This window comes from Pseudonocardia kujensis (assembly GCF_021283305.1).
Classification (GTDB): domain Bacteria; phylum Actinomycetota; class Actinomycetes; order Mycobacteriales; family Pseudonocardiaceae; genus Pseudonocardia; species Pseudonocardia kujensis.
This window is the reverse complement of sequence record NZ_JAJSOK010000056.1, coordinates 1-50172: the sequence shown is the minus strand read 5'-3', so window position 1 is coordinate 50172 and position 50172 is coordinate 1. Positions and strand designations below refer to the sequence as shown.

The window sequence follows — 50172 nt, the reverse complement described above, 5'->3', positions numbered from 1 at the left end:
GTGTGAGTGTTGATCTGTGGAAGGACCAACTTCTCTACCGGGGTCCTGCGCCCGTTCCGGGTCAACTCACCGTCGTCGGCGTGTCGCCCCGCCACCACCGCGCCGCTACTGAGAAAGGCTCAATGCGGTCGGGAGCAGCCTGGAAACGCGTCAGGGATCCCTACCGCAGCTCGACCTGGCGCGGTCGGCTCAGCCCGGCCGGGGCGGCGCGGTCGTGCGGCGGACGGTGAGGTAGGGCTCGAGCACCTGCTCGGGTCCCGCGTCGGCGCGCCCGCCGTCCAACCGGGCGACCACCGCCTCGACCGCCCGGCCGGCGAGACCCACCGTGTCCTGCCCCACCGTCGTCAGGCCGACGTGGGCCATGCGGGCGAGCGGGTCGTCGTCGTAGCCGACCACGGAGACCCGGCCGGGGACGTCGACCCCGTTGCGGGCCAGCGCGTCGAGCAGGCCGACGGCCGTGCGGTCGTTGAACGCGACGACGGCGGTGGGCAGGTGGCCCTCCGCGAGCAGTGCCTCGGCGGCCCGGATCCCGATGATCTCGGTGCCGGACGGCGTGCCGTGGCCCGGCAGGACACGCGGCTTCAGTCCGCGGGTCGCCATCGCGCGGAGGTAGCCGTCCCGGCGGTCCCGGGCGACCGTTCCGGGGCCGCCGTCGACGTAGGCGATCGCGGTGTGCCCCAGGCCGTGCAGGTGGTCGACGGCCAGTGCGGTGCCGGCCTCGTCGGCGGTGCGCACGACGTCGGGTCGCGCCCGGTTCGCGCCCGGCGGCGGGTCGAGACGGCGGCAGAGCAGGACGAGCGGGACGGTCGCCGCCAGCTCGCTCAGCCGGGCGACGGGTGCGTCCGGACCGATGAGGACGAGTGCCTCGCAGCGGGAGTCGAGGAGCGTCTCCACCGCCCGGTCCTCGCCACGGCTGCGGGTGATGGTGGAGAGCACCAGGTCATAGCCGCGGGCCTCGGCGGCGTCCTGAAGGTGCTCGGCGACATCGGCGTGGAAGGGGCTGCGGACGTCGATGAGCAGGCCGATCAGACGGCTCCGGCGGCGGGCCAGCAGGCTCGCGGCGCGGTCGGGCCGGTAGCCGAGGCGTTGTGCCGCGTCGAGGACCCGGGCGCGGGTCTCGGCACTCGGGCCGGGCGCCCCGCGCAGCACCAGCGACACGGAGGCGGGCGAGACGCCGACCTCGGCCGCCACGTCGTCGAGCCGGACCCGGCGCCCGCCGTTGCCCGCCATCCCGCCTCCTCGCCGGACCGCGCCGCCGCGGCCCGCAGTATGGAACCACAACGCGCCTCAGCCCCGCCCTCACGCGCACTCTGGAACCACAACGCGCCCCCGCCCCTCCCACAACCGCACTGTGGTTCCACAACGCGCTCCGGCAGCCGCGCCGAGCGCAGTGTGCTTCCACAACGCGGTCGGCCTGGTGGTGGAGGGTGGAGGCCCTTGACACCACCCCGCCGTGGCCTGGACCATACTCGGGTTTGAAGCGCTTTAAACCCTCTGCGCTCCCGGCGGTCACGACCCGCCCCACGACTCCCGGAGGACCTTCGATGACGAGCTCCGTCCGCCCGCACGCGCCGGTGTGGCTCGACCCGGCCGAGGCCCGCGTCGACGACCTGCGCGCCGTCGTCGAGCAGCAGACCGATCCGGCCGCCTTCCCCCTCGCCGAGATCGTCTCGGGCGTCACGGTCTACGACGGCGACCGGCTGCGCCGCGAGGCCGAAGGCGACGGGCGGCGCACGGTCCAGGCCGAGCTGGTGCGCGCCCTCCTCGACGGCCCCGGGATCGTCGTGGTCACCGGCGCCTACCCGGACCGCGCCGTCGTCGACCGGGCCACGGACGCCTTCTTCGCGCTGATCGAGCAGCAGAAGGCCACCGGCGCCGCGGTCGGCGACCACTTCGCCGCACCGGGCAGCAACGACCGGATCTGGAACGCGCTGGAGAAGCTCGCGGTCGCCGAGCCGGACACCTTCGCCGCCTACTACGCCAACGACGTCCTCGCCCTCGTCTCCGAGGCCTGGCTCGGCCCCGCGTACCAGATCACCTCGCAGGTCAACGTCGTGAACCCGGGCGGGAAGGCGCAGTCCCCGCACCGCGACTACCACCTCGGCTTCATGAGCCCGGCCGGTGCGGCCCGCTACCCCGCCCACCAGCACGCGCTGACCCCGGCGCTGACGCTGCAGGGCGCCGTCGCCCACTGCGACATGCCCGTCGAGACCGGGCCGACGCTCTACCTGCCCCACTCCCAGAAGTACGCGCACGGCTACCTCGTGGCCGAGCACGAGGAGTTCCTGGGCTACTTCGCCGAGCACCACGTCCAGCTCCCGCTGGCGACCGGCGACGCCGCCTTCTTCAACCCGGCGCTGCTGCACGGGGCCGGCACCAACCGTTCGGCCGACGTCCGGCGGATCGCCAACCTGCTGCAGGTGTCGTCGGCGTTCGGGCGGGCGATGGAGCACGTCGACCGGGCGCGGGTGTGCCGCGCGGTTCTGCCGGCGCTGCGCCGCATGCGGGCCGCGGGTGCCGACGAGGCGCAGCTCCGCCGGGTCATCGCGGCCTCGGCCGAGGGTTACGCCTTCCCCACCGACCTGGACCGCGACCCGCCGGTCGACGGGCTGGCCCCGCCCTCGCAGGCCGACCTGCTCACCGAGGCGGTCCTGCTCGGCCACGACGACGACACCTTTGCCGCGACCCTCGCCGCCCGTTCTGCGAAGCGAGGCTTCTAGATGCTGCTGGAGGACAAGGTCGTACTGGTCAGCGGGGGGACGGCGGGCGTCGGCGCCGCCGTCGCCCGCGCCGCCGCCCGGGCCGGGGCCTCGGTCGCCGTCACGGGCCGCCGCCGCGAGCCGGGCGAGAAGGTGGCCGCCGAGCTGCGCGAGCTGGGGGCGGGCGCCCTGTACCGGCCCTGCGACGTCGCCGACCCCGCCCAGGTGCGCGCCGCCGTCGACTCCGTGGTCGCCGAGTTCGGCCGGGTCGACGGGCTGGTGAACGCCGCGGGCCTCACCGACCGCGGGAGCCTCGTCGACACCACGCCGGCGCTGTTCGACCGGCAGATCGCGATCAACCTCAAGGGCCCGTTCTTCGCGATGCAGGCCGTCGTGCAGGACATGCTGCGGCGCGAGGCACCCGGCTCGATCGTCAACATCGGCTCGGAGGCGGCCAACGGCGGCGCGCCCGTCCTCGCCCCGTACGTCGCGGCCAAGGCGGGCCTCGCGGGCCTGACGAAGAACGCCGCGCACGCCCACCGGTTCGACCGGATCCGGGTCAACCAGCTGAACATCGGCTGGACCGACACCGAGGGCGAGGACCTCACCCAGCGCCGCTTCCACGGCGCGGGCGACGACTGGCGCGAGCGCGCCGCGGAGCGGCTGCCCGCCGGGCGCCTCGCCGACCCGGACGAGATCGCCGAGATGGTCGTCCTCCTGCTCTCCGACCGCAGCGGCGTGGTGACCGGGTCCGTCCTGGACTGGGACCAGGCCGTCGTCGGCGCCCACGACTGACCCCACCTCCCGAGAGGCACACCGATGTCCACTCCCAAGATCGCCGGCGCGCCCATCTCCTGGGGCGTGTGCGAGGTCCCCGGCTGGGGCCACCAGCTCACGCCCGCGCGGGTGCTCGCCGAGATGGCCGACGTGGGGCTGGTCGCCACCGAGTTCGGCCCGGACGGCTTCCTCCCCCACGACCCGGCCGCCAAGGCGGCCACACTCGCCGCGCACCACCTGACCGCGGTCGGCGGCTTCACCCCGACCCTGCTGCACCTGCCCGACCACGACCCGGTCCCCGGCGTCGAGGCGCTGCTGCCGTCCTACGCGGCGGCCGAGGCCGGCACCCTGGTCCTCTCCGCCGACACCGGCGGCACCGGCTACGACACCCGCCCCGAGCTCGACGACGCCGGCTGGAAGACCCTCCTGCTCAACCTCGACCGCATCAGCGCCGTCGCGGCCGCGGCGGGGATCGAGACCGTGCTGCACCCGCACGTCGGGACCATGGTCGAGACCGGCGACGACGTCCGCCGCGTGCTCGAGGGCTCGTCGATCGCGCTGTGCCTGGACACCGGGCACCTGCTGATCGGCGGCACGGACCCGGCCGAGCTCACCCGCCAGGCCCCGGAGCGGATGGCGCACACCCATTTCAAGGACGTCGACCTCGGGCTGGCCCGCCAGGTCCAGGACGGGCGCCGCACCTACACCGAGGCCGTCCGGCAGGGGATGTACCGCCCGCTCGGCACCGGTGACGTCGACTTCGGCTCGATCGTCGCCAGCCTCCGTGGCCGCGACTACCAGGGCTGGTACGTGCTGGAGCAGGACACGATCCTCACCGAGGCACCCACCGGCGTCGGCCCGGCCGGCGACGTGCACACCAGCGTCGAGCAGCTCACGAGCCTGCTGGCCCGGCCGTGATGACCTGACCTCGTCCCGTGCGGGGCCGACCGGCGGTCAGGCCCGGACCCGGGTGCCGACGGCGAGGAGGGCGGCGGCCGCGCCGGTGCCGGCGAGCAGCACGAACAGCTCGGGATAGCCGCCGAGGGCGCCGGCCAGGGTGGCGCCGGCCCACGGGGCGACCGCGGTGGCCGTCATCGCGGGCGCGGAGAGGATGCCGCTCAGCCGCCCGTAGTGCGCCGCGCCCCACCGGTCGCTCACCGCCGTCGCCTGCAGCAGTGTGAAGATCCCGCGGGCGGCGCCGGTCAGCATCGCCAGCGCGACGAGCAGGGGGACCGGGCCCGGCGTGAGGCCGAGGACCAGGGTGGTCGCGGCGAGCGCGCCGAGCACGAGCACGGACCGGCCCCGCGCCGGCAGGGCGCTCAGCCGCCCGTAGCCCAGCCGGCCGAGCACCTGCCCGATCCCGCCGAGGCCCAGCGCCCACGCCGCCGTGCCGGTGGACAGGCCGCGCTGCAGCAGCAGCGGGACCTGGTTCACCACGACCGCGAACGCCGTGAAGGCGCCGAACCCGACCGCCACCGTGACCAGCACGAACGGGCGGCTCCGGGCGATCGGCCCGGGATCGGCGTGCCGGCCCTCGGCCGGGGCGGCAGCGTCGGGCCACGGCCCGCGCAGCCCGACCAGGTGCGCCGGGACGGTCACCACGAGGAGCACGCCGGCGAGCACGAGGTAGGCGTGCCGCCAGCCGAGGTGCCCGAGCAGCGTGGCGGTGAGCGGCGCGAACACCGTGCTGGCCAGCCCGCCGAGCAGCGTCACGGCGGTGAGGGCGGTGACCCGCCGCGGCCCCCACCAGCGGGTGAGTGCGGCGAACGCGGGAGGGTAGAGCGTCCCGGCCATCGCGATCCCCGCGAGCAGCCAGGCGCCGAGGAACAGCGGGAACGAGGGCGCGAGCGCCACCGCGGCGACCGCGGGCACCGCGATCGCGGAGGCCGCCGTCATGATCCAGCGCGGTCCCCACCGGTCGAGGGCGTGGCCGAGCGGGATCCCGACCAGCGCCGAGGTCACCAGCCCGGCCGAGAAGGCCCCGGTCACGGCCCCGATGGACCAGCCGGTCTCCCGGGACAGCGTCGGTGCGAGGACCGGGAAGGCGTAGTAGAGGACGCCCCAGCTGGTCACCTCGGTCACGCACAGCACGGCGAGCACCCGGCGCAGCCCGCTGCGCCCGAGCTCCGCCGTGCCGTCCACGCTCGCCACCCTGCCTCCTCGGCCGTGGGCGCGCAGGAGCGCTCACGGCGGAACTGGCCGTCGTCGGTGCGGCGTCGGGCCGCCGGCGGTCAGCGCATCCGGCGCGCCGAGGCCCCGGCGCCGGCCACCAGGCTGCTGATCACCAGCCCGATCACCAGGTGGATCACCGCGTTCGCCACGCGCTCGCCGATCGGCGCGGAGCCGAGCAGCGGGAGCAGGGCCGCGACCACGGTGACCAGGCCGACGATCCAGGTCAGATAGGTCATCGGCCGGGGCGTGGAGAGCAGCAGCAGGTGAGCGAGGCCCGTCGCCGCCAACGCCGCCACCGCCGACAGGATGCACAGCAGGACGGTGCGCGAGTCGCCCAGCGCGCCGGAGCTCGCCGGGCCGTTGAAGGCGATCCGCAGCACCGCGCGCACGACGAGCGTCCCGACCATCGCGATCAGGGCCGCGACGATCGCCGTCGCCACGCCGGCCGCCCAGAGCCGGCCCGCGTCGACCGACGGCTTCGGGGCGCGGGGCGGCTCGTACTCCGGCGCGTACGACTGGTCCCCGTACTGCTGCGCCGGGCCGTACTGCTGGTCGGGCTCGGGGAGCCGCCGGGTCTCGTCCCCGCGGTCCCAGGTTCCGTACCCGCCGCCCGATCCGTAACCGCCGGACATCCCTCTTCCCCTCGCCGTCCCGCACGTCGTCGGGGTGAGTGTGTCGGCGGGGATCTCGACGGCAAAGTCGCCACGGCGCCACGACCGGGTGGGCCTACCCTGAGGCGGTGTCCGCCGCCCCCACCCCGCCCGGGTCCGCGCTCCCGGGCGACACCCTGCAGCCGCCGAAGCTCCTGCTCGGTCTGGTCGCCGCCTCGGCCGTCGCGCACGGCGGGCTCGCCGTCGTCGGCGGGGCCGTGTGGGCGCAGGTGCTCTCCGCGGTCCTCTGCGCGGCGGGGCTGGTCGCGGTCGCCCTGCTGATCGCACGGCCGGTGCCGCACGTCGTGCTCGGGGTCGCCGTGCTCGGCATGCTCGGCGTGGCGAGCTTCCTCGGCGTGCTCGGGGCCGCTCTCGCGACCGGCGGCCATCCCGTGTCCGGCTGGATCGGGCCGTGGGGGATCGCCGCGGTGATCGCCGACTCCTCGGTGGTCCGGATCGCGGCGGCCGTCCTGCGGCGGGCGGAGAACGCGGGCCGCGGACGGCCCTGAGCCGCGCGATCTGAACGTCACACACCGGTTACCTGCCGAGTACACCGGCTGCGCATGCTCGTAGCGTGATCGGCGCTGCTGAGGAGGGTCCGCTGATCGAGTTCCGGGTGCTCGGCGGCGTCGAGGCGTGGCGCGGCGGCGAGCGGGTCGAGCTCGGCGGGCCCAAGCAGCGGGCGGCCCTCGCGTCCCTCGTCCTGCGCACGGGCCGGGTCGTGTCCCTCGAGCAGCTGATCGACGACCTGTGGCCCGAGGACCCGCCGGCCCGCGCCGCGGCCACCGTCCAGGTCTTCGTCTCGAACCTCCGGCGCGCGCTGGAGCCCGACCGCCCCCGCGGTGCCCCGGCGACGGTGCTCGTCACGGCGGCGCCCGGGTACCAACTGGCCGTCGACCCGGAGGCGGTCGACGCGCACGCCTTCGCCCGGCTCGTGGACGAGGGCCGGGCAGCCCTGGCCGGCGACGATCCCGAGCGGGCGGCCGAGCTGCTGGCCCGGGCGGCGGAGCTGTGGCGCGGCCCGGCCCTCGCCGACCTGCCCGACGCGCCGTTCGTGCGCGTCGAAACGGTCCGGCTCGACGAGCTGCGCCTCGGTGCCGCCGAGGACCGGGCCGACGCCGAGCTGGCCCTGGGCCGGCACGCCCCGCTCGTGCCCGAGCTGGAACGGCGGGTGCACACGCACCCGATGCGGGAGCGCTCCCGCGCCCAGCTCATGCTCGCGCTCTACCGCTGCGGCCGGCAGGCCGACGCGCTGGCGACCTACCGGCACGGCCGCCGGGTCCTGCGGGACGAGCTGGGCCTGGACCCCGGCACCCGGCTGCGCGAGCTGGAGCAGGCGGTCCTGCGTCACGACCCGGGCCTGGCCTGGGAACCCCCGCGCCCGGTGGTCCTCCCCGCGGCCGCCCCGACGGCCGATCCCGGCGCCGACGAGCCGGGCCGCGTGCTCGTCGTCGACGACAGCGGGGTCAATCGCCGGATGCTGGTCGCCGCGCTGACCGAGCTCGGCCACGAGGTGCACGCCGCCGAGAACGGCCGGCGCGCGCTGGAGCTGTTGCCGGACGGGGGTTTCGACGTCGTCCTGCTCGACCTGCTCATGCCCGTGCTCGACGGCTACACGACCCTGGCCGCGATCAAGGCCGATCCCGCCCTCGACCACCTCCCGGTGATCATGGTCTCGGCGGTGCCGGACCTGGAGAGCGTGGTGCGCTGCATCGAGCTCGGGGCCACGGACTACCTGCCGAAGCCGTTCAGCGCCGCCATGCTCCGGGCCCGGATGCGCTCCTCGCTGACGTTGAAACGACTGCGCGACCGCGAACGCGCGGAGATCGCGGCCCTGCGCAGCGAGGTCGACCGGGCGCGCGCCGGGGCCGACCGGCGGTGACGCGCCGTGCCGGCCGCCGCACGCTCACCCGGCTGCTGACCGTCGGGCTCGGGATCGGCGGGGCCCTCCTCGCGGTGCTGCTGCTGGTCAGCCTGCTCGCCGAGCAGAGCATGCAGGACGCCACGCAGGCCGAGGCCCGCCGGTCGGAGTCGCTGCAGCTGGCCTACGAGCTGCGCCAGACCTCGGACGACCTCACCCGGATGGCCCGCTCCTACGTCGCCACCGGCGAGCCGCGCTACCTCGACTGGTTCCGGGAGATCCTCGGGATCCGTGCCGGCACCGCGCCCCGCCCGGTGGGCTACGACGGCATCTACTGGGACGTCGTCAGCGACACCGGGCAGCGCCCCACCCCCTTCGCGCCGCCGGACCCCTTCGCGACCCTGGCCGCCCGCGCCGGCTTCAGCGCGCAGGAGCAGGCCCTCCTGGCCACCGCGCAGGCCCGCTCCGACGCGCTGGCACGGATCGAGGAGCAGGCGTTCACGCTGGTCGCGGCGGGCGCGGCGACCTCGGACGCCGACCGGGCCCGGGCCACGGCGATGCTCTACGACCAGACCTACCTGCACGCCAAGGCCGAGATCATGGAGCCGATCGGGCAGGTCCTCACGCTCGTCGACACCCGCACGGCGCAGGAGACCGCGCAGGCCGCCGAGCGCGCCCGCGACTGGTCCGCGGCCGCGATCGGCACGGCGGTCCTGCTGCTGGCCGGCATGGGCGTGCTCGTGGTCGTGACCCGGCGGGACGTGCTGCGCCCGGTCGCCGAGCTCGACGCGGCCACCGCCCGGATCGCGGCGGGCGAGGCCGATGTCCGGGCCCGGGTGGCCGGCGTCGGCGAGGTCAGCGCGCTCGCCCGGCGCTTCAACGACATGGCCGAGCGCGTCCGTGCCCGCACCGCCGAGCTGCGGCTGCTGCACCGGGTGGCGGCCACCGCGCACCGGGCCACCGACCTGCCGACCGCCACCCGCGAGGTGTTGGCGCTGGTCTGCGCCCACACCGGCTGGACGTGGGGCCGCGCGTCCTTCGCCGACGGCACTCCCCTCACCGGGCACGGCGATCCGCCCGCGGCCGCCGGCCCGCGCGAGCGGGTACTCGCCACCGGCGCCCCCGCCTGGCTCCCCCGCCCGGACGACGGCTCCGACGAGGTAGCCGTGGCCCTGCCGGTGCGCGCGGCGGGCGAGGTCGTCGCGGTCGTGGAGTTCGTCGCGACCGGCCCCGCCGAGCCCGATTCCGCGCTGCTGGCCCTGCTGTCCGACGTCGCGGCGCAGCTCGGGCAGGTCGTGGGCCGGGTCCGGACGGCCGACGCCCTGCGTGCCGCCGCCACCGCCGCGGAGAGCGCCCACCGCGCGACGAGCGCCTTCCTCGCCACGATGAGTCACGAGATCCGCACGCCGATGAACGCCGTGATCGGCATGTCCGGGCTGCTGCTGGACACCGATCTCGGGCCCGAGCAGCGCCGCTTCGCCGAGGTCGTCCGGGACAGCGCGCACGCCCTGCTGCTGATGATCAACGACATCCTCGACTACTCGAAGATCGAGGCGGACCGGCTCGAGCTGGAGCAGCGGCCGTTCCACGTCGCCGAGTGCATCGAGGGCGCGCTGGAGCTCGTCGCCGCCGACGCCGCCGCCAAGGACCTCGAGCTGCTCTGCGTGGTCGAGCCCGGGACCCCGTCCGGCCTGGTCGGGGACGTGACGCGGGTGCGCCAGGTGCTGCTGAACCTGCTGAGCAACGCCGTGAAGTTCACCGACCGCGGCGAGGTCACCGTGACCGTGGGTGCCCGGCCGTGCGAGGACGGGCACGAGTGGCGGTTCACCGTGCGGGACAGCGGTGTCGGCATCCCCGCGGACCGGCTGGGATCGATCTTCGAGGCGTTCGTGCAGGTCGACGCGTCGACCGCCCGGCGCTACGGGGGCACCGGCCTCGGCCTGGCGATCTGCCGGCGGCTGGCCGAGCTCATGGGGGGGTCGGTGACCGCGGAGAGCACCCCGGGCGCCGGCACGTCGGTCACCGTGACCGTGCGGGCGGAGGCCACCGAGGGCGTGCGCCGCGATCCCGTGCCCGACGCCGGCCGCGCGCTCTCCGGCCTGCGGGCGCTCGTCGTCGACGACCATCCCGGCAGCCTCCGGCTGCTCCGCCGGCGGCTCGGGGCGTGGGGCATGCAGGTCAAGGACACGACCTCGCCCGCGACCGCGCTGCACTGGTTGGACGAGGGCCGCCGGTTCGACGTCGCCGTGCTCGACGAGCGCATGCCCGGGCTCGACGGGCCCGGACTGGCCGCCGCCATCCACGCCCGGCCCGCCGGTGCCGGGATGCCGCTGGTCCTGCTCACCTCGCTCGGCAGCCTGCCGGGCGACCGCACCGGGATCGCCGCGGTGCTGAGCAAGCCGGTCCGGCCCGCCGCGTTGTTCCGCGCGCTCGCCGACGCCCCCGCGGACCCGGTCGCGGTCGCGCCCGGGCGCGCCGCCCCGCGGATCCTGGTCGCCGAGGACCACCCGGTCAACCAGCGGCTCGTGTCCCTGTTGCTCACCCGGCTCGGGCACCGCGCCGACGTGGTCAGCAACGGCCTCGAGGCGGTGGCGGCGGTCCGGGACCGCCACTACGACGTGGTGCTGATGGACGTCCGGATGCCCGAGCTCGACGGGCTCGGCGCCACCCGCCGGATCCGGGCGGAGGCCGAGGTCCGGCAGCCGTGGATCATCGCGGTGACCGCGGAGCCCGGCGGTCGGGACGCCTGCCTGGCCGCGGGGATGGACGACCACCTGACCAAGCCCCTCGTCGCCGTCGAGCTCGCCGAGGCCCTGACCCGGGCGCCCGGCCCTCCGCCGCCGGACCCGGAGGCACCCGCCCCACTCGACCCGGCGGCCCTCGACCGGCTGCGCGAGCTCGTCGGCGGCGACGCCGACACCCTGTCCGGGCTCGTGGCGGACTTCCTCAGCGAGACCCCGCCCCTGGTGCACTCGCTGCGTGCCGCGGTGGCCGCCGGCGACCCGGAGGGCGCGCAGCGGGCGGCGCACACCCTCAAGGGGCTCGGCGACACGTTCGGCGCCACCGCGATGGCCCGCCTGTGCCGGCGCGCGGAGGTGCGCGGGCTCGCCGAGCTGGGCCCTGTCGTCGAGGAGATCGCGGACGAGCACGCGCGCGTCGCCCAGGCCCTTCGCAGTATCTGACCTGCTCACGCGGCACTTGGTGGTCGTTTAGCGCTGCACTGTTCCCTGGTTCGCGGGGTCGGCGCAGCCCCCGCCGGCGATCCGCACGAGGGCCGCCGGAGATCACCACCGAACGTCACTCCGCGATCGGACGATGTCCGGAAAGGCAGCCGCATGAGCATCGAGAACCGGGAGGCGGGCGCCGCGCCGGCGGCCACCGCCGACGTCGGGACCGCCGCGAAGGAGACGCTGGAGGACTACACCCTCCGCTTCGCCCCGCGCAGCTACCGGAAGTGGTCGACGGGCGTCGTCGGGGTCACGGCACTGGGCGGCATCGCCTACCTCGCCGACTTCGCCATCGGCGCCAACATCGGCATCTCCTACGGCACCACCAACGCCCTCTGGGGCATCGGTGTCTTCGCGGTGGTCATCTTCGCCACGGGCTTCCCGCTGGCCTACTACGCCGCGCGCTACAACCTCGACCTCGACCTGATCACCCGCGGCTCCGGCTTCGGCTACTACGGCTCGGTCGTCACCAACGTCATCTTCGCGACGTTCACGTTCATCTTCTTCGCCCTCGAGGGCTCGATCATGGCCCAGGGCCTCGAGCTCGGGCTCGGCATCCCGCTGTGGCTCGGCTACGCGCTCTCGACGCTGATCATCTTCCCGCTGGTCGTGTACGGGATGTCGCTGCTGTCGAAGCTGCAGCTGTGGACCACCCCGCTGTGGCTGGTCCTGATGGTCGCGCCGTTCGTGTACCTGCTGGTCAGCCACCCCGACTCGGTGAGCTCCTTCTTCGCCTACCAGGGCGAGAACGGCCAGGGCACGCCCAGCCTCGGCGCCGTGATGCTCGCCGCCGGCGTGTGCCTGTCGCTGATCGCGCAGATCGCCGAGCAGATCGACTACCTGCGCTTCATGCCGCCGAAGACGCCGGCGAACTCCCGGCGCTGGTGGACCTCGATGATCCTCGCCGGCCCGGGCTGGGTGTTCTTCGGTGCGATCAAGCAGATCGTCGGGCTCTTCCTCGCCGTGTACCTGATCGCCAACGTGGCCGACGGCGCCGCCGTCGCCAACCAGCCGGTGCACCAGTTCCTGGAGATCTACCGCGATCTCCTGCCGCCGTGGCTGGCGATGACGCTCGCCGTCGTCCTCGTCGTGATCTCGCAGATCAAGATCAACGTCACCAACGCCTACTCCGGCTCGCTGGCCTGGACGAACTCCTTCACCCGGGTCACCAAGCGCTACCCCGGCCGGCTGGTGTTCCTCGGCGTGAACCTGGTGATCGCGCTCGTGCTGATGGAGGCGAACATGTTCGACTTCCTCAACACGATCCTCGGCTTCTACGCCAACTGCGGCATGTCCTGGGTGGTCGTGGTGGCCGTCGACATCGCGGTCAACAAGTACGTGCTGAAGCTGTCGCCGATCACGCCCGAGTTCCGGCGCGGCATGCTGTACGCCGTCAACCCGGTCGGCTTCGGCTCCATGCTCGTGTCCGCGGGCGTGTCGATCCTGGTGTTCTTCGGGGTCTTCGGCGCGGCGATCCAGCCCTTCTCCCCGCTCGTCGCGATCGGGCTGGCCGTGGTGCTGCCGCCGCTGCTCGCGATCGCGACCAAGGGGAAGTACTACCTGCGGCGCACCGACGACGGCCTCGACCTGCCGATGTTCGACGAGCACGGCAACCCGTCGGGCGAGGTCCTGCACTGCCACGTCTGCCGGCAGGACTTCGAGCGCCCGGACGTCACGAAGTGCGAGACACACGACGCCGTCGTGTGCTCGCTGTGCCTGTCCACGGACACGGTGGGAGATCACGTCCTGCCCGCGTGAGGGACGGGTGGCGGTCGTCGCGCACATGCGGCGGCCGCCACCCGGGCGCGTGGGGGCAGAATCCCCACGTGCCCCGCGTGATCAGATTCCACGAGCTCGGCGGACCCGAGGTGCTGCGCGTCGAGGACCTCCCGGTCCGCGCGCCCGGCCCCGGCGAGGTCCGGATCCGGGTCGACGCCGTCGGCCTCAACCGGGCGGAGGTCAACTTCCGCCGCGGCACCTACCTCGAGGACCCGCGCCTGCCGGCGGGGCTGGGCACCGAGGCGGCCGGCGAGATCCTCGAGGTCGGGCCGGGTGTCACGGGCTGGGCCGCCGGCGACGCCGTCAGCGTCGTCCCCGCCTTCTCGCAGAACGACTACCCGGTCTACGCCGAGGAGGCCGTGGTACCGGCCGCGGCGCTGGTCCGGCGCCCGGACGGGATGGACGCCGTGACGGGCGCGGCGGTCTGGATGCCGTACGTGACGGTGTACGGGATGGTCGCCGAGATCCTGCGGGTGCGGCCGGGCGACCGGGTCGTCGTCACGGCGGCGTCGAACAGCATCGGCGTCGCGGCGCTGCAGGTCCTGCGGTACCTCGGCGCGGTGCCGGTCGCGACCGTCCCGGCGCCCGGCCCGGAGGCGGCGCTGCACGAGGCGGGGGCGGCCGAGGTGGTGGTGACCGGGCCCCACGACGGCGACGGCCGGCAGGTCCCCGACGGCGGTTCCCTCGCCGAGGCCCTGCGCACCGCGCTGGAGCGGGCCGACCCGGGTGGCCCGGCCGGCGCGCACCTGGTCCTCGACGCCGTCGGTGGCCCGCAGGTCGACCAGCTCGTCAGGGCCTGCGCCCCCGGGGCGAGCGTGATCGTGCACGGCGGGCTGTCCGGGCTGCCCACTCCCCTGCCCGGCGGCGGGTACGCGGCCGTGTGGCTGCGTCGCTACCGGGTCTTCGAGATCACCGGCGACCCGGTGGCGCTGCACCGGGCGGTCGCGTTCGTGCGGGCGGGCCTGGCGTGCGGGGCGCTGCGCCCGGTGATCGACCGGGTCTTCGCGTTCGACGACGTCGCCGCCGCCCACACCTACCTGGACTCCCCCGACCGCGCCCCCGGCAAGCCCGTCCTGCGCGTCCGCTGAGCGCCCGCGTTGTGGAACCATAATGCGCTCTTGAGACCGGGAATTGCGCATTATGGTTCCATAACGCACTCAGAAACCAGCCGAATGCGCGTTATGGTTCCATAATGCGCTAGGCCCAGGCGCGGGCGGAGCGGGCGGCCCAGTACTGCTCGGCCGGCTCGGCGAGGTCGAGCAGCTCGTCCTCCACCTCGGCCGGGATCTTCAGCCCCGCGGCGGCCGCGTTGCTCACGACCTGCGCGGGGTCGACCGCGCCGGACAGCACGATCCCTGCCCACGGCTCGGCCAGCACCGCCGCGAACGCCAGCCGGTCCACGCTGGTGCCCAGATCCTCGGCGAGGTTCGCGACCCGGTCGTCGCGCGAGTTCGTCGCGCCCCCCGGGGCCAGCCGCCCGTTCGCCACGGCCTCCTTGACGATCACGCGCGCGCCGGCGTCCGCGGCCTCGGCCAGCGCCGGCCCGGCGGACGGCTCGAGGATGTTCCAGGTGCTCTGGAACGAGGTGAACAGCGGCTCACCGTCCACCGTGACGTCCAACGCCCGGCGCACGGCCTCGGCCTGCTGCGGCCCCGACGTCGAGATCCCGACCCGGATCCCGTGCTCGCGCAGGTCGGCCATCGCGCGGTGGAGCTCGGCGTCGTCGAGCGCGCCGGTGTCGAGCGTCGCCGAGTGCACGTGGTAGACCGCGAGCCGGTCACCGAGCAGGGCCAGCGACTCCGCGGACTGCTCGGCGAAGGCCTCCACGGAGTGGTCCTTGACCTCGTGCGTGCCGGAGACGGAGCCTGTGGAGTCGCCCATCGGAACCCCGTCCAGACGCCAGTCGCCGACGTACCGGTAGCCCCACTTCGACCCGATCTCGACGTCCGTCGCCTCCGGGCGGGCGGCCAGCCACCCGGCGAGGAACTCCTCGGCCCGGCCGTAGGAGCGGGCGGCGTCGACGTACCGGATCCCGGCCGCGTACGCCGCGTCGAGCACCGCCCAGGTGCGTTCGCGCAGCGCCTCGACGTCCCGCGCGTCGCCGAGGTCGCGCTCGCGTCCGGCGGTGATGTACGCGGGCCTGCCGACCGCGGCCAGCCCGATCCCGATGCGGCGTACGGAGGTCACGCCCCCACGCTGCCACATCGCGAACCCGCGGCGCGGTTGCAACGACGCTGCAACCCTTGATCCCCGCGCCCCGGAGGACTTGGCTGCAGTGGCACACACCACATGCACGCGAGACGGACAGGGAGGTCCGCATGACCCAGACCCTCGAACCGGCCACCGCCACCGGGCCCCGCGAGCGGGTCGACACGTGGCTCGCCGACTTCGAGGCCGCCCTCGCGGCCCGGGACGCCGAGCGGGCGGCCGGCCTCTTCGCGACGACGTCGTTCTGGCGCGACCTGGTCGCGTTCACCTGGAACATCAAGACCGTCGAGAACCGCGACGGGATCGCGGACCTGCTGCGGGCGACCATGGAGTCGACGGACGCGCGCAACTTCCACACCACCGAGGAGCCCACCGAGGCCGGCGGCGTCGTCGACGCCTGGATCGGGTTCGAGACGGCCGTCGGCCGCGGCCGCGGGCACCTGCGGCTCACCGACGAGGGCGCCTGGACCTTCCTCACCACGCTCTACGAGCTGAAGGGGCACGAGGAGCCGCAGGGCGAGCGCCGGCCCATGGGGGCCGAGCACGGGGTCAACCGGGAGCGCGTGACCTGGGCGGAGGCCCGCCGGGCCGAGGTCGAGGAGATGGGCCGCACCCGCCAGCCCTACGTCGTCGTGGTCGGCGGCGGCCAGGGCGGCATCGCGCTCGGCGCACGGCTCAAGCAGCTCGGGGTGCCGCACGTCGTCGTCGACCGGTACGCCCGGCCCGGCGACCAGTGGCGCAGCCGGTACAAGTCGCTCTGCCTGCACGACCCGGTCTGGTACGACCACCTGCCCTACATCGACTTCCCGAAGAACTGGCCGGTCTTCGCGCCGAAGGACAAGATCGCCGACTGGCTCGAGATGTACACGAAGGTCATGGAGGTCAACTACTGGTCCTCCACGACCTGCCGGTCCGCCTCCTACGACGAGGCGAAGCAGGAGTGGACGGTCGTCCTCGACCGCGACGGCGAGGAGATCACCCTCCACCCCAAGCAGCTCGTGCTGGCCACCGGCATGTCCGGCAAGCCGAACGTGCCGCAGTTGCCCGGCCAGGACGTGTTCCGGGGCGAGCAGCACCACAGCTCGAAGCACCCGGGACCGGACGCCTACAAGGACAAGAAGGTCGTGGTCGTCGGGTCGAACAACTCGGCGTTCGACATCTGCGGTGCGCTGTGGGAGGTGGGCGCCGACGTCACGATGGTGCAGCGCTCGTCGACCCACATCGTGAAGTCCGACTCGCTGATGGACCTGGGGCTGGGCGACCTGTACTCGGAGCGCGCCGTCGCCGCCGGGGTGACCACGCAGAAGGCCGACATGACCTTCGCGTCCATCCCGTACCGGATCATGCACACCTTCCAGCAGCCGGTGTACGCGGCGATCAAGGAGCGCGACCAGGAGTTCTACGACCGGCTGGAGGCCTCCGGCTTCCGCCACGACTGGGGCGACGACGACTCCGGCCTGTTCATGAAGTACCTGCGCCGCGGCTCGGGCTACTACATCGACGTCGGTGCCGCGGACCTGATCGCGAACGGCGAGGTGAAGCTCGTGCAGGGCCAGGTCGTCGAGCTGACCGAGCACACCGTCAAGCTCGACGACGGGACCGAGCTCGAGGCCGACCTCGTCGTCTACGCGACCGGGTACGGCTCGATGAACGGCTGGGCCGCCGACCTGATCAGCCAGGAGGTGGCCGACAAGGTCGGGAAGGTGTGGGGACTCGGCTCCGACACCACCAAGGACCCGGGCCCGTGGGAGGGCGAGCAGCGCAACATGTGGAAGCCCACCCAGCAGGAGGGGCTGTGGTTCCACGGGGGCAACCTGCACCAGAGCCGCCACTACTCGCTCTACCTCGCGCTGCAGCTCAAGGCCCGGCTCGAGGGCATCCCGACCCCGGTGTACGGCCTGCAGGAGGTGCACCACACCGCCTGAGTGCGGCGACGCGGTGCCCGGCGGCAGGCGGACGGACCACGTGAGTGGATCTCCGCCGCCGGGTATCCCGCGTCACATGCATGCCGAACTCCTCGTCGTCGGCGGCGGACCGGCCGCGCTGGCCGCCGCCACCAGCTACCGCGACCACGGGGGCGACGGCGCCGTCGTGCTCGTCTCGGACGACACCGCGCCGCCGTACTTCCGACCGCCGCTGTCGAAGGACTACCTCCGCGGCGAGTCCGAGGCGGGCGACACCGAGCTGACCCCCGCGACCACGTACACCGACCGCGGGATCACCCTGCTGCTGCGGCAGATGGTCACCACGCTGTCCGGCGAGGAGCGCGCCGCGCAGCTGTCGAGCGGTGACCGCATCACCTTCAAGGCCTGCGTGCTGGCCACCGGGTCCGCGCCGAAGCCGCTCCCGGTGCCCGGGGCCGACGCGCCCGCCGTCGCCATGCTGCGTTCCCTCGACAGCGCCAAGGAGCTGCGCTCCGCCGCCCTGGTCGCCCGCACCGCCGTCGTGGTCGGGTCCGGGTTCATCGGCTGCGAGGCCGCCGCCTCGCTGGCCCGCCGCGGGCTGGACGTCACGGTGGTGAGCACCGAGGAGCTGCCCCAGGAGAACCGCCTCGGCGCCGACGCCGGCCGCCGCATCGCGGGCTGGCTCGCCGACGACGGCGTCCGGCTGGTCGGCGGCGCGGAGGTCGAGGCGATCGAACCGCTCGGCGACCCCGAGGAGCGCCCGCGCCGGGTCCGGGTGGCCGGGCACGAACCCCTGGAGGCCGACCTGGTGCTGGTCGCCGGCGGGATCGACCCGCGCGTCACCCTCGCGCGGGCCACCGGCGCGAAGGTCGAGCAGGACCGCGTGGTCGTCGACGAACACATGCGCACCTCCCTGCCGGGTTTGTACGCGGCGGGCGACGTCGCCTACGCCCGCAACGCGACCGCGGGCCGCCACCTCGTCGTCGAGCACTGGGGCGAGGCGGAGGCGATGGGCACCGTCGCCGGTGGCGTGGCGGCGGGGGCCGATCTGCGCTGGGACGGCGTGCCGGGCTTCTGGACGGAGATCGGCGGCCGCACCCTCAAGTACGCCGCGTGGGGTGACGGGTACGAGACGGCCCACCTGGTCGACCACGGCGGCGGCGCCTTCACCGTCTGGTACGCCGACGAGCAGGGCCGGGCGGTCGGCGTGGCCACCCACGAGGCCGACGAGGACTACGAGCGCGGCCAGGAGCTCGTGGCGGGTGGGAAATCCGTCCCGGACGTGGCGACGCTCACAGAGAAGTAGAGACGGACGACCCTCCGGGTACGCCTCCGGGGATCACACCGGGGTCGGCCCGACCCCGCATCACGTGCAGCCCCGACGGGGCTCCGGGGGAAGGGGCGCGCGTGTCGCTGCTGTCCGCGTCGTCCGGAATCGGCTCTCGCGTGGGTCCGCCCGGAGGGTCGCGCGCGGCGGACCGGCTCGCCGCACTGCTGCGCGGCGGCGAGCTCGAGCTACCGCCCCCCGGGCAGGGCGCGACCGCGGTCCGTTGGGCCCGGCTCGCCGCTTGGGGCCGGGAGAGCCTCCCGCTCGCCCGGCTGGCCGAGGGCCACACCGACGCGGTCGCGATCCTGCGGGAGGCAGGCGCCGAGCCGGTGCCCGGGGTTCGCTACGGCGTGTGGGCAGCCCGCTCGGGCGGCACCGGCGCCGAGCTGACCGGCGCGGCCGGCGCCTGGGTCCTGCGCGGCCGGGTCCGGTTCTGCTCGGGCGCCCCGGACCTGGAGCGCGCGCTCGTGGTGGCCGCCGCGCCCGGCGGGAGCCGGATCGTCGACCTCGACCTGTCGCGGCCCGGGATCCGGCGGCACCCGGACTCCTGGCGCGTCGCCGGCATGCGGGACAGCGACACCCTCGACGTCGACCTCGACGACCTCGAGCTGACCGACCTGGTCGGCGAGCCCGGCTTCTACACCGAACGGCCGGGGTTCTGGTGGGGTGGGGCCGGGGTCGCGGCCGTGTGGCTGGGCGGCGCCGCCGGGATCGTCGACGACCTCCGGGAACGGTTGCAGGGGAAGGCCGACCCCCATCAGCTCGCCCACCTCGGCGCACTGCACGCCGGGCTCGAGGCGGTCGACGCGCTCCTCACCCGCACCGCCGACGCGATCGACGCCGACCCCAAGTCCTCCCACCGCACCGCCGCGTGGACCGCACGGGCCGCGGCCGAGCAGCTCTGCCGGAGCGTCCTCGACATCGCCCCACGGGTCGCCGGGGTCGCCGCGCTGGCAGGCGGGCTGGCGGACCGGCTCGCCGACCTGGGGCTCTACGTCCGCCAGCACCACGGCGAGCGCGATCTCGCCGCGCTGGGCGAGACGGTGCTGGGCGGGACCGTGCCGGGCGAGGCCCCGGCCGGGCGGGACTCTGCCGGGCGAGACTCTGCGGGGCGGGACTCTGCCGGGCGGGACTCTGCCGGGCGACGACCGGTGACCACCGCCGTGAACGCCTGGGCCGAGGCGCTCGCCACCCACGCCCCGCCTCCCCTGGACCCGGCCGTCGGCCACCAGGTCGTGGTGGCCGCCCACCCGGACGACGAGACCCTGGCCGCGGCGGGGTTCCTGCGCGCGGTGCACGCCGCGGGCGGCACCGTCGAGCTCGTCGTCGCGACGGACGGCGAGGCCGCCTTCCCCGACGCGTCGCCGGCCGACCGGGCCGCGCTCGGCCGGACCCGCCGCGCCGAGCTGCACGCCGCGCTCGAGGCCCTCGGTCTCGGCGACACCGCGGTGACCTGGCTCGGGCTGCCCGACTCGGGGCTCGCCGACCGGGAGGACGAGCTGACAGGGGCACTCGCGCCGCTGCTGCGGGAGGCCGACGCCTGCCTGGCGCCCTGGACCGGCGACCCGCACCCGGACCACGCGGCCGCGGGCCGCGCCGCCGAGCGGGCGGCCCCGGTGCGGGCGCACCGGTTCGCCTACCCGATCTGGATGTGGCCCTGGATGGGGCCGGACGACCCCGCCGTCCCGTGGGCGACGGCCTGCGAGCACCGGCTCGACGAGCCGGCCCGCCGGGCGAAGGCGGCCGCGATCGAGCGGTTCGCCTCCCAGCTCTCCGCGGCCCCCGACGGCAGCCCCCCGATCCTGCCCCCGGACGTCCTGGCCCACTTCGCCACGGGCCGGGAGCTGTTCTTCCGCGTCCCGCGCCCGGACAGCGCACCGGCCGCGCGGTTCGCCGACCTCTACGCCGGCGGCGCCGACCCGTGGGACACCCGCACCAGCTGGTACGAGGAGCGCAAGCGCACCGTGGTCGCGGCCTGCCTGCCGCGCCCGCACTACGCGCACGCCGCCGAGCCGGGCTGCGGGCTCGGCGGGCTCACCCGGGTCCTCGCCGGGCGCTGCACCGCGGTCACGGCCTCGGACTACACGCCGGCCGCCGTCGCCGCCACCCGCGAGGTGACCAGCGGCATCCCCGGCGTCGCCGTGCTGCAGGCCGCGCTGCCGGATCCGCGGGCGGTGCCCGACGGCGTCGACCTCGTGGTGCTGAGCGAGGTGCTCTACTACCTCTCCCCTGCCGACGTCGACGCCGTGGCCGACCTGCTCGCCCGGGCTCTCGTGCCGGGCGGCGACGTGGTGCTCGCGCACTGGCGCGGCTGGCCGGCGGAGGCGCCGCAGGATGCGGCCGCCACCCACCGCAGGATCCTCGACGACCCCCGCTTCGACCTCCTGGTCGAGCACGTCGACGAGGAGTTCCTGCTCCACGTCCTCCGGCGCCCGTGACCGGCCCGTTCGCGACCGTCCCGGTCGGGGCGACGGCCGCCGGGCCGGTCGAGGCCGTGGCGGTCGTGGTGCCCGCCCGGGACGAGGCCGACCGGATCGGGTCCTGTCTGCACTCGGTGCGCGTGGCGCTGGCCGGGTCCGGGCTGCCCGGCGCGGTCTGCGTGGTCGCCGACCGGTGCACCGACGCGACCGAGGCGGTCGCCGCCCCGCACGCCGAGGTCGTCCGGAACACCGCGGCCCGCACGATCGGCGAGCTGCGCACCCTCGGCGCGCACCGGCTGCTGGCCCGGCTGCCCGCCCGGACCTGGTTGCTCAGCACGGACGCGGACACGGTCGTGCCGCCGAGCTGGGTCGCCGACCACCTCCGGCACGCCCGGCGCGGGGCCGACGCCGTCGTCGGCATCGTCGACCTCGACGATCCCGACGCGCTGCCCCCCGACGTGCTGTGCCGCTACGCCGACCTCGTCCGTGCCGGGACCGGGGTCGACCGGCACACGCACGCCTACGCGGCCAACCTGGGGGTGCGGGCGGAGGCGTTCCGGCAGGTCGGCGGCTTCCCGGCCGTCCCGTCGGGCGAGGAGCACGCGCTGCTCGCCCGGCTGCGGGCCGCCGGGTACCGGGTGGTGTCCCCCACCGACGTCCGGGCCCGGACGAGCGCGCGCACCGAGGGGCGGGCGGTGGGTGGGCTGGCCGACCTGCTGCGCGGGCTGGGCGCGTGAGGGCTCAGGGGCGCGCGAGGTCGTCGAGCGCGGCGACGAGGTGCAGCTGACCGTCGACCCCCGTCACCTGCATCGGGCGCAGCACGATCCGGCTGCCGCCGGTGACCACGGCGACCGTGGTCCCGACGGCCTCGGCCGCGCGCTGCGTGCGGACCAGTGCGGCGAGCCCGCGGGAGGCCAGGAAACGGACACCCGTGAGGTCCACGACCAGGAACTTCGCCGTGCGGACCTGGTCGATCGCGGCGTCCTGGAAGGCGGCGGCCTCCGCGGCGTCGATCTCCCCGCGGACCGCGAGCACCCGGATGCGCTCGCCCGCCCGGCACAGGAACAGCTCGATGCCGCTGCCGGGCTCGTCGAGGCGCTCCCAGGCTCCGGCCGCGCCGCACCACGCCGCGACCTCGGGCAGGTCGGGCGGCAGGCCCGGCGCGGGGCCGGTTCCGGCACGCTCGGCACTGTCGGGAGCGGGGCACACGGGATCTCGTCCTCTCGGCGTGGGAGCAGGCTTCTCGACTCCGACCAGTGTGCCCACGACCGTACCGCCCCACAGCGGCCCCGGCGCGAGGGCGACCACCCGGATGCGCGATCTTGCTACCGCTGGCAGCCGGGGCACCACCAGGTCGCACGCCCGTGCGGCGTGCGCGCGGCCGGCCGGAAGGCCACGGGCTCGGTGAGGTCGGTCAGGGCGAGGCGGGGATGCCGGAAGGCGCCGGCGACGACGGTGCGGCCCGCCGTCGCCGCGGGCAGCCGGGCGGCCAACCGCGATGGAGTCGCCCTCCGCCACGCCCGCACGATAGGCGCTCCGAGGACCGTGCACCCGTCGGCCGGGTGACTCATATTGCTCCATCCGGCCGGTGCGCGGACGGACGCGTGCTGTGATCGTCGGCGGACGTCGACAGGGTGGTGGACGGGAGCGAGGATGCTGCAGGCGGCGGAGTGCCTCATCGAGGCCGAACGGGTGCTGAACCAGGTGCTCGACGGGGTGGCGCCCGACCAGTGGCGCATCCGCGTCCCACCGCTGCCCGACGGGCCCGATCCCGCCCGACCCACGACGCTCGACGCCCTGGTCCGCCACCACGTCCGGACCAACACCGCGTTGCCCGACCTGCTGGCCGGACGCGCACCGGAGGGCTCGGCCGAGCTCGCCGACCTCACCGATCTCGAGCACCGGCAGGACCTGCCCGCGCTGGCCCGCGAGGTCTCGGACAAGGCGTGTGCGGCGGCCGCGGCCGTCGCCGACCCGGGGGCGCCCACCGGCGAGGGCGGGCTCCCCGCCGGGGAGCTGCTCTGGCGGCGGGCGGTCGGCGCGGCGTTCACCGCCCACGAGGTCTCCGTGCACCGGGGCTCGGTCAACCCGCTCACCGAGCACCTGGCCCGGGCGTTGTGGGAGCACACCGAGCCGGAGGCCGCGCGCTGGCGCGCCCTGGGCTGGTTCGGCGCGCCGCTGACGCCGGTGCCCGCGGACGTGTCCTGGCGCGACCGGTTCCTCATGCTCGCCGGTCGCGACCCGCACCCCCTCTGGGACCGCTAACGACGCTCGCGCCAGGCCCGCTCGAACGGCAGCCGCCACGCGTTGGGCGCGATGAGCTGGTGGATGGCGTTGGGGCCCCACGAGCCGACGGGGTAGTTCTTCACCGGCGGCGGGTCCTCCAGCAGCGGCATGGACCGCTCCCACAGCGACTCGATGCCCTCGGCCGTGGTGAACAGGGTGTGGTCGCCCCGCATGGCGTCGAGGATCAGGCGCTCGTAGGCCTCGAGCACGTCGGCGGCCGACTCGGTCTCCTGCGTGGAGAACTGCATCGACAGCTTCTCCAGCCGGAAGCCCGGGCCGGGGCGCTTGCCGTAGAAGGACAGCGACACCTTGGAGGAGTCGGCGAGGTCGAAGGTCAGGTGGTCCGGGCCCTGGGTGCCGACGCCGGAGCCGGCCGGGAACATCGTCCGCGGCGCCTCCTTGAACGCGATCGAGATGATCCGCTGACCCTCGGCCATCTTCTTGCCGGTGCGCAGGTAGAACGGCACGCCCGCCCAGCGCCAGTTGTCCAGCCCGACCCGCAGGGCGATGAAGGTCTCGGTGTCGGAGTCGCGGGCGACGCCCTCCTCCTCCCGGTACCCGCTGTACTGGCCGCGCACGACGTCCCACGGGTGCACCGGGAGCAGCGAGCGGAAGACCTTGTTCTTCTCCTCGCTGATCGCCCGCGGCTCCAGCGCCGTCGGCGGCTCCATCGCCACGAACGCCATGACCTGCATCAGGTGCGTGACGACCATGTCCTTGTACGCGCCCGTCGACTCGTAGAAGTTCGCGCGCTGGTCCAGCCCGAGCGTCTCCGGGATGTCGATCTGGACGTGGTCGATGAAGTTGCGGTTCCAGATCGGCTCGAACAGGCCGTTGGCGAAGCGGAACGCGAGGATGTTCTGCGCCGCCTCCTTGCCCAGGAAGTGGTCGATCCGGAAGATCTGCGACTCGTCGAAGACCTGGTGCACGTAGTCGTTGAGCTCGATCGCGCTGGCCAGGTCGTGTCCGAAGGGCTTCTCCATGACCACCCGGGAGCGGTCGACGAGGTCGGCGTCGCGCAGCATCGCGATCACGGCCTGGGCGGCCTTCGGCGGCACCGACAGGTAGTGCAGCCGGTGCACGTCCTCGCCGAGCTTCGTCTCGGCCTCCTTCACCGCGGCGGTGAGGCCCTCCGGCCCGGCGCCCTGCGGCACGTAGGTCAGCTTGTCGGCGAAGCCCTCCCACGCCTCGTCCTTGAGCTTGTGGGTCCCGAAGTTCTGCACGGCGTGGTGGGCGAGCTCGCGGAACTGCTCGGTGGACATGTCCTCCATCGCCGTCCCGACGATCCGGACCTCGGGGGCCAGCGAGGACTCGCAGAGGTAGGCGAGGCCCGGCAGCAGCTTGCGCTTGGCCAGGTCCCCGGTGGCGCCGAACAACACGATGACGTGCGGCTTCAACGGCTCCTGGTCACGACGGAAGGGGCGCGAGCCGGGACCGGGGTAGGCGATCGACTGGGGGCGGGACTCGGGCACGCGGGGACTCCTCGGAGACGGACCGGTGGGCACGCGACGTCGGGGACGACCCTATCGCCTCGGGCTCCCGCCGTCCCGCTGTCGTGATCGGGTTCCGCGCGCGGCGGGAGCGGGCACCCGGCACGATGCGCGCATGAGCACGGACACGGGTAGGGAGCGCGCGCACGATCTGGTCGTCTTCGGCGCCACGGGGTTCGTCGGGGCGCTGCTGGCCGGGTATCTCGCGGGCGCGGCGCCGGACGGCGTGCGCATCGCGCTCGCCGGGCGGTCGCGGGACAAGCTGGAACGGGTGCGGGCCGGGCTGCCGGAGCGGGCCCGGGACTGGCCGCTCCTCACCGCGGACTCGACCGACGCCCCCTCGCTGGCGGCGCTCGCCGGGTCGGCGCGCGTCGTCGCCACGACGGTGGGCCCCTATGCGCGATACGGGTTGCCGCTGGTCGAGGCGTGCGCGCGGGCCGGCACGCACTACTGCGACCTGACCGGTGAGGTGCTGTTCGTCCGCGAGGCGATCGACCGGTACGACGCCGCGGCGCGGGAGTCGGGCGCGCGCCTCGTCCATTCGTGCGGGTACGACTCCATCCCCTCCGATCTCGGAATCTTGCTGCTGCGGGAGGCCGCGGGTGCCGACCTGGACCGGGTGCGGGCCGTCGCGACGGCGCGCGGCGGGTTCAGCGGCGGCACCCTCGCCTCGCTGCTCGGGCACGTCGAGAGCGTGGCCGCCGACCCGGCGGCGCGGCGGGTCGCGCTGCGGCCGCACTCGCTGAGCCCCGACCCCGCCGCCGAGCCGGCACCCGACCAGCCGCGCGACGCCGGCCCGCCCCGCCGGGAGCCCGACGGCGCGTGGACCGCCCCGTTCGTCATGGCGCCCTACAACACCCGGATCGTGCGGCGCAGCAACGCCCTGCAGGACTGGGCCTACGGGCGCGGCCTGCGCTACGAGGAGCGGATGGCGGCCGGGCGCGGGATCGCCGGCGCGGCGGCCTCGTCCGCGATCACCGGGGCCGTGGGGGCCCTGGTCGGCGCGGCCGCCTTCCCGCCCACCCGCGCGCTGCTGGAGCGGGTGCTGCCCAAGCCCGGCAGCGGTCCCGGCGAGCAGGCCCGCGCCAAGGGCCACTTCCGGCACGTCCTCACGGGCACCACGGTGGACGGCCGGTCGGTCACCGCCCGCGTCGCGGGCGCCGGGGACCCGGGCTACGCCGCCACCGCGGTGATGCTCGGCGAGAGCGCGCTCTGCCTGGCCCTCGACACCGACCTCCCCGACCGCGCCGGCTCCCTCACCCCCGCCACGGCCATGGGCCACACCCTGATCGAGCGCCTCCGCAAGGCCGGCCACACCTACGGGGCGACCGTGGGCTGACGCGGCCAGGAGCGTCGGGACGCGTGATGGATCCATGACGCGCTGGAGCAGCCCTCCTGCACGCGTCATGGATCCACAACGCGTGCTCGAGCGGGTGCTCCCCGACGCCCCCACGCCCCCTCCCGCTCGTTCCGATCGCCCTGTAGCGTGCGTCACCGTCGGAAGGAAATGACGATGACGTCACGTTCGCAGTCGTTCGACCGCCCCCTCGCGGGCCTGCGCGTCCTCGAGGCCGGCGACACCCTGGCCGCGGCCTATGCGGGTCGGCTCCTGGCCGACCTCGGCGCGGAGGTCGTGCTGCTGGAGGCCCCCGAGGGCGACCCGTTCCGCACCCTCGGGCCGTTCGCGCAGTCGGTACCCGACGCCGAGCGCAGCGCCTCCTTCGCCTACTTCCACGCGGGCAAGCGCTCGGTCGTCGCCGACGACGGCGCGGTCCGCGCGCTCGCCGCGCGCGCCGACGTCGTACTCCGCTCCACCCGGGACGGCTCCGACCGGATCGGCGACGACCTCGTCGCCGATCTCGAGGCCGTCCGGCCGGAGCTCGTGGTCGTCGACCTGTCGACCTTCGGCCGCACCGGCCGCGACGGTCCCCACCCCACGAACGACCTGATCGCGCTGGCCGCGGGCGGCCTGCTGTCGATCAACTCGACCACGCTGCGCGGGCCCGACCCGCTCCCCCTGCGCTACCGCGGCGAGCTGTCGAGCGTGCACGCGGCCTGCGGCGCGGTGCTCTCGCTGCTCGGTGCGCTGTTCGAGCGTCGCCGCAGCGGGCTGGGCCAGCGGCTCGACGTCTCGCTGCAGGCGTCGGTCGCGAGCGTGTTGGCCACCGCGATGTCGCGCTACCACTACACCGGCGAGCTGCCGGTGCGGCAGGGCCACCGGAGCGTCGGGCCGTGGGGCTTCTACCCCTGCCGCGACGGCACGGTCCTCATGCAGATCACCCGCGACGAGGAGTTCCGTCGCCTGGTCACGATGCTCGCCTCGCCGGACTGGGGCGCGCTCGAGATCTTCGAGACGACCGCCGGCCGCGACGAGAACGCCGACGTCCTCGACGTGTTCGTCGCCGAGCACCTCGCGGAGTTCACGCTCGCCGAGTTCCTGGAGCTGGCCGCCGTGCACCGGATCGCGGCCGCGCCCATCCACGGCGCCCGCGACATCCTCGAGTGGGACCACCTCGCCGTCCGGGGCTCCCTCCCGCCGGTCGAGCTCGGCGGCACGCCGGGCGAGGCGCTCCCCGTGCCCGGCCGGCCGTGGCGGGTCGACGGCACCGTCCCCCCGCCCCGCGACCCCGCGCCGGCCCACGCCGAGGCCGACCCGTCGGCGCTCTGGTCCGGCGCCACGGAGCACCCCGCCGGCTCCGGCACCCCCGCCGAGCGCCCGCTCGCCGGCGTCCGCGTCGTCGACCTGACCTGGGTGTGGGCCGGGCCGTTCGCCGCGATGCAGCTGGCCCACCTGGGCGCCGACGTCATCCGGGTGGAGACCGCGACCCGGCTGGAGACCACCCGCGGGCTCGGCCCGTACGCCGACGGCATCGTCGGGCGCGACCGGTCCGGCTACTTCAACCAGTACAACCAGGGCAAGCGCGGCATCGCCCTGAACCTGAAGACCGAGCGCGGGATGGAGTTGCTGCGCGGGCTGGTCGCGACCGCCGACGTCGTGATCGACAACATGAGCGCCGGTGCGCTGGCCCGGATGGGGCTGCCGTACGAGACGCTCGAGGAGATCAACCCGCGGATCGTCGCCGTGTCGATGACCGGCTTCGGTGAGTCGGGGCCCTACCGGGACCGCACGGCCTACGGCTCGCTGATCGACGCGCTGAGCGGGATCGCGTCGTCCAACGGGGACGTCCGGGGTGGACCGACCGACCTGGTGATGTCGCTGCCCGACCCGATGGCCGGGATCACCACGGCGATCGCCACGGTGGCCGCGCTGTACCAGGCCCGGGCCGCGGGTGTGGGCGTGCGTGTCGAGACGGCGATGTTCGAGGCCTGCCTGGCCGCGTTCCCGTGGCCGGTGCTCTACGCCGGGGCGACCGGCGGCGAGGTGCCCGTGATCGGGAACCGGGACGAGCTGGCCAGTCCGCACGGCACCTTCCGCTGCCAGGGCGACGACGAGTGGGTCGCGATCGCCTGCGAGGACGACGCCCAGTTCGCCGGGCTGGCGGTGGTCATCGGCGCCCCCGAGCTGGCCGGGGACCCCCGCTTCGCCACGCTGGCCGCGCGGCGGGTGCACGAGGACGCACTCGAGGCGCTGGTGACCCGGTGGACGGAGCAGCGGACCCCGGTGGAGGGGGCGAAGGCGTTGCAGGCCAAGGGTGTCGGCGCCGAGCCGGTGGCGCGGGTGGACGAGGTGTACCGCTCCCCCGTGCTGGAGGCCCGCGGCTTCTTCCCGGAGACCGTGCACGCCGTGATCGGCAAGCGCCGGCTGCCGTCGGTCGGGTGGATCGCGTCGCGCAGCGCGATGGGGCCGCAGGGCGCCGCCCCGGCCCTCGGCCAGCACACCCGCGAGGTCCTCGCCGAGATCCTCGGCCTGTCCGACGAGGAGCTCGACGCCCTGGAGTGCGCGGGCGTCACCGTCTGAGGCGGCCCGGCCGGCCGCGCCGCCGCGGCCGGCCGGGACCCGCCGGGGGTGACTGGCCGCTGTGCCACGATCACCCCCATGACCGACGCGACGACGCGGGCCCGGGAGCTGCAGGAGCACTACGGGCGGGCGGACCTCTGCCTCGCCGCGGAGCTCTGCGACCGGCACCCCGCCGGTGACGTGGCGGCCACGCTGATCGCCGGCGACCTGTCCGCCGTCGACCTCACCTACGGCGAGCTGCGCGAACGCTCCGAGCGGCTCGCCGCCGGGCTCGCCGGGCTCGGGGTCGGCCCGGGCTCGCGCGTGGCGACCCTGCTGCCCAAGACCGCGGACCTGCTCGTCACGGTGGTGGCGGTGCTGCGGCTCGGCGCGGTGTACGTGCCGCTGTTCACCGCGTTCGCCCCGCAGGCGATCGCGTTGCGGCTGACCGCCTCCGGCGCCTCCGTCGTGATCACCGACGGGACGCAGCGCCCGAAGCTCGACCCGGGCGAGGACATTCCGGCCGACGCGCCGTGGACGGTCGTGACGGTCGGGTCGGACGCGTGGGCGCGGCTCACCGATGCCTCCCCGACGGGCGCACCGTCCGCGGTCGTGGGGCCGGAGGGCGCGATGGTGCAGCTCTACACCTCCGGCACCACGGGCAAGCCGAAGGGCGTGGTCGTGCCGGGGAAGGCGCTGGCGTCGATCGTCGCCTACCAGGAGTTCGCCCTCGACGTCAGGGCCGACGACGTGTTCTGGAACGCCGCCGACCCCGGCTGGGCCTACGGGCTCTACTACGCCCTGCTCGCGCCGCTGGCCACCGGCCGGCGCACGCTGCTGCTCGATGCCGGGTTCTCCGCCCGGTCCACGTGGGACGTCCTGGGCCGCTTCGGGGTCACGGCCTTCGCCGCGGCGCCCACCGTCTACCGCGGGCTGCGGGCCTCGGGGATCGCCCCGCCCGACGGCCTGCGGCTGCGCACCTGTTCCAGTGCGGGCGAACCGCTGAACCCGGACCTGGTGACCTGGGGCCGCGAGGTCCTCGGTGTGGAGATCCGCGACCACTACGGACAGACCGAGCTCGGCATGGTCGTCGCCAACGCCTGGCACCCGGACCTGCGCGAGGAGATCCGGCCGGGCTCGATGGGCCGCGCGCTGCCCGGCTTCCGGGTCGCCGTGCTCGCCGACGACGGCGCGGACGGCGCCGAGAAGGAGCTGCCGCCGGACACCCCCGGCCGGGTCGCGCTCGACGTGCCGGCCAGCCCGCTGCTGTGGTTCGAGGGCTACGCGGGCGGCGTCCGCGGCGACCGGTTCAGCGAGGACGGCCGCTGGTACCTCACCGGCGACGCCGGGCGCGCCGACGCCGACGGCCACCTGTACTTCTCCGCCCGCGACGACGACGTGATCATCATGGCCGGCTACCGGATCGGCCCGTTCGACGTCGAGTCCGTCCTGTCGACGCACCCCGCGGTCGCCGAGGTCGCCGTCGTCGGGATGCCGGACGAGCTGCGCGGCGAGGTCGTGGAGGCGTTCGTGGTGCTGCGCGAGGGCGCGGAAGCGGGGCCGGACCTGCCGGACGAGCTCGCGCAGCTGGTGCGCACCCGCTACGCCGCCCACGCCTACCCGCGCCGGGTCCATGTCGTCGACGCCCTGCCCAAGACCCCGAGCGGGAAGGTCCAGCGCTTCCTCCTGCGGCAGCGGGAGCGCTGAGCCCGGTGCGCGGTCACTCGACCTCGTCGAACGCGCCGAGCAGGGCGCGCAGCACCCGCAGGGTCGAGTCCACGTCAGCGAGGCGACCCGCCCGGCGGCGCGCGGCGCCGAGATCCGTGCCGTCCGTCATCCGCCCGTCCGCCACCCCGCCCACGCCTCGGCGAGCAGCTCGTGGCTGCGGACCCGGTCGGCGTGGTCGGTGGTGATGGTGGTGACCAGGAGCTCGTCGGCCCCGGTCACGCGGGCGAGGGTCGCCAGGCGGTCGCACGCCGTGTCCGGCGCGCCGACGAACTGGGTGTCGACGCGGTCGGCCACCCCGGCCCGCTCCTCGGGCGTCCACTCCCGGGCGCGCGCCTGGGCGGGGGTCACGTACGGCCGCGCCCCGCGCCCCGCACGGATGTCGAGCACCCACTGCGCGTAGGGGGCGGCGAGCTCGCGGGCCCGCGCGTCGGTCTCCGCGACGACGACGTCGGCGGACACGATCAGGTGCGGCTCGGCCACCCGGCCGGGCCGGAAGGCCTCGCGGTAGGCGGCCACGGCGTCGAGCACCAGGTGCGGCACGAGGTGGTAGCTGACCGCGAAGGGCAGCCCGTGCTCCCCGGCCACCCGTGCGCTCTCCCCCGGCGTCGAGCCGAGCACGACCACCTCGACGTCGGCCCCCTCCGCGGGCGTGACGTGCAACGGCTCGGCCCCCCGGGCCGCGGGCGGTGCCGGCGAAGTAGCCGAGGATGTCGGCGACCTCCCGGCCGTAGTCCGGCGGCTCCTGGTCCGGGTCGAAGCCGAGCAGCTCGGCGAGGCACCCGTAGAGTCCCAGGTCCGACGGGACCTTCCCCGGCTTCGGGAGCAGCAGCCCGTCGACCGTGCGGGCCTCCGGGCGCCGCCCGCCCCGGCGGCCGCCGGGACCGTGCTCGATCAGACGCAGGATGCGGTGCAGGTCGAACCGGCCGAGCCCGACGTCGATCCGTCCGGGATGGACGGCGGCGACCGTGCCGAACTGCTCGGCCACCTGCAGCGGCCGGGTGTGCGGCAGCTGCACCGCGCCCGAGCCCACCCGGATCCGCTCGGTGGCCGCCGCGATCAGGGCGACCAGCACGGGGGTGGACGACGACGCCACGCCGGTGACCAGGTGGTGCTCCGCCACCCAGTAGCGGTGGTAGCCCGCCCGCTCCGCGGCCCGCGCGAGGTCGATCGAGTTCCGCAGGCCGTCGCCGGCGGTCCCGCCGGCGGGGACGGGCGAGAGGTCGAGGACCGACAGCGGGAGGCTCACGCGGCGAGCCCGCCGATCACCTCGGTGAGGACGGCGGCCCACCGCTCCGGCGCCTCCACCGGCGAGAAGTGCCCCACGCCGTCGAGCGGGCGCACCTCCACCTTCTCGAACCAGTCGTCGAGCCGGTCCGACCAGGCCCGCGGGAACAGCGGATCGTGCTCGGGCCACAACACGGTGGTCGGGACGGTGATCCGGCGCGTGGGCGGCTCCTCGGCGAGCGAGCGCGCGATCATCCCGGAGCCGCTGCGGTACCAGCCGATCGACGCCGTGAACGCCCCCGGCGGCGAGTACCGCTCGGTCAGCCGGTCGAGCCGCTCCTCCTCGACGGTGAAACCGGGGCCCGACCAGTGGTCCCAGAAGTGCCGCAGGTAGGCGCGCACGGCATCGGGCCGGCCGTCGATCACCTGCTCGGGCAGGCCGAGCCGGTGGAAGTGCTGGTACCAGAACTCGGCGGCCGCCTCCGGCTCCAGCACGCGCCGGCCCGCGCCCGGCAGCGGCGGGGCGAGGACCAGGGCCGCGACGCGGTCGGGGTGCTCGGCGGCCAGCGTCTGCGCCACCCGGCTCCCGACGTCGTAGCCCGCGACGACCGCCCGCTCGATCCCGAGCCCGTCGAGCAGGGCGAGCGCGCCGCGGGCCTGGCCGGCCGCCGCGACGTCGCCGCCGGGGTGCTTGTCCGACTCCCCGAACCCGCGCAGGTCGGGCCGCACGACGTCGGCGGTGCCGGCCTCGGCCAGCAGGTGTGCGACCGCGGCCCAGTCGCCGCGGTCGCCGGGCCAGCCGTGGAGCAGCAGGACCGGACCGCCCGCGCCCGCCCGCTCGTACGCGAGTGCGTAACCGTCGCCGTCCGGGGCCGTACGTGTCGTCCCTGCCACGTACCGGACCTTACGACGTCGTCATCCGCCCGACCCGCGGTTAGTGTCGACGATGTGGTCCCCGGGGTACTGACGCAGCGGCGGTGGATCGACCGCTGCCTCGTCACGACCACCGGCTGTCGCGCGGGCTGACCCGCCCGCCCGTTCCTCGACCCGTTCCCCAGGGAGAGCCGTCGCATGACCCCCCTGCACCTCGCCGTCGCCCTCGAGGGCACCGGCTGGCACCCCGCCTCGTGGCGCGAGCCCGAGGCCCGCCCCACCGCGCTGTTCGACGCCGGCTACTGGGCCGACCAGGTCCGCGAGGCCGAGCGCGGCCTGCTCGACCTGGTCACGATCGAGGACGGCTTCGGCCTCCAGTCCTCGCGACCTCATCAGCCCGACGAGCGCACCGATCAGGTCCGCGGCCGGCTCGACGCGCTGCTCGTCGCGGCCAGGGTCGCGCCGCTGACCTCGCACATCGGCATCGTGCCGACCGCGGTCACCACGCACACCGAGCCCTTCCACTTCTCGAAGGGCGTCGCGACGCTCGACTACGTGAGCACCGGACGTGCCGGCGTGCGCGTGCGGGTGTCCACGCGCCCGGACGAGGCCGCGCTCGTCGGGCGGCGGGAGATCGGCCGGGAGGACGCGCCGGAGCTGTTCGACGAGGCCGCGGACTGGGTCGAGGTCGTCCGCCGGCTGTGGGACAGCTGGGAGGACGACGCGGAGATCCGCGACGCCGCCACCGGTCGGTTCGTCGACCGGGACAAGCTGCACTACATCGACTTCGAGGGCCGGTTCTTCTCCGTGCGCGGCCCGTCCATCACCCCGCGGCCGCCGCAGGGCCAGCCCCTGGTCGCCGCGCTCGCGCACCGCGACTACGCCTACCGGCTCGTCGCACGCTCCTGCGACCTCGCCTTCGTGACCCCGCAGGAGACCGCGGACGTGGAACCGATCCTGGCCGAGATCCGCCACGAGCAGGAGGCGGCCGGCCGGGCCGAGGAACCGCTGCACGTGCTCGGCGACGTCGTGGTGTTCCTCGACGAGAGCGCCGAGGCCGCGCGGGACCGCAAGGGCCGCATGGACTCCCGGCTGGGCCGCGAGCTGATCAGCGACGCGCGGATCCTCGCCGGCACCCCGGCCGAGCTCGCCGACCTGCTGCTGGAGTGGCAGGAGGCCGGGCTGGCCGGCGCCCGGCTGCGCCCCGGCTCGGTCGACCACGATCTCGCGCAGATCACCCGCGGGTTGGTCCCCGAGCTGCAGCGCCGCGGCGCCTTCCGCGCCGCCTACGAGGCCGGCACCCTGCGCGGGCTGTTCGGCCTCGACCGCCCCGCCAACCGCTACGCCGCCTGACCGGCCCGGGAGGACATCGCATGCCGCGCAAGCAGATCCACCTCGCCGCGCACTTCCCCGGCGTCAACAACACCACGGTGTGGAGCGACCCGGAGGCCGGTAGCCACATCGAGTTCGACTCGTTCGTCCACTTCGCCCGGACGGCGGAGCGCGCGCGGTTCGACTTCCTGTTCCTCGCCGAGGGGCTGCGGCTGCGCGAGCAGAACGGGGTGATCTACGACCTCGACGTCGTCGGCCGGCCGGACACGTTCACCGTCCTGGCCGCGCTCGCCGCCGTGACCGACCGGCTCGGGCTGGCCGGGACGATCAACTCGACCTTCAACGAGCCCTACGAGGTGGCGCGCCAGTTCGCCTCCCTCGACCACCTCTCCGCGGGCCGCGCCGCGTGGAACGTCGTCACCTCGTGGGACGAGTTCACCGGCGAGAACTTCCGCCGGGGCGGCTTCCTGCCCCAGGACAAGCGGTACCTGCGCGCCAAGGAGTTCCTCGCCGCCACCTGGGAGCTGTTCGACTCCTGGCGGGGCGACGAGATCGTGGCCGACAAGGAGACCGGCGAGTTCTGGCGGCCGGGCGGCGACTTCGCGATCCGCTCGGACCAGTTCGACATCCACGGCCGGTTCCCGGTGCCGCGCAGCCCGCAGGGGCGCCCGGTGATCCTGCAGGCCGGGGACTCCGAGGAGGGCCGGGAGTTCGCGGCCTCCGGCGCCGACGCGATCTTCACCAGGCACGGCACGCTCGAGGCGGGCCAGGCCTTCTACGCCGACGTCAAGGGCCGGCTGGCGAAGTACGGCCGCTCCCCCGACGACCTCAAGATCATGCCCGCGGCCACGTTCGTCCTGGGCGACACCGAGGCCGAGGCGCAGGAGAAGGCCCGGCACGTCCGCCATCAGCAGGTCAGCCCGGCCACCGCGATCAAGTTCCTCGAGCAGCTGTGGAACCGGGACCTGTCCGACCACGACCCGGACGGCCCGCTGCCCACCGTGGACCCCGTCGTCGGCGAGAACACGATCTCCCGCGGGCGCGCGAGCGTCCGGATGTACCGGGACCCGATCAGGACCGCGAACGAGTGGCGCGAGCTCGCCGAGGCGAAGCACCTGAGCACCCGTGAGGTGATCATCGAGGTCACCGGGCGGCAGAACTTCATCGGCACGCCGGGCCGGGTCGCCGAGCTGCTCGACGAGTTCGTGCAGGCCGACGCGTCGGACGGGTTCGTGCTCGTCCCGCACATCACGCCCGGCGGGCTCGACGAGTTCGCCGACACCGTGGTGCCGCTGCTGCAGGAGCGCGGCGTGTTCCGGACCGAGTACGAGGGCACCACGCTGCGCGAGCACCTCGGCCTCAAGCCGGCGCCGACCACCGCGACGACGGACCTGGGGACCGCCGTCGCGGAGTGATCCTCAGCGCCCGTGCTGGCCGTCGTCGACCTTGACCACCGTGCCGGTGACCAGTTCCGACGCCGGCGAGCACAGGTACAGCAGGGTGCTGTCCAGCTGCTCGGGGAGCCCGAGGCGCTTGCGCGGCAACGGGTCCGCGAGGCCGTCGGCGTCGGTGTGCAGGCGCTCGATCATGCCCTCCATCATCTCGGTGAGGAAGGCGCCCGGGGCGATCGCGTTGACGTTGATCCGGTACTTCGCCCACTCGACGGCGAGCACCTCGGTCATCCGGTTCACCGCGGCCTTGCTCACCGAGTAGAGGGCCGCGGCGCCGGTCGGTTTGTAGTCGAAGGCGCCCATCGACGAGATGTTGACGATCCGGCCCGGCAGCTCGGCGGCGATCAACCGGCGGCCGACCTCGGTGGCGAGCAGCCAGGGGCCGCGGACGTTGGTGTCGAGCACGGCGTCGACGACCTCGAGCGGCATCCGGTGCGCCCGCTTCGCGTCCGGGACGCCGGCGTTGTTCACCAGGGTCGTCACCGTGCCGAGCTCGGCCTCGACACGGTCGACCGCCGCGGGGATCTCCTCGGCGTTCGAGACGTCGAGCGGAACGGGCAGGCACCGGCCGCCGGCGGCCTCGATCTCCTCGGCCAGCTCCTCCAGCCGCTCCGCGCGGCGACCGGCGGCGGCGACGACGGCGCCGGCACCGGCCAGGACCTCGGCGAAGCGCCGGCCGAGACCGGACGTCGCACCGGTGACGAGGGCGACCTGCCCGTCGAGCTCACGGGACACGGGAACACCTCACGGGTGTCGGCGACGGGGGCGGACCGACGCTAGGCCGCCGCCCGCGATCTTGTCAAACGTTCGTTCAGGTGAGGTCGGCGTGGAGGTCAGTAGGACCCGCCGTCGGTGCGAGCCGCGACCCGGCGACCGGCGTCCCGCGCGGCCGCGTCCTCGAGGATCACCGCGGACGCACTCGTCCCGAAGCGGGTGGCGCCGAGCTCGTGCAGGGCGAGCAGGGTGTCCAGGTCCCGGACCCCACCCGAAGCCTTGACCTGCACGGACGGGCCGACCGAGGCTCGCATGAGGGCGACGTGCTCGCCCGTCGCGCCGCCGCCGGCGAACCCGGTCGACGTCTTCACGAACGCCGCGCCCGCCGCCTCCGCCGCGTGGCACCCGGCCACGATCTCGTCGCCGGTGAGGAAGGCCGTCTCCAGGATCACCTTGACCACCCGCTCCCCCGCTGCCTCGACGACGGCGGCGATGTCCGCCTCGACGTCGTCGAGCAGACCGCTGCGCAGCCGGCCGATGTTGAGCACCATGTCCACCTCGACCGCGCCGTCGGCGAGCGCCTGCCGGGCCTCGGCGACCTTCGCCGCCGTCGAGGTGGTGCCGTGCGGGAAGCCGAGGACGGTGCCCACCGCGACCCCGCCGCCCGCCAGTGCGGACACCGCGTGGGCGACGTCGGACGGCCGCACGCAGACGCCGAACACCCTGTGCCGCATCGCCATCGCCAGGTCCGCGTCGACCTGCGCGCGAGTGAGCTCGGGCTTGAGGATCGCGTGGTCGATCATCGCGGCGATCGCGGGGGCGTCGAGGGTCATCACGCGGCTCCGGGGACGACGGGCAGGGACACGACGGCCGGGGCCGGGCGGGCCGACCGGGCGGTGCCGACGCTACCCGAGCCGCGGGCGCCGTCCGGCCCTTGCCGGACCGCCCGGCCGCTCGTAACTTGCAGCGTCAACGGGCCGCCCCTCCATCCGACCCCTGCGGCCCCCGGCCGACGGGAGGCCGCCAGGATGCCGGAACCGTCCGAGGGACGCGGGGCCCGCCCCGCGGCGCGCGCCGCGCGGTCCCTGCACGAACGGCTCGTCGACGTGCTGTGCGACGTCCGCTACCCGGCGGAGCGCTGGGAGATCATCGCCGGGGCCGCCGCCCGGGGTGCCGACCGGGTGACGGCCTACCGCCTCGCCCGCCTGCCCTACCGCACCTATCCCGATCTCGACACCGTCCTCGGCACGGTGCTGGACGGCGTGGCGCAGGTGGCCGTGCCGCGGCCCGGGCACGCCGACCCGGCCTGAACCGGGTCAGGGCCGCGGCACCTCCCCCGACGCGACCACCCCGCCCGCCGCGTCGGCGATCCGGACGCGCGCGACGGCGTCGGCCGGGCTCTCCACGCCCCACCACTCCGTGCCGCCCGCGGCGTCGTACACGGCGGTGGCGGCCACCGTGCCGTCCTTCCGGAGGAGGTCGCAGGTCAGTCGCCCCGGCCGCGTCACGTCCAGGTAGACCGACAGGAAGTCCGGCCGGGACCGGCTCACCAGGACGTCGCCCACGTGCCGGTCGCCCATCAGCAGCGGGGCGGCGACCATGGGCGCACCCGGCGCGGTCGTGCCGCCGGCGAGCCAGCCGCCGGCGAAGGCCGCCCCGACCAGGACCGCCGCCGCGGCGACCCGGCTCCAGCCGGGCAGCCTGCGCCGGGGCCGCACCGGCCCGATCCGGCGCAGGACCCGCTCCTCGAACCCGGCCGGCGGTCCGACGGGCGGGACGAGCGCCCGCAGCCGGTCGTGCAGGGCCGCGAGCCGGGCGACCTCGTCGCGACACGGCGGGCACCGCTCCAGGTGGGCGAGCGCCTCCGCGCGCTCGTGCCCGCCGAGCAGGCCGAGGGCGAGCTCGGGGGCCTGTTCCCGGCACCGGGTGCACTCCGGGCCGGTCACGACGGGTCTCGCTCGGGCTCGAGGGCCGCGGCCAGCCGCAGCATGGCCGTGCGGATGCGGGTCTTCGCCGTGCCGAGCGGGATGCCCTCGCTCTCGGCGACCTCGCGGGCCGTCAGGCCCCGGAACGCGGCGAGTACCAGGGCGCGGGCCTGCTCGGCGGGCAGCGCGCGGATCGCGGCCCGCAGTTCCGCGGCGGACTCGGCCGCGAGCGTCGCCCGCTCCGGGCCGTCCGGGCCGGCGCCCAGGACCTCCTCCAGGTCCATCGGGTCGACGGGGGCGGCCCGCCGGGCCCGCACCGCGTCGATCGCGAGGTGGTGCGTGATCGCGGTCAGCCAGGTCGTCACCGACCCCCGACGCGGGTCGAACACCGCGGCGTGCCGCCAGGCGCGCTCGAAGGCCAGCTGCGCCACGTCCTCGGCCTGGCGCGGGTCGCCGAGCACGGCCATCGCGACGCCGAAGACGCGGCTCTGGAAGCGGCGCACGAAGGCGACCGACAGCTCGGAATCGCCCGACGCCAGACCGGCGAGCAGCAGGTCGTCGGGGAACCCGTCGACCGACCGGGCCCGCCATGCCATCCCGGGTTCCCCGCGGAGCCCGGCGGTCAGGCCCGGGTCCGACCCGCGGCCAGTGACCAGACCAGCACCCACACCGCCCCCACGAGGCAGATCATGGCGAGGGGCACGTGCACCGCCATCACCCCGTGGCTGCCGAGGTAGGCCTGGAGGAAGGTCACCACGAACAGGCAGGCGGCGAGGATCGGCGGCCACCACGGGCCTCCCGTCGCGCGGACGACGAGGAAGGCGGCGATCGCCGTCAGCCCGGTGAGCACGTGCACCACGACGGCGCCGCCGGAGTGCAGCATCGCGGCGGTCGCGCTGCGGGAGAGGATCTCGCCGGCCGTCACCCCCTGGATGACGATCACCAGCACGGACAGCGCGGCCAGGACGCGCAGCAGGGTCACGACCGCCGGCGAGGCGACGGTCGCGGCGTGCGAGCGGGTCATGGGGCTCCTCTCGTCGGCCGGACTCTCCGGCTCCCGTGGTACGGCGGGACGGCCGCGCGGGATGGCGACCGCACCCGATCGTGACCGTCCCGTGACCTTGTCCGCGCGGTGGGGGCCCCGAGAAGGGACCGAAGCCTCGGAATCCACGGCCCCGTGGTCCTCGCCCCTGCCGGGCTCGCGCCCACGACCACCGCCGTCGACCACCGCCGTCGACCACCGCCCGTCGATCACGGCCACGGGTGCGGGCCGCCCGACGGGCTGTCCCCCGATCGGCCGACGGCGACATCGGCCGCGGCATCGGCCGCCGGGTCGACGGTGGCGGCCGCCCTTCCGCAGGAGAGTCCTCGGCGACGGAGCGAAACGCCCCGGACCACCTCGGAAGGAGAATCCGATGAGCACCACCGACCCCTTCGCCGCCCCGGCCCCGCAGGACCCCGCTCCCGACGCCCGGCCGACCGCCACCTGGTCCGCCGACCCCCGGCCCACCGCCACCTGGTCGGCCGAGCCCGGGACCGCCGACGCCGGCCGCGCGGTCGACCGGCCCGCCCCCGGGCAGGCGCGCGCGGAGAACCCCTTCGCCGATGCGCCCTACTCCCCCGCCCTCTACGACTGGGCACGCGCACACGGCGCCTACCTCGGCGCCGACCACCCGGCCGACGTCCCCGGACCGAAGGAAACCTGGCGCCGCGTCGGGTTGACCGTCGGCGCCCTGGCGGCGGCGGCCGGCATCGCGGCGGGGTTGGTCTTCGGCCTGGGCTACGGCCCGGGTTCCCCGGCTCCCGCGCCCGGCGCCTCCGCCCCGGTCGCCACGGTGCCGGTGCACCACGCGGCGGAGATGCCCGCGCACCCGGCGAGCGGCACCGCGGGCAGCGGGACGGCGGGCAGCGGGACGGCGGGCAGCGGGACGGCGGGCAGCGGGACGGCGGGCGGGGGCACCGCGAACGGCGGGCACGTCACCCCGCCGGCCCCGCCGGCGCCCTCGGCCGCGATCGAGACCCTGCAGACCGAGCTCGGCCAGTTGAACTACTACGAGGGGCCCGTCACCGGCGTGATGAACGCGCAGACCACGCAGGCCATCACGTACCTGCAGCGCGACGCCGGGCTCCCGCAGACGGGGAAGATGGACGCCGCCACCCAGGCCGCGCTCACGAAGATGCTGGCGTCCGGGAACAGCCAGATGAACGGCAACAGCCAGATGAACGGCAACCAGACGGCAGGCACCGGCCGGACCGGGAGCACCGGCGGGATGGGAGGGATGCCGGGTATGTGAGGACGACCGCCGACGACAGCCGACGGCCCGCGCCCGCGCGGGCCCGTCGCCCGTTGCGGGGCCGGGCACGTGACCGGCCCGCCTGCTACTCCACCAGTCCCCTCCGCATCGCGACCGCGACCGCGGCCGCCCGGTCCGACACACCGAGCTTCTCGTAGAGCCGCTGGGTGTGGGTCTTGACCGTGCTGACCCCGATCACCAGCTCCTTCGCCACCTGTGGGATCGACAGGCCGCGCGCGAACGCCGCCAACACCTCCCGCTCCCGCTCGCTGAGCACCGGCCCGTCCGACGCGGCCCGCATCCGGATCTCGCCGGCCAGGCCGGCAGCCAGCTCGGGCGGCACGACGGTACGGCCGTGGGCGACGTCGAGCACCGCCTGCACGATCTCCGCCCGGCGGGCGTCCTTGGCCAGGTAGCCGGCCGCGCCCTCCTGCAGCGCCTGGTAGACCACGGCGCTCTCGGTGTGGGCGGAGAGCAGCAGGATCCGCGTCGGGAGCCCGTCCCGGACGACGGCACGGACCACCCCGAGACCGTCGACGTCGGGCATCTCGTAGTCCACCAGCGCGACGGCCGGGGACTCGTCGCGGATCATCTCGAGCGCCGCGCGCCCGTCGCCCGCCTCGCCGACCACCTCGATCCGGCCGCTCTGCACGAGTCCGCGCGCCACGCCGTCGCGGAAGAACGGGTGGTCGTCGGCGACCAGCACGCGGATGCGCGCGTCGCCCCCTCGGCCGGCGGTCACGGATGAAGCATAGGGAGGGTCAGGATGCCGACACCACGACCGAAGGACGGATGGATGAGCACTCCGACCGGCGCACCCGTTCCTCCCGGCGGGCCCGCAGTGCTGGCGGTGGCCGTCGAGCACGCCCGCCGCGGCGTCCGGCTGCAGGTCGCCCTGCGCTGGGTGCTGGTCGTGTTCGTGGCGCTCACGGTGGCGTTCGTCCCGCCGGCCCACGACGTCCTGACCTGCGCGGTGATCGCCGCCTGCTACGCGGTGTTCGCGCTGGTGGTCGCCGTCTGGGTGCACCGCGGCGGCGACCGCCCGGTTCGGCTCGCGTGGGTCGCGCTGCTGGGCGACCTCGTGGTCCTGGCGGCGCTCACCCTGCTCACGGGGGTCTCGACCCCGGAGAGCTGGACCTCCGACGTGGTGACGACCGGGTTCCTCCTGCTCCCGGTGCTGGCCGCGACCCAGCTGCGCCCGCGGGTGTGTGCGGCGGTCGTGGTCCCGACGGTCGTCGTCTACCTGGTCGCGGGGATCGCCACGATGGGGGCCAACCAGGAGCCGTGGAGCTCGCTCCTGCTGCGCACGGCGATCGCGGCCGGGGTGGCCGCGGGCTGCTTCGGGCTCTCCCGGATCCAGCGGTCCCGGGTCGCGCAGATCGGGCGGCTCGTGCAGACCCGCGGCGAGCTGCTCGGCGAGCTCGGCGACCTCGAGCAGCGGGAACGCAGCTCGCTCTCCGAGCACCTGCACGACGGCGCGCTCCAGTACGTCCTGGCCGCCCGCATGGACCTCGACGACGCCCGCGACACCGGCGACCCGGAGGCGTTCGACCGGCTCGACCGCGCGCTCACCGAGACCTCGCGGCTGCTGCGCTCCACGGTCGCCGAGCTGCACCCGGCGGTGCTGGCCAAGGCCGGGCTGCCGGCGGCGGTGCGCGAGCTCGCCACGACCGCGGCCGCGCGCGGCGGGTTCACCGCCGACGTCCGGGCCGACGGCTGGCCCCCCGACCTGCGCACGAGCGCCGATCCCCTGCTGCACCGGACCGCCCGCGAGCTGCTGGCCAACGTCGCCGAGCACGCCCGCGCCCGCACCGCGGACGTCACGCTGACCTTCGCCGCGGGCCGCGCCCGGATGGTCGTGGCCGACGACGGCGTGGGCGTCGGCCCCGACGCCGCCGGTCCGGGCGGGGGGCACATCGGCCTGGCCTCCCACGCGGTGCGGATCGAGGCCGCGGGAGGGCACCTGACCCTCGCCCCGGGCACCTCCTGCGGCACGGTCGTGACCGTGGAGGTGCCGGCGGAGCCGGTCTGACCGGACTCAGGTGTCGAACTTCTCCGCCCGCGAGGGCGCGGCCTCGGCGGTGAGGAACTCCAGGGTGTGGGTGAGCTCGAGCAGGCGGGAGAGGCCGGGCTGGAGGTTGTCCAGGTGCAGCCGCGCCCCGACCGCCCGGATGTGCCGGTGCGCCATCAGCAGGGCGGCGAGGCCGTAGGAGTCGCAGAAGGCGACCTCGGCGCAGTCGAGATGCACCGCGCGCAGCCCGTGGTGCGCCGCGAGGCCCTCGGCGAGCACGCGGTTGATCTCGTCGGCCTGGTCGTGGTCGAGGTCGCCCACGATGGTGAGCCGGCCGGTCCGCCGGCCGACGACCGCCCAGGTGCACGTGAGCCGCTCGCCCGCCGTCACGCCGGCTCCTTCGTGCCGACGAGGGAGGCCGAGAGCTGCGCGCGGGCGCCCTCCAACAGGGCCGTGGCCCGCGGGAAGTCCCGCAGCTCCTCGCCGAGCAGCTCCAGGGCGGGCACCAGGAAGGCCGCCGGCACCGAGCGGGCCTCCAGGATGGTCGCGGTCCAGCCGAGGAACTGGCCGAACAGCTCGTCGTCGCCCGTGTAGAGCGAGGTCGCCAGGAACTGCACGATGTGGTCGAGGTCCTCGGCGGTGTGCTGGCGCTGCTGGTCGGTGTAGCGCGCCATCACCGGCAGCCGCCGTTCCAGGCCCGTGTACATCGCCTTGACCAGCTGCGGCGCGGTCCGCGTGACCATCGTGTACTCCTGGTCCGCGAGGTGCGGCAGGTCGTCGACGGCCTGCGTGCTGTTCTCCGGCCGGGGCAGCGGGCCCGCGGCGAGCCGGTCGGCGGCGGCGCGGGCGTCGGGCGCCCAGGCCTCGGCCCCGAGCAGCCGGGCGAAGCGGCCGTCCGGGCCGAAGGCGGCGCCGCCCGCGATCACGGGGACGCCGGTGGCGCGGCAGGCGGTGATGGTGGCGTGGGCGGTGGGCAGCCGGGTCGCGAGGGAACCCGAGAGGGCCACCGCCTCGGGCGCGGTGCGGTGCAGGTGTTCCACCAGGTGCGGGGCGGGCACCTGCGCGCCGAGGTAGTCGACGCGGAACCCGCGCAGCCGCAGCACCTCGGAGAGCAACCGGGCGGGCAGGGCGTGCCATTCGCCGTCGACACAGGCGACGGCGATGCGCCCGAGGTGCGGCTCGGTGCGCACCCGGTGCCCGACCGCGCCGATCACGCGCTCGTCGATGGCCGTCGCGGTGTGCTCCTGCGCGACGCTGATCCGGTTGGCCGCCCACTCGAGGCCGACCTTGCGCTGCACGGCCCCCACCACGTCGAGCAGGACGGCCTCGGGGTCGACGCCGGCGTCGAGCGCGTCGAGCACCGCGTCGGTGGCCGCGTACTCGTCGCCCGCGATCGCGGCGGTCCACAACGCGTCGGCGTACTGGCGGAGGGCGTGCTGCGAGAGGGACTCCTCGGGCCCGGTCGGGGTACGGGTCGTCGGATCGGTCATGCGGTGTACCTGCCTCGGCCGTGCCCCCCGACGGCGGTGAGGTGCTGCCCGCGGGGAGCCGTGATCGCCAGTACGGCCATGTCGTCGTGCGCGCCGCGCCCGAGCCACTGCGACGCCAGCATCTGCACCCGCTCGACGACGGCCTCGGCCGGCATCCCGGCGCACTCGCCGAGCGCCCGGTGCAGGCGCCGCTCGCCGAACAGCTCGTCGCCGAAGGGGCCGCCCTTCGCCTCGGTGATGCCGTCCGTGTACATCAGGCACGTCTCGCCCGGGCCGAGCGTCAGCTCGGCCGTGGTGGCCCTGACCTCGGGCATCGCGCCGATGAGGGTGCCCCGCGTGGGGGCCTCCTCGACGCGCCCGTCGGCCCGCACGACCAGCGGGGCCGGATGGCCGCCGCAGGTGAGGCGCAGCCGCACGCCGCCACCCGCCCGGGCGACGGAGGCGAGCACGAGCGTGGCGAACCGCGCGTCGTGGGTGTTCAGCAGCGCGCCGTTGAGCAGCTTCAGCATCCGCAGGTGGTCGCCGGCCAGCGGGAGCAGCGCGTGCAGCGTGCTGCGGATCTTGCCGGTGAGGACGGCGGCGTCGAGGCCCTTGCCGCAGACGTCGCCGAGCACGACGAGCGACTCCTCGTCGTCCCGGCTCGCCGGGTGCACGTCGTAGAAGTCCCCACCGATCCGCTCGCCGTCCTGTGACGGGCGGTAGCGGGCCGCGAACTCCACACCGCTGAGCCGGTGCACGGTGGGCGGCAGCAGGTCCCGCATGAGCGTCTCGGTGATCGACGCCTGCTGGTCGTACAGGCGGGCCGCGGACATCGCCACACCGGCGCGGGTGGCGAACAGCCGCGCGACGACCTCCTCGTCCTCGCTGAACTCCGCGGCCCCCGCGCCGCGCACCAGGATCAGCGCGCCCGCCGGCACGCCGTGCCCGGGCAGCGGGGTGACGACGATCGAGCCGACCTCGCCGAAACCGGTCGGCCGCAGCCAGTCCGGTAGTGACATCGGGTCGAGCCAGCGCGAGGGCACCGGCGGGAAGCCCTGCAGCGCCTCGGGGAGGCCGGGGACCTCCTCGACGTCGACGTCGAGCACGTCGTGCGCGACCTCACCGCCGCGGACGCCGCTCACGGTCGGGTACCGGCCGCCGTGGGCCGCCGGGGCGATCACCATTGCGGCGTCGCCGAGGTGCTCGGTCGCCAGGCCGACGGTGATCTCCATGCAGCGCTGCAGGTTCAGCGACCCGAGCAGCGCGGTCGAGACCTCGGTCAGGAACGCCGTGCGGGCCTGCTCGGAGCGCAGCGCCTCGCGGGCCAGCCGGGCGTCGGTGTCGTCGACGAGCCACCACGTGACCGTGCCGTCGTCGTGCCGGACGGGATGGCCCTCGAGGCTGCGACGCTCCACCCAGCCCTGGTCGACGGGTCCGGGGCCGGCGGCGTGGGCGAGGTTCGCGTGGGAGGCGGCCAGCCATGCCGGCGCGGTCGCGGTGAGGGTCTCGCCGACGCGCACGGCCGGCAGCAGGGTGCGCGCGGCCCGGTTGAGGGCCTGGACGATCCCGGCAGCGTCCGCCACCACGGCCGCGTACGGCGCGGTGTCGATCCGCGTGTCGATCTCGAGGACCGACCCGCGAGGGGCGTGCTCGGGCTCTGTCACGGAAACGGGGGCGCCGCGGCGACCCCTTCTCACCTCTTCCCGTTCCGATCGGGTCCGATCAGTGTCACGCATCCCGATGGCGGTGTCCAAAGGGCCCGATCAGGGGGCAACGGCGGTGGACGGACCGGAATTCCCGGGGAGTTCCCACCTCAGCCCCAGCGGGCCGCGACCCGGGCCCACACGACCTTGCCCTCGCCGCGGTCGACCACGGCCCACTCCTCGGCCAGCGATTCCACGAGCTGCAGGCCACGGCCCCGCGCGGCGCCCGGATCGTGCGACCGGAGGACGGGTGGGAGCGGTGAACGGTCGCCCACGGCGATCAGGAGGCCGTTGCGGTCGAGTGTCACGGTGAGCGTGAACGTCGTCCTCGCGTGCTCGACCGCGTTGGCGACGAGCTCGTTGACGACGAGCGCGACGTCCTCCGCGTCGCCCGGGTACGCCCACGCCGCGAGCCGCCCCTCCACCGCCCGCCGCGCGCGGCCCGTCATCTCCTGCTCGGGCGGGAGGACCCACGTCGCGTCGACGACGGCGGGGCGGCGTTCGGCACGGTCGACCGCCAGGCCCGGGCCGTGCGCGACGGCGACCCGGTCGGCCACCCCGGCCGCGCGCAGCATGTGCCGGAGCTGGGGGTCCCGGGCCACCAGGGCGAGCCGGGCGTCCGGCCAGCCGCCGGCGTCGCGCGCCGCGCGGGCCAGGACGGCGAGCAGGCTGAGCCGCTCGACCCGCAGCTCGCCGAGGTCCACGACGACGCGGTCGTAGCCCTGCAGGAGGCCCGCCAGGTGCGCGACGGCGTCGGGCGCCGACTCGGGCGCCAGCCGCCCCACGAGGTGGACGTGGGCCGTCCCGCCCGCCGCGGCCGTGACCGCGCGCAGCAGGGACGAGGCGTCGTCGTGCTCGGGAACGGTCACCCCGCCCGGTCCCCCTTCCGCTCGCTCCTCCCCCGGTACTCGTGCACCCGGGTGCGGGCGCTACCGCCCTGTGGGGTCGGGGTTCCCGATCCGGACGACGACCACGCCCGCGTCGTCCGGCGACCGGCCGTCCGACCGGCTGCGCGCGGCGTCGACCAGCGCCTCGGCCGTGTCCTGCGGTCCGGTGCCCGCCGGCAGGTCCGCGAGCACCGCGGCGAGGCCGGTCTCGTCGAACTGGTCGGGGTCGCCGACGCGGTGCGCCTCGGTCACCCCGTCGGTGTAGAGCACGAGGGCGTCGCCCGGGCCGAGCTCCAGCCGCTGCGACCCGACCACCGCGCCGGGCGTCAGTCCGAGGATCATGCCGCCACCCGTCAGGTGCTCCACGGCGCCCGCCGCGCGCCGCACCAGGCCCGGCGGGTGGCCGGCACCGGCGACGTCGACCTGCCACGCGCCGCCCGCGACGGGGCGCCGGAAGGTGCAGTAGGTCGCCGACACGAAGCCGACGCGGCCGCCGAAGATCGGGTCGGAGAACCAGCCCAGCAGCACGTCGTTGAGCGTCCGGAGCACGGCGGCGCCGTCGCCGTCGGCCGGCTCGCCGAGAACGGCCGTGCGGACGGCGGAACGGGCCAGGGCCGTGGTCCGGGCGGCCGCGGCGCCCTTGCCGCACACGTCGCCGACCACCAGGCCGAAGCCGCCCGGGACCGGCACGACGTCCCAGAAGTCCCCCATCACCTCGACGCCGGTCCCGCCCGGCTCGAACCGGGCGCCGATCGTCGCGCCGGGCAGCCGCGGCGGCCGCGGGGGCAGCAGGCTGGCCTGCAGGGTCCACGCCAGCTCCTCGGCCTCCGCCGCGTGCCGCTCCGCCTCGGCGGTGGCCCGGGCCGCGTCGGCCAGCGCGCGGCGCAGCGCGATCTCGCCACCGGCCACGAGGGCCAGCCCGCGCAGGGCCTCGCGGTGCTCGTCCGTCCACTCCCGGACCACCCGGTCCATGGCGCAGAAGTTGCCCACGACGTACCCGTCGGGATCGAGGATCGGCACGCCGAGCCAGGCCGCGGCCTCGAACTCCTTGATCTGCGGAAGGTCCCGCAGCCGGGGCTCCAGGGACACGTCCGGCGCGCAGATCTCGTCCCCGGCGTCGATCACGACATGGCAGGCGGCGTCGTACACCGGGGCCTCGTAGATGCCGTCCCGGCCGGTCATCGCCTCGGGGTGCGGCGCGCCCTTGAGGAAGGACCGCACGTCGTCGACCACCGTCAGGGCCACCATCGAGGTGCCGAGGAGGATCGCCGCCAGTCGGGTGAGGCGGTTGAACGCCTCCTCGGGGCCGGTCTCGAGCAGCCGCGGGGCGCGCACGGCCGCGACGCGGCGCGGCGAGTCCACGCCGGCCCTGTCCGGGCTCACCCTCACCGCTCTCCTCGGGGGTCGCGCGACCGCACGGGGCTGAACGGTGCTCGGGTTCGTCGGTCCGCGAGCGATGCTAGGCCGCCGGCGCGCGCCACGGGTCGCTCACCCCACCAGCGGACGGAAGGTCACGGCCAGGTGGAGCGTGAGCCGATCCCGCCCGTCGGCCAGGTCCAGGCCCGTGAGCTGCGCGATCCGCCCCAGCCGGTAGTAGAGCGTCTGCCGGTGCACGCCGAGCGCCCCGGCGGTGCGCTGCGCGTTGCCGGCCAGGTCGAGCCAGGTCGCCGCGGTCTCGGCGAGCACCGGGTGGTCGAAGAGCGGGCGCACCGCGGGGTCGATCGCGCCCTCGCGCAGTGCCGGACGCGGCCCGCAGGCCAGCAGCCGGTACGGACCGAGGGCGTCCCACCGCGCGACCGGGCGCAGCTGCGGGACCTCGTGCGCCACCCGGGCGGCGAGCCGCGCCTCGCGGACGCTGTCCCGCAGCCCGACGAGGTCCGCCCGCTCCCCGCCGATCCCGGCGACCAGCCGGGCGGGATCGACGCCGTCGAGCCGGTCGGCGTAGAGCCGGCGCGCCGCCTCGGCGAGGTGGTCCGCGTCGGCCGAGGGGGTGAGCAGCAGGACGGTCGGGTCGGCGGGGTCGTCGGCGGCGGTCGCGACGGCCGCGCGGGGCAGCCGCCACAGGTTGAGCGGGGGCACCGGGCCGCCCTCGGCGAGGTGCAGGGCGACCGCGCGGACCGGGACGTCGCGGGCCAGCGCACCCAGGCGGTCGATCTCCACCGCCGCGATCTCCGCGGTCGCGGGGTCGCCGGCCAGCAGGTCATGGGCCCGTTCGGCGAGGTGCTCGCGGGTACGCGCCTGCCCGGCCATGATCGTGCCGGCGCGCGCCGCGTGCCGCATGACGCGATGGAGCCGCTCGTCGGCCTCGGGCCCGGCGAGGCGGCCGGCCGCGTCGAGCACCCAGACGTAGCCGTAGGTCACGCCGTTCCACCGGGCCGGCAGGCAGACCCGCGCGACGACGCCGAAACCCGGGTCCGCGGGCGTGTGCACCGGCCGCTCGCTGGTCGCGATGCCGAAGCGCTCGAACCAGTCCTGGACCTCGGGAGCGGACCGCCGGTGCAGGATCGAGCGCTGCCGGACGGGGTCCAGCTCGTCCGGGTGCGCGCCGTAGCACACGAGGTTGAAGTCCCGGTCCTCCAGGACGACGGGCTCGCCCAGCACGCGGGAGACCTCGTCGACGAGCTCCTGCAGCTCCATCGGACAAGTGTATGAGCGATCGGGCCGCAACCTCGGACATCCGTCCGTGGGCCGCGGCGCGCGGAGCCCCTACCGTGGTCCCCCACCGGCGCTCGTCGGTCCACCCGCCGCGCCGGAGGCCGGAAGGGAGACCTGCCGTGTTCAGCGCGTCCGTACTCGCCCTCAGCCGCCGCCCCCTCGTGCGCCGCCTCGTGACCGGGGCGCCCGCCGCGCGCCGCGTCGTCGACCGCTTCGTCGCGGGCGACACGCTCGACGCCGCCCTCGCCACCACCGCGGACCTCACCGCCGACGGTCTGCTCGTCACCCTCGACCACCTCGGCGAGGACACCACCGACGCCGCCCGGGCCGTCGCGATCCGCGACGCGTACGTCGCCGCCCTCGACGGCCTGGCCGCCCACGGCCTCGCCGACCGGGCCGAGGTGTCGGTGAAGCTCTCGGCCCTGGGCGGTGCCCTGCCCGGCACCCTCGCCCTGGACAACGCCGCCGCCATCTGTGCGGCGGCCGACCGTGCGGGCACCACGGTCACCGTCGACATGGAGGACCACACGACCGTCGACACCACGCTGGAGACGGTCGCCAAGCTGCGCGCCGAGCACCCGTGGGTGGGGGCCGTGGTCCAGGCCGCGCTGCGCCGCACGGAGGCCGACTGCGCCGACCTCGCCCGGGAGGGGTCGCGGGTGCGCCTGGTCAAGGGCGCCTACGCCGAGCCCGCCTCCGTCGCCCACTCCGCGAAGGCCGAGGTCGACGCGTCGTACGAGCGCTGCCTGCGCATTCTCATGAACGGGGCGGGCCATCCGATGATCGCGACCCACGACCCGCACCTGATCGCGGTCGCCGAGGGCATCGGCCGCGACCCGGCGACCTTCGAGTTCCAGATGCTCTACGGCATCCGTGTCCCCGAGCAGCACCGGCTCGCGGCCGCCGGGCACCGCATGCGCGTCTACGTCCCCTACGGCGGCGACTGGTACCGCTACTTCGCCCGCCGCCTCGCCGAACGCCCCGCGAACCTGGGCTTCCTGCTCCGCGCCCTCGTCAGCCGCTGAACCGTCGCACCGAGGAGTCGATCATGGACGCGATCACCGTCGTGCCCGAGCCGGCGAACGAGCCGGTCCACACCTACGCCCCCGGCACCGCCGAACGCGCGTCGCTCGAGGCCCGGCTCGCCGAACTGCGCGGACAGCGTCCGGAGCTGCCGATGACCATCGCCGGGAAGCGCCGGATGGCCT

At 75.4% G+C, this 50172-nt stretch carries 43 protein-coding genes and 1 pseudogene; 22 read left to right on the top strand and 22 right to left on the bottom strand.

The window, feature by feature from the left end:
* Positions 1–189: 189 nt before the first annotated feature.
* A complete protein-coding gene (locus LWC35_RS29110; RefSeq protein WP_232873476.1) occupies positions 190–1230 on the bottom strand; it encodes a LacI family DNA-binding transcriptional regulator in 1041 nt (346 codons plus the stop codon).
* Positions 1231–1544: 314 nt separating this feature from the next.
* On the opposite strand from LWC35_RS29110, the gene LWC35_RS29105 reads away from it, so the two are divergent.
* The 3 genes from LWC35_RS29105 to LWC35_RS29095 are packed head-to-tail and all read left to right on the top strand — an operon-like array spanning position 1545 to position 4394.
* Positions 1545–2720: a phytanoyl-CoA dioxygenase family protein gene (locus LWC35_RS29105; RefSeq protein WP_232873475.1), complete on the top strand. Its 1176-nt coding sequence runs from the start codon at positions 1545–1547 to the stop codon at positions 2718–2720.
* The gene (locus LWC35_RS29100) at positions 2721–3494 is read left to right on the top strand and encodes an SDR family oxidoreductase (protein WP_232873474.1); all 774 of its coding nucleotides are present in this window, start codon (positions 2721–2723) and stop codon (positions 3492–3494) included.
* Positions 3495–3518: 24 nt separating this feature from the next.
* Positions 3519–4394 carry a TIM barrel protein gene (locus LWC35_RS29095; RefSeq protein WP_232873473.1) on the top strand — a complete coding sequence of 292 codons (876 nt, stop codon included), beginning with the start codon at positions 3519–3521 and terminating at the stop codon, positions 4392–4394.
* Positions 4395–4430: 36 nt separating this feature from the next.
* On the opposite strand, the gene LWC35_RS29090 is transcribed toward LWC35_RS29095, so the two are convergent.
* On the bottom strand, positions 4431–5627 hold the full coding sequence (locus tag LWC35_RS29090) for an MFS transporter (protein ID WP_232873472.1): 1197 nt from the start codon (positions 5625–5627) through the stop codon (positions 4431–4433).
* Positions 5628–5707: 80 nt separating this feature from the next.
* Positions 5708–6280: a DUF6069 family protein gene (locus tag LWC35_RS29085; RefSeq protein WP_232873471.1), complete on the bottom strand. Its 573-nt coding sequence runs from the start codon at positions 6278–6280 to the stop codon at positions 5708–5710.
* A 107-nt stretch (positions 6281–6387) separates the two neighbouring features.
* Here LWC35_RS29085 and LWC35_RS29080 point away from each other — a divergent pair, with 107 nt between their 5' ends.
* The 5 genes from LWC35_RS29080 to LWC35_RS29060 all read left to right on the top strand — a co-directional run bounded on the left by LWC35_RS29080 (position 6388) and on the right by LWC35_RS29060 (position 14253).
* Positions 6388–6807 (top strand): hypothetical protein, encoded by a 420-nt coding sequence (locus LWC35_RS29080; RefSeq protein ID WP_232873470.1) that lies wholly within the window; start codon positions 6388–6390, stop codon positions 6805–6807.
* Positions 6808–6872: 65 nt separating this feature from the next.
* Positions 6873–8180 carry a BTAD domain-containing putative transcriptional regulator gene (locus tag LWC35_RS29075; RefSeq protein ID WP_232873469.1) on the top strand — a complete coding sequence of 436 codons (1308 nt, stop codon included), beginning with the start codon at positions 6873–6875 and terminating at the stop codon, positions 8178–8180.
* Positions 8177–11341, top strand: a complete 3165-nt coding sequence (locus tag LWC35_RS29070) for a response regulator (protein ID WP_232873468.1) — start codon at positions 8177–8179, stop codon at positions 11339–11341. Before LWC35_RS29075 ends, LWC35_RS29070 begins: the two co-directional genes overlap by 4 nt.
* A gap of 153 nt (positions 11342–11494) precedes the next feature.
* Entirely contained in the window at positions 11495–13144 is a 1650-nt protein-coding gene (locus LWC35_RS29065; RefSeq protein WP_232873467.1) for a purine-cytosine permease family protein, read from the top strand.
* Positions 13145–13212: 68 nt separating this feature from the next.
* A complete protein-coding gene (locus LWC35_RS29060; protein WP_232873466.1) occupies positions 13213–14253 on the top strand; it encodes a zinc-dependent alcohol dehydrogenase family protein in 1041 nt (346 codons plus the stop codon).
* Positions 14254–14362: 109 nt separating this feature from the next.
* On the opposite strand, the gene LWC35_RS29055 is transcribed toward LWC35_RS29060, so the two are convergent.
* Positions 14363–15370 (bottom strand): aldo/keto reductase, encoded by a 1008-nt coding sequence (locus tag LWC35_RS29055; RefSeq protein ID WP_372463120.1) that lies wholly within the window; start codon positions 15368–15370, stop codon positions 14363–14365.
* Positions 15371–15483: 113 nt separating this feature from the next.
* On the opposite strand from LWC35_RS29055, the gene LWC35_RS29050 reads away from it, so the two are divergent.
* The 4 genes from LWC35_RS29050 (at position 15484) to LWC35_RS29035 (ending at position 21761) form a co-directional block, all read left to right on the top strand.
* Complete coding sequence (locus tag LWC35_RS29050; protein ID WP_232873464.1) at positions 15484–17298, top strand: flavin-containing monooxygenase; 1815 nt, start codon at positions 15484–15486, stop codon at positions 17296–17298.
* Positions 17299–17374: 76 nt separating this feature from the next.
* Positions 17375–18583: an NAD(P)/FAD-dependent oxidoreductase gene (locus tag LWC35_RS29045; protein ID WP_232873463.1), complete on the top strand. Its 1209-nt coding sequence runs from the start codon at positions 17375–17377 to the stop codon at positions 18581–18583.
* Between the two features lie 101 nt (positions 18584–18684).
* Positions 18685–21042 carry a PIG-L family deacetylase gene (locus LWC35_RS29040; RefSeq protein WP_232873462.1) on the top strand — a complete coding sequence of 786 codons (2358 nt, stop codon included), beginning with the start codon at positions 18685–18687 and terminating at the stop codon, positions 21040–21042.
* Complete coding sequence (locus LWC35_RS29035) at positions 21039–21761, top strand: glycosyltransferase family 2 protein (RefSeq protein ID WP_232873461.1); 723 nt, start codon at positions 21039–21041, stop codon at positions 21759–21761. Before LWC35_RS29040 ends, LWC35_RS29035 begins: the two co-directional genes overlap by 4 nt.
* A gap of 4 nt (positions 21762–21765) precedes the next feature.
* Here the strand turns inward: LWC35_RS29035 and LWC35_RS29030 are convergent, their stop codons facing one another.
* Positions 21766–22233 (bottom strand): STAS domain-containing protein, encoded by a 468-nt coding sequence (locus tag LWC35_RS29030; RefSeq protein WP_232873460.1) that lies wholly within the window; start codon positions 22231–22233, stop codon positions 21766–21768.
* 116 nt (positions 22234–22349) lie between these two features.
* Positions 22350–22517: a hypothetical protein gene (locus LWC35_RS29025; RefSeq protein WP_232873459.1), complete on the bottom strand. Its 168-nt coding sequence runs from the start codon at positions 22515–22517 to the stop codon at positions 22350–22352.
* Between the two features lie 160 nt (positions 22518–22677).
* Between LWC35_RS29025 and LWC35_RS29020 the strand changes: the two genes are divergently transcribed.
* Entirely contained in the window at positions 22678–23289 is a 612-nt protein-coding gene (locus tag LWC35_RS29020; protein ID WP_232873458.1) for a hypothetical protein, read from the top strand.
* Here LWC35_RS29020 and zwf read toward each other — a convergent pair.
* A complete protein-coding gene (zwf, locus tag LWC35_RS29015; protein ID WP_232873457.1) occupies positions 23286–24782 on the bottom strand; it encodes a glucose-6-phosphate dehydrogenase in 1497 nt (498 codons plus the stop codon). The genes LWC35_RS29020 and zwf overlap by 4 nt on opposite strands.
* Positions 24783–24915: 133 nt before the next feature.
* Here zwf and LWC35_RS29010 point away from each other — a divergent pair, with 133 nt between their 5' ends.
* The 3 genes from LWC35_RS29010 (at position 24916) to LWC35_RS29000 (ending at position 30405) form a co-directional block, all read left to right on the top strand.
* On the top strand, positions 24916–26139 hold the full coding sequence (locus LWC35_RS29010; protein ID WP_232873456.1) for a saccharopine dehydrogenase family protein: 1224 nt from the start codon (positions 24916–24918) through the stop codon (positions 26137–26139).
* A gap of 174 nt (positions 26140–26313) precedes the next feature.
* Positions 26314–28719, top strand: a complete 2406-nt coding sequence (locus tag LWC35_RS29005; protein ID WP_232873455.1) for a CaiB/BaiF CoA transferase family protein — start codon at positions 26314–26316, stop codon at positions 28717–28719.
* A 78-nt stretch (positions 28720–28797) separates the two neighbouring features.
* On the top strand, positions 28798–30405 hold the full coding sequence (locus tag LWC35_RS29000; RefSeq protein WP_232873454.1) for an AMP-binding protein: 1608 nt from the start codon (positions 28798–28800) through the stop codon (positions 30403–30405).
* 126 nt (positions 30406–30531) lie between these two features.
* On the opposite strand, the gene LWC35_RS28995 is transcribed toward LWC35_RS29000, so the two are convergent.
* From LWC35_RS28995 to LWC35_RS28985, 3 genes and pseudogenes are all read right to left on the bottom strand, one after another.
* A complete protein-coding gene (locus LWC35_RS28995) occupies positions 30532–31086 on the bottom strand; it encodes an LLM class flavin-dependent oxidoreductase (protein ID WP_232873453.1) in 555 nt (184 codons plus the stop codon).
* A gap of 319 nt (positions 31087–31405) precedes the next feature.
* Positions 31406–31672 (bottom strand): annotated as a pseudogene (locus LWC35_RS28990) (LLM class flavin-dependent oxidoreductase); the annotation flags it as partial.
* Complete coding sequence (locus LWC35_RS28985; protein WP_232873452.1) at positions 31669–32544, bottom strand: alpha/beta fold hydrolase; 876 nt, start codon at positions 32542–32544, stop codon at positions 31669–31671. The pseudogene LWC35_RS28990 and the gene LWC35_RS28985, both read right to left, overlap by 4 nt.
* Positions 32545–32721: 177 nt before the next feature.
* On the opposite strand from LWC35_RS28985, the gene LWC35_RS28980 reads away from it, so the two are divergent.
* Complete coding sequence (locus LWC35_RS28980; protein WP_232873451.1) at positions 32722–33876, top strand: LLM class flavin-dependent oxidoreductase; 1155 nt, start codon at positions 32722–32724, stop codon at positions 33874–33876.
* Positions 33877–33896: 20 nt separating this feature from the next.
* Complete coding sequence (locus LWC35_RS28975; RefSeq protein ID WP_232873450.1) at positions 33897–35270, top strand: NtaA/DmoA family FMN-dependent monooxygenase; 1374 nt, start codon at positions 33897–33899, stop codon at positions 35268–35270.
* A gap of 3 nt (positions 35271–35273) precedes the next feature.
* Here the strand turns inward: LWC35_RS28975 and LWC35_RS28970 are convergent, their stop codons facing one another.
* On the bottom strand, positions 35274–36041 hold the full coding sequence (locus LWC35_RS28970; protein ID WP_232873449.1) for an SDR family NAD(P)-dependent oxidoreductase: 768 nt from the start codon (positions 36039–36041) through the stop codon (positions 35274–35276).
* Positions 36042–36139: 98 nt separating this feature from the next.
* On the bottom strand, positions 36140–36853 hold the full coding sequence (gene deoC, locus LWC35_RS28965) for a deoxyribose-phosphate aldolase (RefSeq protein ID WP_232873448.1): 714 nt from the start codon (positions 36851–36853) through the stop codon (positions 36140–36142).
* A 195-nt stretch (positions 36854–37048) separates the two neighbouring features.
* Between deoC and LWC35_RS28960 the strand changes: the two genes are divergently transcribed.
* Complete coding sequence (locus LWC35_RS28960) at positions 37049–37330, top strand: DUF2795 domain-containing protein (protein ID WP_232873447.1); 282 nt, start codon at positions 37049–37051, stop codon at positions 37328–37330.
* Between the two features lie 6 nt (positions 37331–37336).
* Here LWC35_RS28960 and LWC35_RS28955 read toward each other — a convergent pair whose 3' ends face one another.
* The 3 genes from LWC35_RS28955 to LWC35_RS28945 are packed head-to-tail and all read right to left on the bottom strand — an operon-like array spanning position 37337 to position 38969.
* On the bottom strand, positions 37337–37966 hold the full coding sequence (locus LWC35_RS28955; protein WP_232873446.1) for a hypothetical protein: 630 nt from the start codon (positions 37964–37966) through the stop codon (positions 37337–37339).
* A complete protein-coding gene (locus LWC35_RS28950) occupies positions 37963–38541 on the bottom strand; it encodes an RNA polymerase sigma factor (RefSeq protein ID WP_232873445.1) in 579 nt (192 codons plus the stop codon). The genes LWC35_RS28955 and LWC35_RS28950 overlap by 4 nt, the downstream gene beginning before the upstream one ends.
* 26 nt (positions 38542–38567) lie before the next feature.
* The gene (locus LWC35_RS28945; protein WP_232873444.1) at positions 38568–38969 is read right to left on the bottom strand and encodes a hypothetical protein; all 402 of its coding nucleotides are present in this window, start codon (positions 38967–38969) and stop codon (positions 38568–38570) included.
* Positions 38970–39360: 391 nt separating this feature from the next.
* Between LWC35_RS28945 and LWC35_RS39685 the strand changes: the two genes are divergently transcribed.
* A complete protein-coding gene (locus LWC35_RS39685; RefSeq protein WP_269804996.1) occupies positions 39361–40239 on the top strand; it encodes a peptidoglycan-binding domain-containing protein in 879 nt (292 codons plus the stop codon).
* Positions 40240–40324: 85 nt separating this feature from the next.
* Here the strand turns inward: LWC35_RS39685 and LWC35_RS28935 are convergent, their stop codons facing one another.
* A complete protein-coding gene (locus tag LWC35_RS28935; RefSeq protein WP_232873443.1) occupies positions 40325–40981 on the bottom strand; it encodes a response regulator in 657 nt (218 codons plus the stop codon).
* 54 nt (positions 40982–41035) lie between these two features.
* On the opposite strand from LWC35_RS28935, the gene LWC35_RS28930 reads away from it, so the two are divergent.
* A complete protein-coding gene (locus LWC35_RS28930) occupies positions 41036–42271 on the top strand; it encodes a sensor histidine kinase (protein ID WP_232873442.1) in 1236 nt (411 codons plus the stop codon).
* Between the two features lie 6 nt (positions 42272–42277).
* Here the strand turns inward: LWC35_RS28930 and LWC35_RS28925 are convergent, their stop codons facing one another.
* From LWC35_RS28925 to LWC35_RS28900, 6 genes are all read right to left on the bottom strand, one after another.
* Entirely contained in the window at positions 42278–42640 is a 363-nt protein-coding gene (locus tag LWC35_RS28925; protein WP_232873441.1) for an STAS domain-containing protein, read from the bottom strand.
* Positions 42637–43740: a cobalamin B12-binding domain-containing protein gene (locus LWC35_RS28920; protein ID WP_232873440.1), complete on the bottom strand. Its 1104-nt coding sequence runs from the start codon at positions 43738–43740 to the stop codon at positions 42637–42639. The genes LWC35_RS28925 and LWC35_RS28920 overlap by 4 nt, the downstream gene beginning before the upstream one ends.
* Positions 43737–45383 carry a SpoIIE family protein phosphatase gene (locus tag LWC35_RS28915; protein ID WP_232873439.1) on the bottom strand — a complete coding sequence of 549 codons (1647 nt, stop codon included), beginning with the start codon at positions 45381–45383 and terminating at the stop codon, positions 43737–43739. Before LWC35_RS28915 ends, LWC35_RS28920 begins: the two co-directional genes overlap by 4 nt.
* 149 nt (positions 45384–45532) lie before the next feature.
* Positions 45533–46291 (bottom strand): ATP-binding protein, encoded by a 759-nt coding sequence (locus LWC35_RS28910; RefSeq protein ID WP_232873438.1) that lies wholly within the window; start codon positions 46289–46291, stop codon positions 45533–45535.
* Between the two features lie 60 nt (positions 46292–46351).
* Positions 46352–47692, bottom strand: coding sequence for a GAF domain-containing SpoIIE family protein phosphatase (locus LWC35_RS40545; RefSeq protein WP_232873437.1), 1341 nt, complete (start codon positions 47690–47692; stop codon positions 46352–46354).
* Between the two features lie 105 nt (positions 47693–47797).
* Positions 47798–48946, bottom strand: coding sequence for a PucR family transcriptional regulator (locus LWC35_RS28900; protein WP_232873436.1), 1149 nt, complete (start codon positions 48944–48946; stop codon positions 47798–47800).
* A 137-nt stretch (positions 48947–49083) separates the two neighbouring features.
* Here LWC35_RS28900 and LWC35_RS28895 point away from each other — a divergent pair, with 137 nt between their 5' ends.
* A complete protein-coding gene (locus LWC35_RS28895) occupies positions 49084–49989 on the top strand; it encodes a proline dehydrogenase family protein (RefSeq protein WP_232873435.1) in 906 nt (301 codons plus the stop codon).
* Positions 49990–50172: the final 183 nt, after the last annotated feature.

Excerpts from the sequence above, each read along its gene's own strand:
- LWC35_RS29110 (WP_232873476.1), bottom strand. The coding sequence starts at position 1,230 with ATGGCGGGCAACGGCGGGCGCCGGGTCCGGCTCGACGACGTGGCGGCC.
- LWC35_RS29105 (WP_232873475.1), top strand. The coding sequence starts at position 1,545 with ATGACGAGCTCCGTCCGCCCGCACGCGCCGGTGTGGCTCGACCCGGCC.
- LWC35_RS29100 (WP_232873474.1), top strand. The coding sequence starts at position 2,721 with ATGCTGCTGGAGGACAAGGTCGTACTGGTCAGCGGGGGGACGGCGGGC.
- LWC35_RS29095 (WP_232873473.1), top strand. The coding sequence starts at position 3,519 with ATGTCCACTCCCAAGATCGCCGGCGCGCCCATCTCCTGGGGCGTGTGC.
- LWC35_RS29085 (WP_232873471.1), bottom strand. The coding sequence starts at position 6,280 with ATGTCCGGCGGTTACGGATCGGGCGGCGGGTACGGAACCTGGGACCGC.
- LWC35_RS29065 (WP_232873467.1), top strand. The coding sequence starts at position 11,495 with ATGAGCATCGAGAACCGGGAGGCGGGCGCCGCGCCGGCGGCCACCGCC.
- LWC35_RS29055 (WP_372463120.1), bottom strand. The coding sequence starts at position 15,370 with ATGTGGCAGCGTGGGGGCGTGACCTCCGTACGCCGCATCGGGATCGGG.
- LWC35_RS29050 (WP_232873464.1), top strand. The coding sequence starts at position 15,484 with ATGACCCAGACCCTCGAACCGGCCACCGCCACCGGGCCCCGCGAGCGG.
- LWC35_RS29045 (WP_232873463.1), top strand. The coding sequence starts at position 17,375 with ATGCATGCCGAACTCCTCGTCGTCGGCGGCGGACCGGCCGCGCTGGCC.
- LWC35_RS29020 (WP_232873458.1), top strand. The coding sequence starts at position 22,678 with ATGCTGCAGGCGGCGGAGTGCCTCATCGAGGCCGAACGGGTGCTGAAC.
- LWC35_RS29010 (WP_232873456.1), top strand. The coding sequence starts at position 24,916 with ATGAGCACGGACACGGGTAGGGAGCGCGCGCACGATCTGGTCGTCTTC.
- LWC35_RS29005 (WP_232873455.1), top strand. The coding sequence starts at position 26,314 with ATGACGTCACGTTCGCAGTCGTTCGACCGCCCCCTCGCGGGCCTGCGC.
- LWC35_RS29000 (WP_232873454.1), top strand. The coding sequence starts at position 28,798 with ATGACCGACGCGACGACGCGGGCCCGGGAGCTGCAGGAGCACTACGGG.
- LWC35_RS28980 (WP_232873451.1), top strand. The coding sequence starts at position 32,722 with ATGACCCCCCTGCACCTCGCCGTCGCCCTCGAGGGCACCGGCTGGCAC.
- LWC35_RS28975 (WP_232873450.1), top strand. The coding sequence starts at position 33,897 with ATGCCGCGCAAGCAGATCCACCTCGCCGCGCACTTCCCCGGCGTCAAC.
- deoC (WP_232873448.1), bottom strand. The coding sequence starts at position 36,853 with ATGACCCTCGACGCCCCCGCGATCGCCGCGATGATCGACCACGCGATC.
- LWC35_RS28960 (WP_232873447.1), top strand. The coding sequence starts at position 37,049 with ATGCCGGAACCGTCCGAGGGACGCGGGGCCCGCCCCGCGGCGCGCGCC.
- LWC35_RS28950 (WP_232873445.1), bottom strand. The coding sequence starts at position 38,541 with ATGGCATGGCGGGCCCGGTCGGTCGACGGGTTCCCCGACGACCTGCTG.
- LWC35_RS28945 (WP_232873444.1), bottom strand. The coding sequence starts at position 38,969 with ATGACCCGCTCGCACGCCGCGACCGTCGCCTCGCCGGCGGTCGTGACC.
- LWC35_RS39685 (WP_269804996.1), top strand. The coding sequence starts at position 39,361 with ATGAGCACCACCGACCCCTTCGCCGCCCCGGCCCCGCAGGACCCCGCT.
- LWC35_RS28930 (WP_232873442.1), top strand. The coding sequence starts at position 41,036 with ATGAGCACTCCGACCGGCGCACCCGTTCCTCCCGGCGGGCCCGCAGTG.
- LWC35_RS28920 (WP_232873440.1), bottom strand. The coding sequence starts at position 43,740 with ATGACCGATCCGACGACCCGTACCCCGACCGGGCCCGAGGAGTCCCTC.
- LWC35_RS28900 (WP_232873436.1), bottom strand. The coding sequence starts at position 48,946 with ATGGAGCTGCAGGAGCTCGTCGACGAGGTCTCCCGCGTGCTGGGCGAG.